This is a genomic window from Hymenobacter daeguensis, assembly GCF_054780555.1.
In genome coordinates, this window is sequence record NZ_BAAGWC010000006.1 from 115,343 (window position 1) to 172,551 (window position 57,209).

The window sequence follows — 57,209 nt, forward strand, 5'->3', positions numbered from 1 at the left end:
CGTGCCGGTGACCACGGTTGGGGCCCGCACCCAGGCCGGGGCCAACGCGCAGCTTCACAGCAGAGGGCCTTTTGGCACCTACCCCTGGAGCCCCATTCTCGACCCGGGCACCGGCCTCAATTCCACACCAGTCAACATAGAAATGGCCTTCCGGATTTTCGGCAGCAACGTGCTGCTGGCCACGCAGGCAGCCCAGACGGGCGCCGCGGGCCTCCTCCTGCAAGCCAGCCCGGTGCCGGCCGCCGATGTCGTGCAAATCACGCTCGCCCACCTGCAAGGCCGCGCTCAGCTGCTGCTCTCGGATTTCAGCGGCCGGCTGGTGTGGACGGGGCCGGTACCGGCCGGAGCCACCACGGCCACCGTGCCCCTGGCCGCCATTGCCAGCGGCAGCTACCTGCTGGAAGCGCGCACGGCCACTGGCAGCGCCCACGTCCGCATTGTGAAGCAATGAGCCCTGGCAAGGGCATTTTTCACGGCGCAACGGGATTGCCGATGGCCGTTTGCAGCGCCGTCAGCGACTCTCCCGCCGCCGCCGGCAGCCCCAGTAGCCGCGCCACGGCGGAAAATACCGCCTGCGGTCCGGCAGCCGCCGCCAGCACGCCCGCATCCAGGGGCCGCTGCTGCGATTTGGAGAGCTTCCGGCCGGCCTCATCCGTCAGCAGCAGGTGGTGGTGAAACCGAATCCGTGAGGCGTTGAAGGCCGCTGTTTCCGACAGCTGGCTGGCCAGCCAGAGCTGCGCGGCCGTGCTGGGCTGCAGGTCCTGCCCGCGCACAACGAGGGTGGTGCCGAGGCGCAGGTCATCGACAATGGAAGCCACCTGATAGGCCGCCACGCCATCCTTCTTGCGAATGATGAAATCGGGCATCACCTCCGAGAAGGGTATTTGAATTTCGCCCGCGTTTGGCCCGACAGCATAAACCGGCGGGGGGACGCGTAGCCGCCAGGCGGCTCCCGGCACATCAAGCGGGACCAAATCCGTCAGCCCGCCCGTGCGGCTCCGGCGGGTGCCATAAACCAGGCCCGGCTGCTGGGCCAGGCGGCGCAGCACGCGGTTGTAGGCAGGCAGGTGCAGCAGCTGCGAATGGTGGCGCAGAAAGTCGTCGGGGCCGGTGGGGCCGTGGTCATAATCAATGCCCAGCCAGTCGATAACGCGAAAGATATTGTCGAGGTAAGCCGGGCGCAGGCGGGCGCGGTCCAGGTCGTCGATGCGCAGGTGCAGCGTGCCGCCGGCCTGCCGCGTCAGCAGCCAGGTGAGCACAAAGTTCACGGCATTGCCAAGGTGCAGAAAGCCGCTGGGCGTGGGCGCGAGGCGCGAAACGACGGGCGGCGGCTCAGGAAGCTTCGGGGTCATGGGTTGCCATGGGTTCTACAGGTTCCACCCGGCCTGCTGCAGCACCACGCGGTAGCCGTCGGGGTCTTCGAATGTACGGCCCTGCTGGTCCCAGTAGAGATTATAAGATGGCACGGGCGCAAAGCCAGCCGCTTCCATGCGCTGCACGGCGGCCTGCCACTCGGCCGCGTCGGGCAGGTAAAACACCAGCAGGTTGTCGGCTGTGGGGGCGCGGCCCACGGCATGGCCGGGCTGGTGCGTAAACTCCAGGTGGTACGGGGCCTGCGGGTGGCCCAGCATCAGGCCATCGAAGCCGTTGTGGGCGGTGAAGGAAGCCAGCTTTTGCAGGCCCAGGCCATCGCAGTAGAAGCGCAGCAGCGCGGGCAGGTTGTCGGTGGGGCGGGCCACGCGCAGAATGGGAAAGGCCATGATAAGCAGACGACTACGCGGAAGAATATTCGGTTTTCAGGCCAGCGGCCGGGTTTAGCGCAGCAGCAATTCCATCTGCACGTCGGCGCGGGCGTAGGGCGAGGGGTTGGGCTGCGCCAGGTCCTGAAAGCCCAGCTTGCGGTAGAGGCGGAGGGCGGGCGTCAGCTGCGAGTTGCTTTCCAGGTACAGGCGCTGGCCGCCCAGCTCGCGCACGCGCCGCACGGCCGCCTCGCCCAGCAGCAAGCCGATGCGCCGGCCCTGGGCGGCGGGCGAAACGGCCATTTTGGCCAGCTCGTAGCCGCCGTCGGCCATTTTAATGAGGGCGCAGGTGCCCACCACCTGCCCGTCCACTTCGGCCAGCAGAATGTGGCCGCCCGGCGCCAGAATGTATTCTTCGGGATGGTCAAGCGCCTTGAGGTCGGCTGGCTCCAGGATGAAGTAGCGGGAAATCCACTCTTCGTTGAGCTGGCGAAAAATGGGCTGGTCGCCGGGCCGGAAATCGCGCAAAACAGGGATGGGCATAGCGGCAGGGGCAAAAATGGTTGTGGAACGACTGGGGCAAATGTAAAGACGCCTTTCCCGCAGGCCGCGTTTAAACCGGCACCGGAACCGGAGGTCTAGCTGGCAGTCTTGTTCCAGCATGACGGGCTGCTATTCCGGAACAAGCCATTCGCTTACGCTTAGCAAGACCTTTACTGCAATGAAAAACCGGTTACTCTTATTCGGGTTCTTATCCGCTCTGCTTTTCGCCCCGAGCCCCGCCCGCGCCCAGCCTACGGCGCTGTATTTCCCGCCCCTCACGGGCAGCACCTGGGCCAGCACCACGCCCGCCAGCTTGGGCTGGTGCCAGTCGCAGCTCGATTCGCTGCTGGCTTTTGCCGGGCGCAAGGGCAGCAAGTCACTGCTCATCCTAAAAGATGGCCGCATGGTGGTGGAGCAGTATTACGGCACCTACACCGCCGATTCGGCCTGGTACTGGGCCTCGGCGGGCAAGTCGCTCACGGCCACGCTCGTGGGCCTGGCGCAGCAGGACGGCATCCTGAGCCTCAACGACAGCACCTCCAAATACCTCGGCCGCTGGACCAGCGCCACCCGCCCGCAACAGCGCCAGCTGCTCATCCGCCACCAGCTCACCATGACCACCGGGCTCGACGACTCGCCGCCCGCGCCCTGCGACAACGAAAGCACCACACCCGGCTGCCTGCTCTACCTCGCGCCGCCCGCCACGCGCTGGGCCTACCACACCGGCGCCTACCGCACCCTGCAGAACGTGCTGGTGCAGGCCAGTGGCGTTTCGAACATGACGACCTACACCAGCCAGCGCCTGGGGGCCCGCATCGGCATGACGGGGCTGTGGGCCAACGACGTGTTCTACAGCAAGGCCCGCAGCATGGCCCGCTTCGGGTTGTTCATCCTGGCGCGGGGCGCCTGGAACGGCACCCAGATACTGACCGACACGGCCTATTTCCGGCGCATGACCACGCCCAGCCAAACGCTGAACCGCAGCTACGGCTACCTCTGGTGGCTCAACGGCCAGAGCAGCTACAAGCTACCCGGCGCGCAGGTCACGCTGCCCGGCCCGCTCATCCCCGCCGCCCCGGCCGACCTGATTGCGGCCCTTGGCAAAAACGACCAGAAGATTTACGTAGTGCCCAGCCTGGGCCTCGTGGTGGTGCGGCAGGGCCAGTCGGCCGGGGCCAGCCGCCTCGCCGCTTCGTCTTTCGATAATGAGCTGTGGACGAAAATCATGGCCGTATTCTGCCGCCCCACGGCTACGGCCACCGCCGCCGAAGCCGCCGGTTTCCTGGCCTTCCCCAACCCCGCCACCGAAACGCTCACCCTGCGCCAACCCGCTCACACGGCCGCCAGCGTGTGCCTGCTCGATGCGCTGGGCCGCGAAATCCTGCGTCAGCCCACGGCCGGCAGCGAGGCTTCAGTTTCCGTTGCCGCGCTGGCTCCGGGGCTCTACACGGCGCAGTGGCTGGACGCCGACGGGCGCGTGCTGATGCGCCGTAAAGTGGCGCATTAGCAGAAGTTGCACGAAAACGGTGGTGCCTTCCTAGTCCGTGCGTAAGTTTGCGCACAATTTGCGGCCGGGTTCCCCCGTGCCGCAACGCGCCCAATCCGCCTGCTGATGCTGACTGCTGTACTGCTTTTACTCCCTTTGGCCGCCGCGCTGCTGCTGCTATTCGTTAAGGGAGCCGCCGCCCGCGCCCTCGCTTTCGGGGCCTCGCTCCTTGAATTCGCCCTTGCGGCCTACGCCGCGTTCGACTTCCAGGCCCACGGCTCGGCCGCCTACAACCTCAACTACAGCTGGATTCCGTCGGCCGGCATCAGCTTCCACCTCGGGCTCGATGGCCTGAGCCTGCTGCTGGTGCTGCTCACCACCTTCCTGGTGCCGCTGATATTGTTGAGCGCCTTCAAGCGCGATTTCGACAATCCGTCCACGTTCTACGCGCTGGTGCTCTTCATGCAAACCGGCCTGCTGGGCGTGTTCACCTCGCTCGATGCCTTCCTGTTCTACTTCTTCTGGGAGGTGGCGCTGATTCCGATTTATTTCCTGGCCGGGGCCTGGGGCGGCGAGCGCCGCGTGGCCGTCACGCTCAAGTTTTTCCTCTACACCGTAGTGGGCTCGCTGCTGATGCTGGCCGGCTTCGTGTACCTGTATCTGCAAACCGGCCCCGCCGCCGGCTCGCTGGCCCAGCATTCGTCGGAGCTTTCGGCCTTCTACGCCCTGAAGCTGAGCGCCTCGGAGCAGTCGTGGCTGTTCTGGCTGATTTTCGCGGCCTTCGCCGTGAAGATGCCCATCTTCCCCTTCCACACCTGGCAGCCCGATACCTACACCGAAGCCCCCGCCCCGGCCACCATGCTGCTTTCGGGCATCATGCTGAAAATGGGCATCTACGGCACCATGCGCTGGCTGCTGCCGGTGGTGCCGCTGGGCGTGAGCCAGTGGCAGAAGCCGGTTATCATCCTCTCCGTCATCGGCATTATCTACGGCGCCATCATCGCCATTCGCCAGCGCGACGTGAAGCGGCTGATTGCCTACTCGTCGCTGAGCCACGTGGGGTTGATGGCGGCAGGCGTGTTTTCGCTCACCCAGATTGGTCTGCAGGGCGCGGTGATTCAGATGCTGGCCCACGGCGTGAACGTGGTCGGCATGTTCTTCGTGGCCGATGCCATTGAGCGCCGCACCGGCACCCGCTACATTCCGGACCTGGGCGGCCTCACGCGCCGCACGCCGCTGCTGTCGGTGTGCTTCCTGGTGATGCTGCTGAGCACGGTGGCCCTGCCCCTCACGGGCGGCTTCGTGGGCGAGTTCCTGCTGCTGGCCGGCGTGTACCAGTACAACGCCTGGGTGGGCGCCATTGCCGGCCTCACCATCATTTTCTCGGCGGTGTACCTGCTGCGCATGTTCCAGCGCGTCATGCTCGGCCCCGACTCGTCGTTCTCCGAAACCATCACCGACCTCACCGGCGGCGAGCTGCTGGTGCTGGTGCCGCTCATTGCGCTGGTGTTCTGGATTGGCCTGTTCCCGAATTCGTTCCTGCACATTTCGGAGCCGGCCGTGGCCAATATCCTGACGCTCGTCGGGCGGTAATCTGTCATCCTGAATGCAGCGCAGCGGAGTGAAGGACCTTATCACGCCAGCGCAGATTTGAAGTAGTAATCCAACGAAGCGGCCCTGATAAGGTCCTTCGCAAGCTCAGGATGACAGTTCCTCGCTGTCGTTCCGACTCCAAGCAAGCCCATGACCTCCATCATTCTCCTCTCCGTCTTCGGCATCCTCAACCTGTTCCTGGGCTTCCTGCGCTCGAATAAGGTGCTGCTGCCCGGCGCCATGCTGCTGCTGCTGGCCGTGTTCGGGGCCAATTACGCCGACTGGAACGTCGTGCACGCCCCCTACTTCAACAACATGCTGGTGGTGGATAACTACACGGTGGCCTTCACCGGCATCGTGCTGCTCACCACCATTCTGCTGCTGCCGTTCTCGCGCAGCTACGTGGCCAGCGGCGAGCCCAACCTGGCCGAATACTACGCCCTGCTCCTTTTCTCGCTGGTGGGTGCCATCATGATGATTGGCTACGACCACCTGCTGATGCTGTTCGTGGGCATTGAAATCCTGAGCATCAGCATGTACGTGCTGGCCGGCAGCAGCAAGCGCGACTCGCGCTCGAACGAAGCCGCCCTGAAATACTTCCTGATGGGCGCGTTTGCCACTGGCATCCTGCTCTTCGGCATCGCGCTGCTCTACGGTGCTACCGGTACCTTCGCCCTCTCGCAGCTGGCCACCGCCGTGGCCGCACCGGCCAATGCCAGCCTGCAGCCGATGCTCTACATCGGGATTCTGATGATGATTATCGGCATCGGCTTCAAGGTATCGGCCGCGCCCTTCCACTTCTGGACGCCGGATGTGTACGAGGGCACGCCCACCTTCTTCACCGCTTTCATGAGCACGGTGGTGAAAACGGCCGGTTTTGCCGCCTTCCTGAAGCTGCTGGCCGTGGCCCTGCCGGCCGCCCAGGGCTTCTGGATGCCCACCATTCAGGCCATGTGCGCCCTCACGCTGCTGCTCGGCAACGTGGGCGCGGCGGCCCAGTCCAACACCAAGCGCATGCTGGCCTACTCCAGCGTGAGCCACGCCGGCTACCTGCTCATCGGCCTCGTGGCCAGCAAGGGCGTCCTCACCGGCGATGCCGCCAGCGCCATTTTCTTCTATTCGCTGGCCTATTCCATTGCCACGGTAGCGGCCTTCGGCGTGCTGAAGCTGGTGACCGACCACCGCCACGACGACTCCTACGCCGGCCTCAACGGCCTGGGCAAAACCAACCCGCTGCTGGCTTTCAGCATGACGGTGGCCATGCTCTCGCTGGCCGGCATTCCGCTCACGGGCGGCTTCTTCGGCAAGTTTTTTCTGCTGGCGGCGGCTGTGGGCCAGGGCTACATCGGCCTCGTAGTGTTCGCCGTCATTATGAGCATGGTGGGGCTTTATTACTACCTGCGCCCCCTCATTGCCATGTACATGCAGCCCGCCCCCGAAGGCGCCACGCCGGTGCCGGTCGATGGCATCCAGACGGTGACGCTGGTGGTGCTGGCGGTGCTAAGCATTGTGCTGGGCATCGCACCGGGCTTCGTGAGCGGGATTTTGTAGAGGCTTAATTCTTAAAGCAAATAAGCAGAAAAGGCAGCCCGGTGGGCTGCTTTTTCTGCTTATTTGAAGGCTGACTGTACTCGCTATGAATCATTTCTTGCTACGTCTTTGGCTGCTCGGCTTCCTCAGCATCTTCAGCTGTTGCGCGGCGCGGCCACCGCACGAGACAGGGCCGTTCCATCTCAACGAACTGGTAGAACTGACCAAACTCGACCCGACCATTAAGCTGGACATCCGCTACGCGACGGCGCACAATTTCATGGGACTGGTGCTGTATCCGCAGGCGCGGGCCTTTTTGCAGCGCCCGGCCGCCGAGGCGCTGGTGCAGGTGAATGCGGAGCTGAAACCGCTGGGCTACCGCCTGCTGGTGTTCGATGGCTACCGGCCCTGGCGCATCACCAAGCAGATGTGGGACCACACGCCCGCCGACAAAAAGGAATTCGTGGCCGACCCGCGCAAGGGCTCGCGCCACAACCGCGGCTGCGCCGTCGACCTGAGCTTGTGCGACCTGGCCACGGGCCAGGAAATCGAGATGCCGGGGGCTTACGATGAGATGAGCCCCCGCTCCTACGCAGCCTACGCGGGCGGCACCCCAGCCCAGCGCGAACACCGCGACCTGCTCCGCCGCCTCATGGAAGCGCACGGTTTCACGGTGCTGCCGGCCGAGTGGTGGCACTTCGACTTCAGGGACTGGAAGGCGTACCCGATTCAGGATGTGCCATTCGAAAAACTGTGAGTAACCAAACAGCAAACAGGCCCCGCAACTCACGTTGCGGGGCCTGTTTGCTATCCAAATAATCTTAGCACTACGGGTTGGTGGACCACATGCCCGCTTCTTTGATAAAGATGCGGCGGTTCAGCTTCAATTGTGACACCATGAACTCGGCCAAATCCTCGGGCTGCATCACCTTTTCGGGGTTGCCGTCGGTGAGGTTGTTGCCGATGGCCAGGGGCGTGGCCACGGTGCTGGGCGTGAGGGCCGACACGCGGATGTTGTGCTTGCGCACCTCCTGCATCAGGGCTTCGGTGAGGCCGAGCACGGCGAACTTGGAGGCGCTGTAGGCGCTGCTGCCGGCGGCGGCCCGCTGGCCGGAAGTGGAGGAAATATTGATGATGTCGCCGGTCTGGCGCGCAATCATGACGGGCAGCACGGCGCGGGTCACGTAGTAGGTGCCCAGCACGTTAACCTGGATGATGTGCTCCCACTGCTCGGGCTCCATCTCCAGAAACTTGGCGAAGCTGCCGATGCCGGCGTTGTTGATGAGAATGTCAATCGGGCCCAGCTCTTCGTGAATTCTGGCCACGGCCAGGTTCACCGCGAGGCGGTCGGCCACATCGGCCACGGCCGTGATGACGGTGCCGCCGGCGGCAATGATTTCAGCCGCTACTTCCTGCAAATCGGCGGCGGTGCGGGCCAGCAGGCCCACCTGCACGCCTTCGGCTGCGAGGGCCAGGGCCACGGCCCGGCCGATTCCTTTGCCCGCGCCCGTCACGAGGGCGACTTTTCCTTGGAGGGATTCCATGTGTAGATGTTCGTGGGGTGATTGGGAAGTGCTACAACCCGCTTGCGCTGGTATTGTTGGCCCTTTTGTCATCCTGAGCGTAGCGAAGGACCTTATCACGCCTGTAGCAACTAATTGCTGCTAACTATTCAGCGGTGATAAGGTCTTTCGCTGCGCTCAGGATGACAGCCGATTATTCGCTACATCGAGTGCAGCTTCTTGGTGAAGTCGCCGTACATCACCCAGTCTTCCCAGCGCTTGCGGTGGCCGGCCACTTTGCCGCGCAGGTACTTCTCAATCATGAGGCCGGCGGCCGGGGCGGCGCTGGTGCCCCCGAAGCCGGAGTTTTCGATGAATACGGCGATGGCAATTTTGGGGTCATTCACCGGGGCGAAGGCGGCGAAGGTGGCGTGGTCGAAGCCGTGAGGGTTTTGCACGGTGCCGGTTTTGCCGGCCATGGTGATGCCGAACTGCGCCAGCGAGGCCAGCTCGCCGGTGCCGCCGTTGCCGTCCACCACCATCTGCATGCCGGGGATGACGTACTTGAACAGGCTGGTGTCGACGGCCGTGAAGTGCCGCTGCTGAAACTGGGGCAGCGGGCCGCCGTTGCCGATGCCGCGCACGAAATGCGGCGTGTAGTACCAGCCCCGGTTGGCAATGGTGGCCAGAATGTTGGCCATCTGGATGCCCGTCACCTGCACCTCGCCCTGCCCGATGCTGAGCGAGTACACGTTGCGGTAGCTCCAGCGCTGCTGGCGGTTGCGCTTCTTGTCGAAGAACTTCTTGTCGTAGAACTCCGGCGAGGGAATGAGGCCGCGCTTTTCCTGGCTCATGTCCACGCCCAGCTTCTCGCCGAGGCCGAAGGACTTCACCATTTTCTGCCACTGCGCCAGGCCAATGCGCGAATCATCGTACTTGTTGGGTGCCTGGCCGCGCAGGATGGCGGCCCGCATCACCTGGTAGAAGTACGGGTTGCAGCTCTGTTTGATGGCAATGTCCACGTTGCGCGGCGGCTCGTGGCGGTGGGTGCAGTGCACCAGCTTCTGGTTGCACTCGAACGGCGTGCCGGGCGTCACCACGCCCAGCTGCAGGGCCACCAGCTCATTCACCAGCTTAAACACCGAGCCCGGCGAGTACGAGGCCTGCAGCGGCCGGTCGAACAGCGGCAGGTTGGGGTTGTTGAGCAGCTCCATGTAACGGTTGCCGGCGCCCTTGCCGGTGAGCAGCGCCGGGTCGAAGTGCGGGGCCGACACGAAGGCCAGGATTTCGCCCGTCTTCGGCTCGATGGCCACAATGGAGCCGCGCCGGCCGGCCAGCAGCTTCTCGCCGTAGGCCTGCAGCTCCGAATCGATGGTCAGGTGCAGGTCCTGCCCGGCCACCGACAGCGTATCGAACTCGCCGTCGCGGAACTTGCCTTTCTCGATGCCGCGCACGTTCACCATCTTGAACTGCACGCCCCGCCGGCCCATCAGCGTGCTTTCGTAGTAAGATTCCAGTCCCGAAATCCCGATGTTTTCGCCCGGCTGGTACTTGGCGTATTTCGGCTTTTCCAGAAAGGCCGGCGTGATGGCTCCCACGTAGCCCAGCGCGTGGGCCAGGTTGTGGGTATTGTAGGCCCGGGCCATGCGCGTCTGCGAGTGGAAGCCGGGGAAATCCATCAGCTTGTCCTGAATGGCGGCCAGGTCCTGCGTGGTCAGGTTCTGAACAATGGGCGAGGGCTTGTTGCGCGAGTATTTCCTGGCCGCCAGCATGCGGGCCCGCAGCTCCTCAATCGGAATCTGGAGCAGCTCGCAGAACCTGGCCGAGTCGAGCTGCTTCACCTCGCGCGGCACCACCATGAGGTCGTACACGGGCGTGTTCTGCACCAGCGGCACGTTCTTGCGGTCGTAAATCAGGCCCCGGTAGGGCGTCTGCACCAGGCGCTGCAGCGTGTTCTTGTCGGCCGCCAGCTTGTACGTCCCGTCCAGCACCTGCATAAAAAACAGGCGCGTGAGAAAGATGAGGGCCACCACCAAAAAGATGCCTTGGACGACGTATTTGCGGCCTTCGAGGTATTGCATTGGTAATTTAAATTCTTCTGAACGTCATGCTTCATATTGCGTCCGCGCAGCCGAAGCATGACGGACTAATTGACAAGCATAACAAAACCCACTAATTTCTTCCGCGGCGCACCGGGAAAAACAGCAGCTGCACGATTAACAGCGCAAGGCCGGTAAAGAGTGCGCTCACCAGCATTTTCCCCAGCGTGATGCCGAAATGCATAAAGCTGCCCAGCTCCAGCAGGAAGAACGCCGCGTGATGCAGCAGCACCAGCAGCGAGAGATACACCGAGAACCATTGCCAGCCCATCTGGTGCACGTTCACGGTATCGGCCGAGTCGTAGCCGTCGCGCGGGGTGAGCAGGCGCAGCACCCACGGCCGCAAAAAGCCCAGCAGCACCGCCGCCGCCGCGTGCAGCCCGCCGGTGTCATAAAAGATATCCATCGTCAGCCCCATCGCAAACGACAGCAGCAGCTGCACCACAATGGGCGTGGTGATAGGCAAAAACAACAGAAAGCCCAGGTAAAAAAAGCACCAGCCCAGGTCGAACAGCACCAGCCGGCTGACGAGCAGCACGTGCACGCCCGCATACAGCCCGAAGCGCAGCAGCTGAATCAGGATAACCCGTAGTCCGCTCATGGGTGCTCCCCTCCTTTCGGCTGAATGCCCGTGCGCACTTCCACGGTGTCGCGCTCGGCCCGGATGCGGTTGGTTACCACATACACATAAGTCAGGTTGGCAAAATTAACCCCGAGCTTCACCCGAATGGTCCAGAAATTCTTGTCCGGCTCTTTCACGAATGACTCGATGGTGCCCACGAAAATGCCCTCCGGAAACACTGCGTTGTAGCCCGAGGTCACCACGGTGTCGCCCTTCACCAGCCTGGTTTCGCGCAGCACGTTGTCGAGCAGGGCGTGGGTAGGGTCGTCGCCCAGCCAGCGGACGGTTCCAAACGTGTTATCGCGCTTGATTTTGGAGGCAATGCGGGTTTGCGAGTGCAGCAGGCTATACACCGTGGCGTAATGCGCGCTCACCACCTTCACGCGGCCGACCACCCCGCCGGCCCCCACCACGCCCAGGCCCGGCTTCACGCCGTCGGCGCTGCCCACGTTCAAGGTGAGGTAGTTATCCACATTATAAAGCGCGCTGTTGATAACCCGGGCCGGAATAAGTGGATAACTCGGGTCGCGGGCGGCCAGGCGCTGCTGGCCGAGCAGCAGCGTATCGGGCCGGGCGGCGGGCCGCAGGTAGCGCACGCGCTGTAATGAATCCGTTCGGGCCGGCGGCACGGCCACCGAGTCGGCCTCGCGGCGGGTAGTATCGGGCGGGTAGAGCTGCTGGCGCAGGCCGGCATTTTCGGCGGCCAGCTGCTGGTTCAGCTCCGCCAGGTGGAAGTAGTCGCTTATCTGGGTGCGGCGGGCCAGCACTACGCCGGCGTAGGCATTGGCCGAGTTGAAGAAAGCCGCCCGCTGATAAGAGTTGTTGGTAACGAACAGGTAGAGGCTGAACACCTCCAGCAAGCCAAACACCAGCGCCCCGCGAAAGCGAAATAGGAAAAGAAACAGGTTCCGCACGGGGTTTTTGAATTAAGAATGAGGAATGAAGAATGAGGAATTACCGACCAGCAATTCTTCATTCCTCACTCCTCATTCTTCATTTAACTTACGTCAGCAACACGCCTTTGAAGGCCTGAATGTCCTTGATGGCCTTGCCCGTGCCGCGCACCACGGCGCGCAGCGGGTCTTCGGCAATGTGGATGGGCAGCTTGGTCTTGGCGGCCAGGCGCTTGTCCAGGCCGCGCAGCAGGGCGCCGCCGCCGGTGAGGTGAATGCCGTTTTCGTAAATATCGGCCGAGAGCTCGGGCGGCGAGATTTCGAGGGCTTTCAGCACGGCCTCTTCAATTTTGGCCACCGACTTATCGAGCGCAATGGCGATTTCCGAGAACGTTACCTTGATAACCTTCGGAATGCCGGTCATCAGGTCGCGGCCGCGCACTTCGTGGTCGGGCGGCGGCACGTCGAGTTCGGTAAGCGCGGCGCCCACTTCAATCTTGATGCGCTCGGCCGAGCGCTCGCCGATGAGCAGGTTGTGCTGCCGGCGCATGTAGTCGAGAATGTCCTGGTTGAACACGTCGCCGGCCGTCTTAATCGACTGGTCGCACACGATGCCCGACAAGGCAATCACCGCAATTTCCGTCGTGCCGCCCCCGATGTCGATAATCATCGAGCCCACGGGCTGCTCCACGTCGATGCCGATGCCGATGGCGGCGGCCATGGGCTCCTGAATCATCCAGACCTCCTTGGCGCCGGCGTGCTCAGCGGAGTCGCGCACGGCGCGCTTCTCTACCTCCGTAATGCCCGAGGGAATGCAGATAACCATGCGGTGCGAGGGCTGAAACAGGCGATTGCGCGTGTCAATCATCTTAATCATGCCCTTAATCATTTCCTCGGCGGCGTGGAAATCGGCAATTACGCCATCCTTCAGCGGGCGGATGGTGCGAATGTTGTCGTGCGTTTTCTCGTGCATCTGCTGGGCCTGGCGGCCCACGGCGATGACTTTATTGGTGGTGCGGTCTTTGGCGATGATGCTCGGCTCATCCACCACGATTTTATCGTTGTGAATGATGAGCGTATTGGCCGTGCCCAGGTCGATGGCAATGTCGCTGGTCAGGAAATTAAAGAAACCCATTGAGTTAGCGGCGATAAGGCGGAGCCCGGTTCTAGGGCCGGGCAGAATAATGCGCAAAGGTACGGAAGGTTTGCGCGGGGTACGATTATAATATCCGGGCCGTTTGCGGCGGGGTCGGTGTCCGACACAGCAGCCCACAAAAAAGTCCGTCATGCCTCGCCTATGCTCGGCATGACGGACTAATTGCTCGGTATGACATTAAACCACCGCCCCTGCTTTTAGTGCTTGAAGTGGCGCACGCCCGTCAGCACCATGGCCATGCCCAGGTCGTCACAGGCTTTGATGCTGTCGGCGTCTTTGATGGAGCCGCCGGGCTGCACCACGGCGCGGATGCCGGCCGCCCCGGCAATTTCCACGCAGTCGGGGAAGGGGAAGAAGGCGTCGGAGGCCATCACGGCGCCTTTCAGGTCGAAGCCGAAGCTGCCGGCTTTCTCAATGGCCTGGCGCAGGGCATCGACGCGCGAGGTCTGGCCGACGCCGGAGGCCAGCAGCTGGCCCGCGCGGGCCAGCACAATGGTGTTGCTCTTGGTGTGCTTGCAGATTTTGGCGGCGAACACGAGGGCTTCCGTTTCCTCGGCCGTGGGGGCCGACTGCGTGACGGTGCGGAAGTCGGCCGCCGTTTCGGTCTGGCGGTCGGCGTCCTGCTCGATGATGCCGTTGAGCAGGGTTTTGATTTGCTTTTTCGGAAACTCCACCGGCTTTTGCAGCAGCAGAATCCGGTTTTTCTTGCTCTGGAGCACCGGCAGCGCATCGGCGGCGAAGCCGGGTGCAATCAGCACTTCGAAAAACAATTGATTCAACTCGGCGGCGGTGGCCGCGTCCACTTCCTTGTTCACGATGATGACGCCCCCGAAAGCCGAAGTCGGGTCGCAGCTCAGCGCGTTCACGTACGCATCGCGCAGGGTGGCGGCCTGCGCCACGCCGCAGGCGTTGGTGTGCTTGAGGATGGCGCAGGCGGGCTCGCCGTCGGCAAATTCGGCCATGAGGGCCACGGCGGCGTCCACATCCACCAGGTTATTGTAGCTCAGCTGCTTGCCGTGCAGCTGGTCGAACAGCGCCGAGAGGTCGCCGTAGAACGTGCCGGCCTGGTGAGGGTTCTCGCCGTAGCGCAGGGGCGTGGACGCTCCGCTTAATGAGGAATCAGGAATGAGGAATGAGGAGTTCTCACCCACCAATTCTTCATTTTTCATTCCTGATTCTTCATTAGCACCAGCAAAGCTGGTGCCCTGGCTCATGTATTTAAAAATCTCGGTGTCGTAGTGCGAGGTGGTGGCGAAGGCGGCGGCGGCGTAGTGGCGGCGGTCTTCGAGGTCGGTGCCGCCGCTCTTGGCGGTCAGCAGCTCGGTCACGGCGGCGTACTGGTCGCGGCTGCTCACCACCAGCACGTCGCGGTAGTTCTTGGCGGCGGCGCGCAGCAGCGAGATGCCGCCGATGTCAATCTTCTCGATGACGTCCTGCTCCTCGGCGCCGCTGGCTACGGTTTCTTCAAAGGGGTACAGGTCCACCACCACCAGGTCGATGGGCGGGATGGCGTGGAACTCGGCTTCGGCCAGGTCGGCCACGTCGTGGCGGCGGTGCAGAATCCCACCGAACACCTTGGGGTGCAGCGTTTTCACGCGCCCACCGAATACTTCAGGAAAGCCGGTGAGGTCTTCCACGGCGGTTACTTCGGCGCCCTCGTCTTCCAGAAACTTCTGGGTGCCGCCGGTGGAGTACAGCGTCACGCCGTGCTGGCGCAGCACCTGCACCAGGGGTGCCAGACGGTCTTTGTGGTACACGGAGAGCAGCGCGGCACGAATGGGACGGGACGACATAAAAGTTGGTTTTTTGCAGGAAAAAGCGGAGCACTATTGCCGCCGCAAAGGTACGGCCGCCATCCGGCGAGGTCCCAACAGAAACATGGTGGAATTTTTATTCTGGGTGAAGGCAGAGTCCAAACCGAAAAAAGCCGAACATGCCACCTGTTTCCAAAGTATAGCTACTTCCTCCGCTTTGCATTGCCTTATATGTCGGCCGATTTATCTACTCATGCTAATGTTGCTGCGCCGCCACACCACAAACCCCTTACGGCCCCGCAAGCCGTAGCCGCCGCTGCTGAAATAGCCCCGCGCCTGTTTGCCCAAGCCCCTGCGACCGACGTGGAAGGCGGCTTCCCCACCCAGGAATTTGCGTGGCTGCACGCGGCCCGCCTGCTCACTGCCACCTTGGATACCGACTTGGGCGGCGCGGGGCTCGATGCGCCAGCCGCTACGCTGCCGCTGCTGCAGGTGCTGCAGCACATCGGGCGCGGCAATCTGGCGGTGGGGCGCGTGTATGAGGGGCACCTGAATGCGCTGCTGCTCATTCAGCAGCTGGGCAATGCCGCGCAGGCGGCCCGCTACGCGGCCGATGCCCGCGCCGGGCGGCTGTTTGGGGTGTGGAATACGGAGAACCCGGCCGATGGCGTGCGTCTGGAAGCGCTGCCCAACGGCCGCTACCGGCTGCACGGGGCCAAGACCTTTGCTTCGGGCGCGGGGCAGCTGGCGCGGCCGCTCATCAGCGGCGCGCTGCCCGATGGGCAGGGCTGGCAGCTGTTCGTGCTGCCCGCCGATGTGCAGCCGCCGGCGCTGGACCACTCCTTCTGGCGGCCGCTGGGCATGCGGGCCACCGCCAGCTTCCGGGCCGATTTAACGGGGCTGGAAATCGGCCCGGAAGACCTGATTGGGCCACCCAACGCCTATTATCAGCAGCCGGCCTTCAGCGGCGGGGCCATCCGGTTTGCGGCCGTGCAGCTGGGCGGGGCCGAGGCTGTTTTTGAGGAAACGCGCAGCTTCCTGCGCTCCCTCGGCCGCACCGACGACCCCTACCAGCGACAGCGCCTGGGCGAAATGGCCCTGCTGCTGGAAAGCGGCCGGCAGTGGGTGCGCGGCGCGGCCGAACACGCCGCCCGCCCCAATGCGGCCACGCCCGAAGGTGCCGAAGCCACCGTGGCCTACGCCAACATGATGCGTACGGCCATCGAAAAAATCTGCCTCGACATGCTCCAGCTGGCCGAGCGGTGCGTGGGAGCCCGTGGCCTGCTGCAGCCCCTCCCCTTCGAGCGCCTGCACCGCGACCTGACGCACTACCTCCGCCAGCCGGCGCCCGATGGCGCATTGGCCGACGTGGGCCGCTTCGTGCTCGATGGGAAGAACTTCTAATCCGCCTCCTGCTTTGTCCCACATTCTTCCTTTTTCTGATTACCCCATCCGGCCGGCCAGTTTTGCCGCAAGCCTGGGGGCTACCGTCGTCGTGGCCCCGCACCCCGACGACGAGGCGCTGGGCTGCGGCGGGCTGCTGGCGCTACTGAGCCAGGCCCACCAGCCGCTGGCGGCGGTGCTGGTGAGCGACGGCAGCATGTCGCACCCCAGCTCTCAGCTGTATTCGGTGGCAGCCCGGCGGGCGGTGCGCGAGGGCGAGTTCCGCCACGCGCTTACGATTCTGGACGCGGGTTCATCCGAGCCGCTGTTTCTGGGCCTGCCCGATAGCCGAGTGCCCGCCCGGGCCGATGGGGCGGGTTTCCCGGAAGCAGTAGCGCAGCTGCGCCAGTTTCTGGAGCAGCACCGGGCGGCTACCGTGCTGGTGCCCTGGCGGCGCGACCCGCACCCCGACCATCGCGCCACCAGCCAGCTGGTGAACGCCGCGCTGGCGGCCATGCCGCGCCCCCCGCGCCGCCTGGAATACGTGGTGTGGGCCTGGGAGCGGGCCGCGCCGGAAGACCTGCCCACGGCGGCAGACCGGGTGCAGGGCTTCCGGCTCGACGTGAGCGCCGTGACGGCCCAGAAGCAGCGGGCCATTGCCGCGCACCGCTCGCAGGTGGCGCCGGGCGTTTTTACCGATGACCCGGGCGGCTTTCTGCTGGCCGAAGAAATGCTCGCGCACTTTGCCGGGCCGTATGAAGTGTTTTTTGAAGCCGCAACGCCATGAATGAAAACCAGCCAAACACGCTGCCGCCGGAGTATTTCGACCACGTTTACCAAGCCAACCGCGACCCGTGGAATTTCGAAACCAGCCCCTACGAGCGGGCGAAGTACGCCGCCACGCTGGCCGCGCTGCCCCGGCCGCACTATGCCGAAGCGTTTGAGATTGGCTGCTCGCTGGGGGTGCTCACGGCGCAGCTGGCCCCGCGCTGCGGCCACCTGCTGGCCGTGGATGTGAGCGAGGCGGCGCTGGCCCAGGCACGCGCGCGCTGTGCCGAGCTGCCGCAGGTCGAAATCAAGCTGCTGCGAGTGCCCGATGCATTTCCGGCGCAGCAATTTGATTTGATATTGGTTTCAGAAGTGGGGTATTATTGGTCACCGGCCGACCTGGCGCGGGCCGCCGGGCAAATAATAAATGGCCTGAAACCCGGCGGCCAGCTGCTGCTGGTGCACTGGACGCCGCCCGTGCACGACTACCCGCTGACCGGCGACGAAGTGCATGAATTCTTCCTGGCCCCGGCGGCTGACGATGGGCCGCTGCGCCACCTCAGCGGGCAACGGCACGAAACCTACCGGCTCGACCTGCTGGAAAAGCGCTGACCGGCAACGGGCTGGCTGCCGGCTCCTGCTGCGGCCGGCTGCGCGCCTCGTGGTGCTTGATGAGCACCGGCAACTCCCGCAGCGCTGCCGATAGCGGCACGGTGCTTACCACGGGCGCATGGCTTTTTTTCAGCAGCCAGTCCCACAGCTTGCCAAACGTGGTGGCCCGGCGCACGCGGGCCAGCAGCACCTCGGCGGACAGGCCCAGCTGACTGGCCAGCACGTCTGCCGGCGGCCCGGGCTGGCTGGCCCAGTAAGCGCGCAGCTGCTTGCGCAGCTGCCAAAGCGCCGCCAGCTGCGCCGGGTGGGCCACCTGCGGCTCGCGCTGCTCCCGGCTCATGTGCAGCCACTCGCGCAGCTGCCACGAGAGGCCCACCTCCACCCGGCCTTCGCGCCGGGAGGACGTAAGCACCTGCACATTGGGGCTGTGGCGCAGGCCCAAATCGTGCCGGCGCAGGGCCTGGCACAGGGCTTCATCTTCCAGAAACCGAACTTCGGGAAGGCCGCCCACCTGGCGGTAGGCGCGGGCCGTGAGGGCCAGGCTGGCTCCGAAATGCTGGTGATGGCGTGGCCACGGGTCGATGGGCGTGGGGTCGAGCAGGTCTTCGAGGCGGGCGCAAAGCTGGCGGTAGGCGGCATCCTGGGTTTGGAGGCGGCGCAGCGGCTGCAAGGCCCGGCCCGTGATTTCGGTGAGGATGCGGCCGCCCACGGCATCGGCCCCGGCCAGAATCTCGGCCTGAATGGCGGCCAGCCAGGTGGGGGCCACGCAGGTATCGGCATCGGTGCTGGCAATGATGCCGGCGGGGCGGCCCACCTGCTCGAGGCGGGCGCAGGCGGCATCCATGAGCAGGCGGCGGGCGCGGCCTACGTGGGCTTTGGCAGCGGGAAGGCACAGCTCGACGGCGTGCAGCACGAGGTGCGGAAACCGCTGGGCCTGCTGGCGCACCACGGCGGCCGTGTGGTCAGTGCAGTTATTGGCCAGCACAATGACTTCAAAGCTGCCCGGCGGCAGCGGCTGGCCGGCCAGGGTGGCTTGCGCGGCCAGGGCGGCCAGCGTGGCGGGCAGGCTGGCTACCTCGTCCCTGGCCGGGATGATGACGCTGACCAGCAGCTCCGGGCGCGGCGCGGGCAGCTGCACCTGCAGCAGCGTAGCAAACCGCCCCTGGCGCGGATTCTCCGGCGGGGCCGGGGCCAACGAAGAAGTGGGGACGGCAGCGGTGGCCTCGTGGGCGGCCAGAAAACGGGCAGGAGTAGCGTGGTTCATCGGCCCGGTGTACGCCGGCCTGCCCGAAAGGATAAGGCCCAGCTTACTATTCCGGGGCTATAAACCAGTATAGCACTGGCTTTCAGCCCCGGAAAAATAAGCCGGGCCCACCCGGGACGCTCATTCCGGCGGCGGCCCTTATTTCACGAAGCGCATCGTGGTTGGCACTTTGCCCGCGGTGGTCAGGCGCAAGGTATAGACGCCCGGCTTCAGCGCCGCCACATCGACATCAGCCGCCCCGACGGTGCCGCTGGCCACGGGCCGGCCCCAGTTGTCCAGAATCTGAAACTGGCTTCCCGCCAGGCTCTGCGCCGTGCGCAGCTGCAGCCGGTCCGTCACGGGGTTCGGGTAAAGCTCGATTAAGCTGGCCGCTGCGGTCGCATTGGCTGCATCAGCAGCATCGGCCGGGGCGGCCATGCGGGCGGCCCCCTGCTTGGTGATGCGCACCCAGTTCAGGTTGTAGCCGCCGGTTTGGGCATACACGCCGAAATTGTAGGTGCCGGCGTTTACGTTCACGGTTTTCGACACGGTGGTCCAGTTCTGCCAGCCGCCGGTGGCCGGAATGGCCGTGCTGCCCAGCTGAATGGAGCCCGCGTTCAAATCCGAGGAAATGGTGCCGCCATTGGCCCCGCTGGCCACCCGGTATTCGATGAGGTAAGTGCCGGTGGTGGGGAAGTTGATGTTGTTCCACACCAGGTAGTCGCCGGCGTCGATGTAGCCCATGTCCTGGCCGCCGCCGGTGTCGGAGCAGGCTTCCACGGTCATGCCGTTGTTCACGTTGGCGGCTTCGGCCTGCAGCGTGACAGCCGAGGCCGGCGGCGTGCTCGTGAGCTGGTACACCCGCACGTAATCGACGGCCATGGTGGCGGGCAGCTTGCTTTCGTCCACGGTCTGGCCGGGCCAGTCGCCGGCCACGGCCAGGTTCAGCAGCAGGAAAAACGGCTTCTGAAACTCTTCGGTGCCGCCCACGCCGTTGGTGATGTTGATTTCGTTGTACTTGGCGCCGTCCACAAACCAGCGGATGTAAGTTGGCGTCCACTCGATGCTGTAAACGTGGTAGGTATTGGCCGCTACGGCCGTATTGTTGCCGTACTGGGCGTGGCCGTTGCTGTCCCAGTGCACGGTGCCGTAGGTGCGGCTGTCGGCATTCACCTGCTCCATGATGTCGATTTCGCCGCAGTACGGCCAGCCTACCGAGCCAATGTTGCTGCCCAGCATCCAGAACGCCGGCCACAGGCCCTGCCCCAGCGGCAGCTTGATGCGCGCTTCCATCTTGCCGTAGGTGAACTGCCGCAGGCCCTGCGTTTTGAGGCGGGCCGAGGTGTAGGGCATGCCGCCCACGCTCTGCTTGCGGGCCGTAATCTGGAGCTCGCCGTTCACCACGGTAGCGTTGGCCGCCTGGTAGTACTGCTTCTCGTTGTTGCCCCAGCCGCCGCCGCCGTTCTCAAACACCCAGCTGGAGCTGATGCCGCTGGTGAATTCATCGGCCCAGACCTGCTGGTAGGTTTGGGCCCGGGTGGCCAGTGGGCTGGCCAGCGCCGCCACGGCCAGGGCCCGCCAAAGCGTCGTAAAAAGCTTGTTCATTGAAGGTGGGGTTTTGAGTGAGATTGGTGAGAAAAAAAGGCGCTCCAACCCGGCTTCACTGCCATTGCGGGAGGCGGCCAGGCAGTGCCCGGCTGCAGCCCGGGCCCTTGCCTTCGCCACCGGAAAACCGCCGGCCCATCCCGTAAAAAAAACCGTGAAACCACGGGTGGAACGGCTCAAATATACCCGGCTGTTTTTCCGAAACGCAAGCCCCAAAAACCGCCTAAATGCCACTGATTCGCACATTTACCACCCCAACATACACTTACCGCACAAGCCCGGGGCCGCAGCAAAGTGCCTGTCGGCGGCTGTGGCGGCCTTCTGCCCCGGGCCGGGCGAGCGGATAAAAAACACGCCCGTTTTTACTGGCCGGGGCAAAGTTTTTTCACCCCGGCAGCGCCTCCGGAATCGTTTGCAGATGCCGTACCAACATATTCCTGAAAAATCCAGCCTTGGTGCCAATTCACACAGCCAGCCAATCAGGAGCCCAGCCCCGTGAGACAGCGCCCACCGCCCGGGCTGTGAGCACAAAAAAGCTCCTCCGTTTCCGGAGGAGCTTTTGCGATTACGATGGAGGCCGTGGCCTGCGTTAGAATGCTTCGCCGATGGCGAACAGGATGCCCGGCGAGCTACCGGTGCCGCCGGCGTAGTCGAGGCGCAGGTTCACCCGGTCGCGGCGGATGAAGTTGAAGCGGATGCCCGCGCCGCCGGCATACTTGGTGTCGCCGATGTTGAATTTGTCGATGTACTGGTTCACGTTGCCCACGCCGCCGAAGATGGCGCCGTCGAACCGCCGCAGCCATTCGTTGTCGGAATTGGGGAACAGCTTGTGCCGGATTTCGGCCTGGAACATAATCATCTGCCGGTCGCGGAAGCGCTGTTCGTAGATGCCGCGCAGCAGGTTGCCGTTGTTGTAGAGCGTGCCGCCCAGGTTGGCCCCCAGGCCAGCCAGCTCGCGAAACGGCACGTCGCCGGTATGAAACTGCCCGAGGAACTGCGCCGCCAGAATGGTGTTGTTGGAGCCAAGCGGCTGGAAGTGGCGGGCATCGAGCTGGTAGCGCACGAAGCGGTAGTCGGAGCCCAGCCCCGTGCCGTTGAAGGTGGCCCCGAAATCCAGCAAATTGCCGTGGAAAGCGGCCAAAGGCACATCGCGTGAGTCGTAGGTAAGTGCCGGGCCGAGGCCCGAAATCTGCGTGTTCTGACGCTCGCGCTCCGTCATGCGCGGGTCGGTGTAGAACACGCTGGGGGCGTTGTTGTCGGTGTTGGTGGCCGGGCTGCTTACGTCCGTAATTTTGGTGAAGCGGTACTGCGCGCCAAAAAACAGCTTCTTGGCAATCTGCTTCTGCACCCGCTGGTTGATGATGAAAAGCTTGTACGACGTCTCTGACTCGCTGGCGCTGGTCGATTTTGGCCCCTTGCCGTAGTAATACAGCAGAATGTCGTAGGCGCTGATTTCACCATTCAGGTAAAACTTCTCGCCCGGCGTGTACACCGAGTGCACCAGCTGAATGAGCGACTGGCCTTCGGTGGTGGTCCAGTATTGCAGGCGGGCGTTGGACGGCCGGGTGAGCGTATCCTGCGAGAAACGGCCGCTCAGCAGCGCCCCCAGGCCGTAGCCCAGGCCGGTTTCGGCTTGGTAAAAGAGCACCGGAATGGGCAGCAGTGTCAGCGTCTTGTTCTTCCCAATCTGCCCGAACGACTGCGGCCCGCGAGCCGGCATGCGGGCCGAAAGCGGAGCGAGGCCGGCGCCGGTGCCGGGCGTGGTGGAAACCGAATCGGGCGGGGCCACCGGCGTGGCGGCGGCGCTGAAAGCCAGCCCCGTCAGAAGCAGGGCCGCAAGAGAAAGACGCATGGGAGCGAGGAGTGAAAAGCAGATGAATTGCCCTAACAACGGATTATTCTGCTCCACGGTTGGAATTCAATTTATCGCCGGCCGGCCAGGGCCGCTTTTCCAGCTGCGAACGGTCGGTTCTGCCGGCTTAACGGTCGAGGCGCAGGCGCTTTATCACCTGCCCACGGCCGAGGTGCTCGGCCACGATTTCGGGCGCATCGCCGGGGCGCACGTTGCCGTACTCGGTGCCCTCCGGATACACGATGAGGGCCGCCCCGCTGCCTTTTTTGCACTGTTTGCACAGGTCGAGGCAGTTGCAGGTCTGCACGCGCACGCGCTGCTTCTCCCCGCCGGTGAACAGTTTTTTCAGCCCCTGAATCTTAAGCTCTTTTTTCAGGGCTTTGGCCACGTCCTCCCCAACCCCGGATTTCTGGTTGGTGCACACAAACAGGCGGCGAATCTCACTCATCGGATTATTGCAGACAGCGCGGCCAACAGCCGGCCGCTCCCGGTATGACGGCCGGCCGGCCGGTTTACTTTAGCCGTGCCAGTGGCGGTTTTGCAGCTTATACGCCGCCAGCTCGCGGTTCGACCACAGGGTTTGGTATATCTGCTGGTCGTGCAGCAGCTGCGGGTCCTTTTCCATAAAGCCCAGCAACTGCTGCAGCAGTTCGGCCGTCTCTTCCTTCAGCGAGTAGTACATCCAGTTGTCGAGCCGGCGCACGTTCACCAAACCTGCATTTTTTAAGTACGATAATTGCCGGCTGGTTTTGGTCTGGGTGAAATCCAGCACCTGCTCCAGGTCGGCCACCACCATTTCCCGGTTGCGCCACAGCAGATGCAGGATGCGAACCCGGCTTTCATCGCCCAGCGATTTAAAAAGTTGCTGCCCAAAAGCAACCGTGAAATGTTTCAAGCGCATCTGCTGTCTGGGAGGGGAAGTTTGCCTGTCGTTCTTTCTGTCCAAAGGTACCATCGGCCCCGAACCGTGCGCCGTATATTTGTCTTCCTGCCCCTTTAATATGCCTGATTTCTTGCGCCTTCGTTGTTTCTCCTTGTTTTTCGCGCTGGCCCTGCTGGGCGGGCTGCTGCTGGCATCGCCGGCGGCCCACGCCCAGGGCAAGCGCAAAATTGTGCAGTTCACGGGCATTGTGGCCACCGGCGACAGCCTGCTGGGCGTGCCGGGTGCCACCATCTACGTGCCCAAGGCCGGGCGCGGCACCACCTCCAACGCCTACGGCTACTTCTCGATGGCCGTGCTGGCCGGCGACAGCATCGTGATTCGCTCGCTGGGCTATGCCAACCAGACCATTGTCATTCCGAAGGATTTTCAGCGCCTGAGCTACTCCGTCATCGTGACGCTGAAGGAAGACGCCACGGTGCTGCCCGAAGTGCGCGTGTTTCCCTACACCACCGAGCGCGACTTCAAGAAAGCCTTTCTGGCCCTGCGCCTGCCCACCGAGCGCGGCAGCGCCGCCGCCGACAACCTGAACCAGGAGCTCATGAACAAGATTTTCCGCACCCAGCCCATGGGCGCGGTGGCCAATTTCCGCCAGACTATGAGCAACCAGCAGTACGACTACGACCGCAAGATGGGCATGGCCCCCAACCAGTATTCCAACAACCCGCTGCTCAACCCTTTCAGCTGGCTGCAGCTGATTCAGCAGGTGAAGAAGGGCGAGTTCAAGAAGAAAAATACCGACGACGACTACTAAACCGGGATTGGCTGGTTTACCCGCTTGTTGTGAAAAGGCCGGCTCGTGCAGAGCCGGCCTTTTTTTATGCCGGCTTCGGGGCGAAGGCCCCCCATAAAAATCCCGCTGAAGCGCCCGGCTTTGCCAGGCATAAACCCAGGTAATTCAGGAGAAACGCCAACCAGAAACTACAGAAGTCTGTTTAATCAGCTGGAATTAACTCAATCTGTGGTTTCTATGGATACCAACCTTCCCGTTTCGGACAAGCCGCGCGTGGTCATCGTCGGCTGTGGTTTTGGGGGCCTGCGCCTGGCCAAAGCCCTGCGCCACGCCCCCGTGCAAGTGGTCGTCATCGACCGCAACAACTACCACAACTTCCAGCCGCTGCTCTACCAGGTAGCCACCGGGGCCCTCGAAGCCGACAGCATTGCCTACCCGATTCGGAAGATTTTTGCGGGCCAGACCAACTTCTTCTACCGCATGGCCGATGTGCAGCGCGTGGACTCCTACTATAACACCGTCGTGACCACCGTCGGCAACATCCGGTACGACTACCTGGTGCTGGCCACCGGCTCGCTCACCAACTTCTTCGGCCTGGAAAGCATCGAGCGCAACGCCATGCAAATCAAGAGCATCCCGAATGCGCTGAACCTGCGAAGCTTCATTTTCCAGAACTTCGAAAAAGCCCTGCTCACCAGCGACCCGCAGGAAAGGCAGGCCCTGCTGAACATTGTGGTGGTGGGCGGCGGCCCCACCGGCGTGGAAATCAGCGGCTCGCTGGCCGAGATGCGCAAGCACGTGCTGCCCAAAGACTACCCGGAGCTGGACCTGCGGGCCATGCAGATTTTTCTGGTGGAGGCCGGGCCGGCGTTGCTCGGGCCCATGTCGCCGGCCTCGCAGGCCGATGCCCGGCGCTACATGGAGGAGCTGGGCGTGCTGGTGCGGCTCAATACGTCCATCAAGCGCTACGAGGATGGCAAAGCCTATTTCTCAGATAATGAGTTTATTCCGACCGAAAACCTGGTGTGGGCCGCCGGCGTGAACGGGGCCGAAGTGCCCGGCCTGCCCGCCGAGGCCGTGACGCGCAACCGCCGCATCAACGTGAACAGCTGGAACCTGGTGCAGGGCCAGTCCAACATCTTCGCCATCGGCGACGTGGCCAACATGGTGACGGCCGACATGCCCAAGGGCCTGCCCATGCTCGCGCCCGTGGCCCAGCAGCACGCCGACCACCTGGCCGACAACCTCCAGCGCCTGCTGCGCGGCGAAACGCCCCGCGACTTCGTGTACAACAACAAGGGCTCGATGGCCATCGTGAGCCGCAACAAGGCCGTGGTGGACCTGCCCAAAAGCATTCACTTCAACGGCTTTTTTGGCTGGCTGACGTGGCTTTTTGTGCACCTGATGACGCTGGTGGGCTTCCGAAACAAGGTGGTGGCCTTGGTGGACTGGGCCTTCAGCTACTTCAGCACCGACCAAGCCCTGCGGCTCATCATCCGGCCCTTCAGGCGCCAGGATGTGAAGGACGACCCCGGCAAGAAAAGCGCCGAGCACCGCACCGCCACGGCCGAGTATACTGCCACGCCGCCAGCCATTCAGGAATAGGCGCCAGGCAGCTAGCAGCCCCGGCCGTCCGTCATCCTGCACGTTGCGCAGGATGACGGACGGATTACTCCCCGGCCGGCCCGGCAATCACAATCTGCATCGCGGCCGGGCTGAGGTATTCCCGGGCCAGCTCGCGCAGGGTTTCGGCATCGGTGGCTTCGGTTTGCTGCACGAACTGGGTGTAGTAATCGGCGGGCAAATCCAGGAACACGAGGGTTTTATACTTGTCGCACTGCTCAAAAACGGTGGACAGCTCGTTGGCGAACTTGCCCAGCAGGTAGTTTTTCACCGTTTCCAGCTCCTCGGCCGGAATCAGCTCTTCCTGTAGCTGGCGCAGCTCGCCCGCAATCTCGCTCACCGCAAAGTCGGCGCTTTCGCCCTTCACGTCGGTGCCGATGACGAGCGAAGTGCCGAACTCGCGCGGGGCCACGCTGGCATAGATGCCGTAGGTCAGGCCCTTGTCTTCGCGGATGTTGCGCATCAGGCGCGAGCCAAAGTAGCCGCCCAGCACATTCACCAGCAGCTTCAGCCGGTGGGTGTCGGGGTGGGTGGGCGCGGGCCAGCGGCGGCCCATCCGGATGGAGGCCTGCAGGCTGCCGGCCACGGCCACCCGGTCGGGGGCGGGGGTGGGTGCCGTTTCGGTGGCGGGCGCGGCGGCGGCGGGCGCCGCAGTGCCGGCAGCGGCTTCCGTGCCAAACGCCGTGGCTACCAGCTGCTGGTCGGCGGCGACATCGCCGCACAGGAAGATTTCGGCATTGCCGAACGTGTAAGCCGCCTGGTGGAAAGCGCGGGCTTCCGCTGCCGTCAGGGCCTGGTAGGCGGCGCTGTCGAAGGCGCGGCCGTAGGCCGTATCGGCCCCAAAGGTCAGCTCATTGAAGCGCTCGGAGGCCAGGTAGCTGGTTTTCCTGCGCTCCACGCGCACGTTCTGGATGGTGCGGGTTTTCAGCTGCTCCAGCTCGGCGGCCGGAAAGGCGGGGTTGGCCAGCACATCGAGCACCAGCGGCAGCAGCGTGGGCAGGTGGCGGGTGAGGCAGTAGAGCGTGAGCGTGGAGCGGTCGAAGCCGGCATCACACTCCAGCGAAGCGCCGTAGAAGGCCACTTCGTCGGCAATCTGCCGGGCGGTGCGGGTGGTGGTGCCCTCCAGCAGCATCCGGGCCGTGAGCGAAGCCAGGCCCGGCCGGGGCTCGGCCACCTTGCCGGCCCGGAACACCACCTGCAGGCGCACCACGGGCTGGGCATCGTTGGCCAGCGTGTGGAGGCGGGCCCCGCCGGGCAGCACCTGCACCGTGGCGGCAGGCAGCACCACCCGGGCCAGTGGCTGAACGGGTGGAGCAATGGTACGGTCGAGCATGGGGGAAGAAGCAGTAAGCATAAGCAGTAATAGCAAACTCCCCTCCTCAGCCGAGAAGGGGAGCTTTGGTGCAACTCAAAACGGAGGGATTAGTTCGACGGCGTTTCGCCGCTGGTGCCACCGGCCCCGTTCTCATCAAACGCTTCCGACAGCTTATTGAAATTGAAGTGCAGCGATACCCGAATGGTTTGGGCCAGCGGGTTGGCCTGCGAGTTCTGGCCGGTGGGCACCAGATAAGTCCCGTCGATGCCGAACACCTGGTAGCGCACGCCCAGGCCCAGGCTCACGTACTGGCGGCCGCCCTTGTCGGCCGCCTCGTAGAAGTAGCCGCCCCGGGCGTACAGCAGGTCGTTGTAGTTGTATTCCAGACCAGTCGAGAGGTTTATCTCGCGCATCTCTTCGCTAAAGCCGCCGGGCGCGTCGCTGAACGAGTTGAACATCCCGCTCACGATGCCCTGGGCGTTGCGGCGGTCGTTTTCGTCCTTCACGCGCTTGGCCTGCACGGGGTCGGTGGCGTTGTAGGGGTCTTCGTAGTAGGGCGAGGGCACCAGCAGCTTGGTGGCATCAAAGGCCAGCGTGATTTTGTTGTACTGGTCAATCTCGCGGGTGATGGCCGTGCCCAGCTTCAGCGTGGTGGGCAGGAAGCTCGGGTTGGTGGGGTCGGCGTAGGTGATTTTGTTGCCGATGTTGGAAATCGCACCGCCCAGCGACAGGTTGTAGAGGCCCGTGCCAATGGTCAAATCCTTGGTGTAGTACGCTCCGATGTCGACGGCGGCGGCGTTGCCGGGCTTGGCATCGTTGCCGCTGTAGGCCCCCACCAGGTTGGAGCGGATGTACCGGGCCGTGATGCCCAGGCCAAAATTATCCGTCAGCTGCTGCCCGTAGGAAACCGACACCGCGTATTCCTTCGGGTTGAAGGAGCCGGCCGGCAGGTTGGTGCCGGTGCGGTAGTCAATCTGGCCCAAATCAAAGTACATCAGCGAGCCGCTCACGGCCGAGCGCTGCCCCACCTTGGCGTAGCCCGAGAGGTACGACAGGCTCATGTCGTCGGTCACGTTGCGCAGCCAGGGCGAGTACGAAGCCGCCACCGAATACTTATACGGCACGAAGCCCAGCTTGCCCGCGTTGAAGTAGGCCGCGTTGGCATCGGGCGACGTGGCCACCCCGGCTTCGCCCAGGGCCGATGCCCGCGAATCGGGGCTAAGCGTCAGAATGGGCACCGCCGTGGTGATGGTGTGTTGAACAATCTGGGCCTGGGCCGTGGCCGCCGCTGCCAGCAGGCCGGCGGTCAGCGCCAGGCGCGAACGGGAGTGAGAAAGCTGCATAGGGGAGAAAAAGGCGGCCAAGCGCGGCCGGGGCGCAAATAAACGCGGATTAATTGAGGATGACGAGTTTTTCGTATTTCGAAGCCACCGTATTGTTGCGTTGCGAGCGCACGCTCAGGCGGTACACGTATACGCCGCGGGCCAGCTGGTCGTCGTATTCGTCGCGGCCGTTCCAGGTAATGCTGTGCTGATGGGCTTCGGTGGTGGAAACGGTAGCGTTGAGGGTACGCACCAGGTGGCCGGCCACCGTGAAAATCTGCACCTGCACGTCGAGGTTGTCGGGCGTGCCGCCGGCCTGGTTGTGGTCGAAGAGAAACGTAGTAGAGTTGGCAAACGGATTGGGGTAGTTCAGCACATGGTCGAGGGCCAGCTTCTCGTCGCGGGCCACCATGAACTCAATCTCCTTCTCGGCCGAGTTGTTGTAGGTATCCCAGGCCTTGAGGCGCAGCGAGTGCGGCCCCACCGCCAGGTCCTTAAACAGGTTGTTGACGCTGCCCGCCGTGAAGTCGCCCACGTTCGACACGTAGCTATCGTTGAGGATGAGCAGCTTGTTGGGGTCGTTGTCGAGAATGGCCGTAATGTCGTGCCCGATGCCCGCGCCCGTGGTGTTGATGCCGCTGGCGTCGCTGAGGTCGGCCAGCAGCGTGGTATTCTGCGCCGTGAGCCCCCCGAACACGAACGACTTGCTGTCCATGAACAGGTTGATGAGCGGCGGAATCGTATCCTGGGCGGCGTTGGTGGCGGCCCCGCCCACGGCCAGCGCCCGGTAGCCGTTGGCATCGATGGCGTGCCCGGCATCGGAGGCGTAGAGGCTGATTTTGCCCAGGCCCCGGTTGTAGTTAATGTCCTTGGGCACCACGAAGCTGAGGCTGAACTCGCCGTTCACCACGTTGGCCTGCCCGCCATACACCACGCTTTCCTGAATGCTCACCTTCTGCGAATAGTCGCGCGGCTCGTTGGCCAGGGTCCGCACAATGGTCGGCTTATCGAAGATAGTCACCTGGGCCCGGCCCGTAAAATTGGCGTTCAGCGCCCCGTTGTTCAGCACCCGGCCGTGCACCCGGATGCGGGCCAGCGCCTTCAGTGTGGTGGTGGTATCCCAGCCGGTGCCGGCCGTGTTGCGCTGCCGGATGCTGTCCAGGATAACCGTCTGGCGGGGGTAGGCCAGCGTCATGCTCGGGTCGCCCAGCAAGGTGTAGTTGCGGTTGTTGATGCCACCGGTCAGGTAATCGTTCTTGCTCAGCATGATGGCATAGCCAATGTTCGGCATGCTGTTGTTGATGGGCTGAAGCACCCGCGTGAAATATTCTTTAATCAGGCCGGCATTGCCATAAGCGTCCACCACGCGTGTGGTGGTGAAGAGGCCCACTGCACCACCGGCGGTGTTATCCGTCAGCACCTGCTCGCCGGCCGACACGAAGTCGGGGTTGTCATAAGTGCTGAAATCACAGGTTCCGGTGGTGAGAAAGGTCAGGTTATTGGGATTGCGCAGGGCCATCACCGTGGCGTTGGTCACTATCTGCTCATCGGTCAGGCCCTTCGGTCCGCCGTGGCCCAGGTAGTTCACAATCAGCGAGCCCTGCTCTATCGACTGGTCGAAGGCGCGGCTGGCCTCGGGCGAGCGCTGCCCGGCGGCCACCGCCAGCTGCGGGTACAGGTCCAGGTACACTTTATGGATGTTGTACACCGGTGCGATGTTGCCAATGAGCCGGGCGTACGCATCGGAGCCTACCTGCACCGAATCGGTGATGAAAAGATTGCCGTCGCCATCATCGGCCGCCAGCGTCAGGCGGTTGCGCCACTTGCCGTAGGCAGCCGTCGCGTCGTAACCGATAACCTTGTCGACCACCAGCTGAGCCTGGGTGGCATCGGCTCGGCTGCCTTTGGGCGTACGCACGGGCAGGCGCCCCACGCTGATGTCCATCAGCTCGTTGCCGCTGTCGGTTTCCACCCACTCGCCTTCGTTGTCGTCGAGAAACGTGTAATAGTCATCAGAAGAATAGCTTTTTGCCGAACCGTAGAACGGCGTAAACGACTCCCGCGACTCGTAAGTGGGCACGTAGTTCTGGTTAGCGGCATCAAAATCCGCATCGGATTTGAAGGGCACCCGGTTGCGCCACCAGGTGGGCTCCAGGGCAGTGTTGTTGTACGGGTCCGACTTGTAGTCGAACGAAGCATCGCCGAATAGCAGCAGGCTCAGCTTGCGGTTGGAGGCCGGCCGGTTGTCGCGGTCGTACAGCTGCTTCATGAAGTCGCGGATGGCCGTTACATCCTGACCGCCCGAGCCGTACTCGTTGTACACTTCCGTGGTGGTCACCACCACGGTGCGCAGGTTGTCGTGGGCAGTGCGGTGGTCGGCCAGCCGCTGGGCCTGGGCCCTGAACGGCGGATAGGTCACGATAACCAAATCGAGCAGGGCGTTGGACCGGGCATTCAGCGCGTGCAGGTTTTGGTTGGCCACGCGGCCAAACGGGCGGGGCGTGCCAAAGGAGCCGCCCCGCTGAAAGGCCACATACTCGCGCAGGGTATCGGCCCGCGCCACAAAGCTGTTCGACGCTTCGATGGGCCGGCCCACGGCCTGGCGGGGGTCGGTCACGTCCCATATCACGGCATCGGTGGGCAGCGCCGCGCCGAAGGTGAAGCGGTTGGTGTTGCCGGGCCCGATGTTGGCCTGCGACCGGAATTCCAGCTGGGCACCGGCAAGCTTCAGCTGGCGCTCGGCGTTGATTTCCAGGTAGTCGAGGTAGCCCGCCGCGCTGGGGTCGCCGCTGGTGAAGGTGAGGCCCACCTGCAGGCTCGTGCCCGGGTTGGCCAGCGTGGCCGACATGGTGCTGCTCTGGATATCGGCAATGGGGGTGTATGCCTGCGAACTGAGCGCGTTCATCACCAGGCTGCCCAGCGGCGCACTGTTCAGCGTGAGCTGGAAGGTGCTGGAGGTACCGGCCGCCGCCACCGTCGAAGCCACCACCCGAATGGGCGAGCCGCTCACCAGGTCGGGCACCGTGCCAAACGAAATGGTTTGCTGGCCGCCGTTGCGGAAGCCCTCGCCTACCCAGGTGCGGCCCGAAGCCAGCAGGTTCGCCAAATCGTACTCGTGAAAGTCGCGGTAGGTGAAGTTGTTGACGGCAGCCGTGGCGGTGGTGGCCGGAATGGCCGCCGCCGTGGCCACCCGCTTGCCGGCCGTGCCGTCCACTTTCACGAAGTAGTAAGTGGTATCGGTGTAGATGTTGTTGCGGTGCCGGAATACGCCGCCCTGCGCCGTCCAGGTGTGCGCCCCGGGCGAGTAGAACAGGAAGTATTCGCCGTCGTCGAAGGTGTTATCCGTATTGCCGACAAACAGAATGTTGTTCTCGGCCAGGTCATCGGGGCGCTTGGCGGCATTGGCCTGGGGCAGAATGCCCATCGAGTTGCCGTAGAGGTGCAGGTTGTTGGGGTTGAGGCCGGCCAGGCTCACGCCCATCGCGCTCAGGGTGGCTTTGTCGAGCTTATAGACACCGCTTTCGGCCACGCCCATCTTGTAGCAGTCGCCGGTGCTCAGCACCGACGTGGTGGCGTACACGTGCGACGTGGTGGCGGTGCCCCGCGCCGCCGCGCCGGGCGCATAGCTGTAGTCGAACGAGCGCAGCCGTTCGGGCTGGCCGGTCTGGGGGTTGCGGCGCACGGGACGCAGGCGCAAAAACGTCACGGCCTGCTTGGCCTCAGTACCGGTGATGAGCTGCGCCTCGGGGCCGACAGGCAGCTTGCTGGCATCGAACAGCCGGGCATCGGCCGCCGAAAAGGCCTCATATTGCAGGCTGGTGAACTGGCCCTGGGCTGCCGCGCCCGGCAGCCGCTGGGCGTACCAGCCCACCTGGTCATTGTAGAGCGGCGGCGCATTGTCGAATACCGGCACTTTCTGCTTGCGGCCGTTGGGATAAGTCACTTCCGCATAGCTGCCCCACTTGATGTCGCCGTGGGCAGCTTTCGCGTCCGACTGGGCCCGGGCCGGCCGCGCCGCCCCCATCAATAAGCCCGCGAACGCAACAAAGAGAAAAAAAGGACGCATACGCAAATTGAATCTTAATTACCCGCCGCCAGCACCGTTCGCCACCCGTGTGGCCCGGCAACAGCGCCACCGGGCGGCAGGTTCACCCGGCAGTGGCTTCTTAACAACCAAATAATCTATTTATTGTAGCCGCCGCAGCGAATCCAATCAGCGGGCTGCCGTTTTTGGTACCGACATCAGCACGTAGATGAGCACCACCAGCGGCACCGCCGTAGCGTGCAGCACCAGCAATAACCCTGCCGCCAGCAGCACAAACAGAAACCGCCGCCGGTTATCGGCCCAGCGCAGGTTCTTGAACTTGAGCGCAAACAGCGGCAGCTCGGCCACCAGCAGGCCCGAAAGCAACACCGTGAGGGCCAGAAGCACGAATGGATTGAGGATGAAAGAGGTGATGCCAAACCGGTCGTCGGCCAGGATGAGCGGCAGCGAGGCCACCACCAGCGTGCAGGCCGGCGTGGGCAGGCCGATGAAGGAAGTCGTCTGGCGCGTGTCGTTGTTGAACTTGGCCAGCCGCAGGGCCGAGAAAACGGTGACGAGGAAGGCGGCGAATGGCAGAAATGGCAGGTGCTGCAATAGCGAAGGGGTGGTGGCCAGCACCAGCGGGTCGGCCATTTTCCCCATCAGCTGAAACAGCATAGCGCCCGGCACCACGCCAAACGACACCATGTCGGCCAGCGAGTCCAGGTCTTTGCCAATGGCCGACGACACGCGCAGGGCCCGCGCCAGCAGGCCATCGAAGAAGTCGGCCACGGCGGCGGCCCCAACAAAATAAGCGCCTGCGGTCAGGTCGTTGTTGAAAATGGCGGTCAGGGCCAGGCAACCAAACAGAAGGTTGATGCAGGTAACCGCGTTGGGCAGGTGTCGTTTCAATGAACAATCAGGAATGAGAAATGAGGAATACGCAGCCGGAGAACGAGGCGCGGGAACGGGCTATTGCCCGGTTCCTCGTTCCTCGTGCGGTGCGGCTAGTTCAAGAAAGGGTTGGCGCGGCGCTCCTCCCCTATGGTGGTAGCAGGCCCGTGGCCGGGGTACACCACCGTGGCATCCGGCAGCGTCAGCAACTCGTGCGCAATGCTGTGCAGCAGCTCGGCGTGGTTGCCGCCCGGCAAGTCGGTGCGCCCGATGCTGCGCTGAAACAGCACGTCGCCGCCGATAACCGTGGCCGTGGGCGCGTGGTAGAAGATGACGTGGCCGGGCGCGTGGCCGGGCGTGAAGCGCACTTCCAGCTCGGTTTCGCCGATGTGCACGGGCTGGCCGGCCACCAGCTCGCCGGTGGGCTCGGCGGGGTGGTACTGCGGAAAGCCGTAGTTGGCGGCGTAGGTGGGCACGGCGCGGAGCGTGGGCAAGTCGAGCCGGTGCAGCAAGAACGGCGTGCCCGGCCAGGCATCGAGCACAAACTGATTGCCGAGGACGTGGTCGATGTGGGCGTGGGTATTCAGTAGCAGCACCACGCGCAAGCCATTGGTTTCGATGTACTGGCGCAGGGCCTGCTGCTCGGCCGGCGCGTAGCAGCCGGGGTCCACGATGGCGCATTGCCGGGTAGCGTCGTCAATCAGCAGGTAGGTATTTTCGGAAAAAGCGTTGAAGGTGAAACCGACGACCGTCATAACAAGGCAGGGGATTTTAACAAGGTGGAAAGGTACGGCGCGGGGCGGAATGGGAATGAAGGCGAAGGTCGGCTTCTCATCCCTCATTCGCCATTCAGCGAAGCGTCCTTACCTTGCCGGCCATGACGGACTGTGATTTTCTGGTGGTGGGCCACGGCATTGCGGGCGCTACCCTGGCTTATGTGCTGCGCCAGCGGGGCCACCAGGTGCTGGTGTACGACCCCGGCCAGCCCAACTCGGCCTCCAACGTGGCCGCCGGCCTCATGAATCCCGTGGCCGGCAAGCGCTTCGCCCTCACCTGGGAAGCGGCCGAGTTGCTGCCCTTCGCCGCCGCGTTTTACCGCGAGCTGGAGCTGCGCTACGGCCAGCCGTTCTTCACCGAAACCCCTATTTTCAAGCTCTTTTGCTCCCTCGAAGAGCAAAACGCCATGCTGGCCCGCAGCGCCGACCAGCCGTGGGGCGATTTCGTGGCCGGCCTCACCACCGCCGACCCCGGCCTGCCGGGCGTGCACGCGCCCTTTGGCGGGGCCTGGCTCCGGCACGGCGGCTACGTAGCGGTGCGCGAGCTGCTGGCCGCCCTGGCCGCCGAGGGCACCCGCGAAGGCTGGCTCCGGCACGAAACTTTTGACTGGGCTCAGCTAGTTACCGACCCGGCCGGGGCCACCTACGCCGGGCAGGTGCGGGCACGCCACGTCATCTGCTGCGAAGGCGCGGCGGCCGTGCGCAATCCCTACTTCAGTTGGCTGCCCCTCACCCCCAACCAGGGCGAGGTGCTGGACGTGGAATGCGCCGGCCTGGCCACGGCTCAGGTTCTCAATCGGGGAGCCTACGTGGTGCCGGTGGGCGGCGCGCGGTTTCGGGTGGGGGCCACGTACCGGTGGCCGCCATTCAGCGACGGGCCCACGGCCGTGGGCCGCGAGGAGTTGGCCGCCCGCCTGACGGTGATTACCGACCTGCCATTTGCCATTACCGGGCAGCAGGCGGGGGTGCGGCCGGCCGTGCGCGACCGCCGGCCCCTGCTGGGCCCGCACCCGGTGGTGCCGGCCTTAAGCTTTTGCGGCGGCTATGGCTCCAAGGGCGTGATGCTGGCCCCCCGGCTGGCCGTGCTGCTGGCCGACTGGCTGGTCGGCAGGGCCGACATCTGGCCCGACATCCGCCTGCTGCGCTTTGAAAAGCTGTGGCTGGTCCACGCCCGCTGACGGCCTTTGCAAAGCGGCGGCCACCGCCGTGCTGCTTTACGCTGGCCGTTGCAACCTTTCCGCGTTAATTGCCTTTTAGTCAGTATGCGCCCGTTGCCAACCGGCGCAGTGGCCAGTCGTAAAACCGGCCGTATTTTTTTTAGGATTCCAACGGATTTATTTTCGTTTTTGCTCGTTGCTTCCATTATGATGATTTCCTTATTCACGAAGCGGACGCTGGGGGGCCTGGCGCTGCTGCTGCCGCTGCTGATTGCGCCCGCCGCCCGGGCCCAGACGGCGCAGGAGCCCTTTGGCCGGGTGCGTATTCAGTACAAGTCGTTTCGGTGGCAGCAGCTGAGCACGCAGAACTTCAACGTGATGTACTACGACGGTGGCGAGGCCAGCGCCCGCCGCGCCGCCGAGTACGCCGAGAAGGAGCTGCAGCGCATCACGGCCCTCATCGGCTACTACCCGTACTCGAAATCGACGCTGCTGTTTTACAACTCGGTGGGCGACCTGCGCCAGAGCAACATCGGCCTCACCGCCACCCAGCAGCAGATAAACGGCGGCGAAACCCCGCTGGCCCGCATGAGCAAGGTCCAGATTGCCTTCGGCGGCCAGGAAACCGAGTTCAAGCGCGAGCTCAGCACCCAGATTACGCAGGTGCTGCTGAACGACATGATGTACGGCGGCTCGCTGAAGGAAGTGCTGCAGAGCAGCTACCTGCTGCAGCTGCCCGACTGGTTTATCGGCGGGGCCTCGGCCTACGCGGCCGAGGGCTGGAGCGTGGACATGGACGGCTACATGCGCGACATGAGCAAGCAGTACCCCACCGGCAACCGCACGGCGCCGTTTTTTCTGCGCAATTCTACCCTGGCCGGCCAGAGCATCTGGAACTACGTGGCCGAGCGCTACGGCTACACCACCATTCAGAACATCCTGAACCTCACGCGCATTACGCGCGATGTGGAAGTAGGCATCAGCTCCTCGCTGAACGTGCCCTTCAAGGTGTTTCTCAAAGACTGGCTCGCCTACTACCGCGACCTCAACGGCCAGCCCGTGGCCACGCTGGTAGAGCCCGACAAGAAATTCCGGCAGAGCGGCCGCAACCGCCACGCCGATGTGTTCTCGCAGCCCATTGTGAGCCCCAACGGCCAGCAGGTGGCCTACGCCCAGAACGAGGGCGGCCGCTACCGCGTGGTGGTGGTGGACCGCGACGGCCGGCACCGCCACACGCTGAGCCGGGGCGGCTACAAAACCCCCGACCAGCAGGTAGAAACCCGCCTGCCCATCCTGGCCTGGCGCGGCAATGGCCAGGTGGCCGTGGCCGAGATGAGCCACGGCGAAATGTCGCTGCATCTGCGCGATGCCGACGGCCGGGGCATCGTGCGCCGGGTGCGCGAAGCAATTCGGTTTTCGCGGCCGACCTCGCTTTTCGCCGCTTATGACCAGATTCTGAGCATGAGCTATTCGCTCGACGGCAAAGCCCTGGCCTTTAGCGCCGTGCGCAACGGGCAGAACGACATTTACCTGTTGCGGGCCGGCAGCCGGCAGGTGGAGCAGCTCACCAACGACCTGTTCGACGACGTGCAGCCGGTGTTTCTGCCCGGCGGGCAGAGCCTGGTGTTCAGCTCCAACCGCTACCTCGACTCGGCGGGGCAGGCGCGGCCGGCCTACTTCCAGAACGTGGTGAACAACTACGATTTGTTTGAGTACCACCTCGATGGCCGCCCCACGCCGGTGACCACGCTGGTGAGCACCATCTCGAACGAAACCCGGCCCCGCGCAATTTCCGACGACGAAATTCTGTACCTCGGCGAAGAGAGCGGGGTGCGGGCAGTGTACCGCTACTCACTGAAAACCAAGCAGAAGTCGCTGCTCACCAACTGGCTGGCCAACACGCAGGACTTCGACTACAGCCCGGCCACCTCGGCGCTGGTATTCGTGGCCCCGGCCCAGGCCCGCGACATTCTGTACGTGTACCCCGAGTTTCCCTTGCCCGCCGCGCTGCCGCTCCTGAAAACAGCCCGCCAGCAAACCCTGGAAGACCGGTCGGTGGCCGTAGCCAAGCCGGTAGCGCCAAAGCCCGCCGCCCCGGCCCCGGCGGCGGCGGCTCCGGCCAGCGCCGACACTGCCTCGGCTCCGCGCCGCCCGGCCCGCAAGGCCACCGAGGCGGTGAATACCAGCGACTACCAGTTTGAGGAAGACGAGCCGGTGCAGGCCACCAAGCGCCGCCGCTCCACGGCCACGCCGGCCTCTACGGCGGCGGCAGCGGCGGCCAAAGCCCAGGCCGAGGCGCCGGCCCTGTCGGGCCCCTACCGCTACGACACCCGCTTCATGGCCGACAACGTTTCGACGGCCTTGTACGTGGACCCGCTGCTGGGCCTGGGCTTGCAGTTCAAAGCCGCCCTCACGGATGTGCTGGAAAACCAGCGCATTGATGCCAGCCTGTTTGGCCTCTTCGACCTGCGCACCAGCAACATCCGCGCTTCCTACACCAACCTCACGCACCGCTACGACTGGAGCGTGGCCTACCAGAAGCAGGCCTATTTCTTCGAGATAGAAAACAACCGCTACCGCTACGGCCGCCACGAGGTAGCGCCCACCATTGCCTACCCGCTCACGCACAACCTGAGCGTGCGCGGCGGCCCGCGCTTCGTCACCATTTCGCGCACGCAGCTGGGCAGCGTGGCCACCGAAACCGACAGCAGCTACAACTACCTGGGCTATACCGGCGAGCTGGTGTTCGACAACAGCATTGCCACGGGCGTCAACATGGTTTCGGGCACGCGCATGAAGGTGAGCATGAACAACTCGACCAACCTGGGCAACAAGGATGGCAGCTTCGGCAAGTTCGTCATCGACCTGCGGCACTACCAGAAAATCAGCCGCTCCATTGTGTGGGCCAACCGGGCCAGCTACGGGCAGTTTTTCGGGCCGCGCAAGCAGGTTTTCCGCCTCGGCGGCATGGACGACTGGCTGAATGCCGGCTACGAAGGCTCGCGCTTCCTGAAAGGCTATACGTCGGCCGACCAGCTATTTAACCAGGAGTTTGTGACCAACCTGCGCGGCTTCGATTACGGCGCGCTCAGCGGCCCGCGCTACGTGCTGTTCAACAGCGAATTGCGCATTCCCATTGTGCAGTATTTCGCGCATCGGCCCATTTACTCGGGCTTCTTCCGCAACCTGCAGCTCAGCGGCTTCACCGACATCGGCACGGCGTATTCGGGCACCAACCCCTTCAGCACCGACAACTCCTCCAATACCCAGCCCGTGTTTCCGGCCGGCAGCTACTTCTCGGCCACGGTCGTCAACTTCCGCAACCCATTCCTCATTGGTTATGGCGCGGGTATTCGCACCACGTTGCTGGGTTTCTACGGCAAGATGGACGTGGCCTGGGGCCAGCAGGACTACGTGAGCAAAGGCCCGAAATTCTACTTCACGCTGGGCTATGATTTCTAATGATTAATGATTAGTGGTTAATGCTACTAATTATCACTAAATACCTCCTCGTAAAGGGCTTCTGGCTAAATAGTCAGAAGCCCTTTGCTTTTTCGGATAACTTTGGTTTCGCTGATTTTTTGTTCTTTGCAGCATAACCACCGTCCCTTCCGCTATGAAAAAGCTGCTACTTCTCTCCCTGCTGGCGCTGAGCAGCGCCCCGGCATTTGCCCAATACCAAACGCCCGGCACCGGCGTGCGCTGGACGCTGGCCCAGCTGGCCGCCGCCGCCGGCTCCAACGTAGTGCTCACCGGCCCCGGCACCTACGCCGTGAACGGCAGCCTGCGCCTCAGCCCCACCGATACGCTCACCATCGGCACCAATGCGACGTTGCGCCTCGCCGCCGCCGCCCTGGTGACCGTGGACGGCGTGCTGCTGGTGAACCCGCGCGACTCGGTGAAAATCACGGCGCAGGCCAGCACGGCGCCGTTTAGCGGCCTCACGTTTTCGGCTACCAGCCAGGGCTCGCGGCTGCGCAAAACCATTGTGGAGTACGGCGGCGGCATTCGCGTGCTCGACAATGACCTGCTGCTCGACAGCTGCGTGGTGCGCTACCAGGTGTCGCGCATCGGCACCACCAGCACCAACAGCGGGGCCATCAGCCCATCGGGCGGCGCGCCGCGCATTCTCAACTGCCGCATTTACGAGAATGCGCGCTCCGGCATTCTGAGCCCGGCCAACCGCAATACGTCGCCCATCATCCAGAACTGCGTTTTCCGCAACAATGACACGGAGAATGCGAACTATCCGCAGATTAACCTCGGCATTGGCGGCGCTACTGCCATTGTGATAGAGCGCTGCCAGGTGCTGGGCGGCCCCTACAATATGGCCGGCGGCGTATCGGTTTCCAACCTGCTGGGCGCGGCCGGTACCACCACGGTCCGCATTCGCCAGAACCGCATTGCCAACAACCGCTACGGCATTGCGCTGCTGGGCGCGGGCATCAATGCGGCCGTTACCCGCAACGTCATCGAGAACAATAACATCAACCCCAACGCCAACACCGGCGGCAGCGGCATCAACCTGCAGGGCGGTGCTACGCTCAGCGGCGTGGCCAGCCGCAACGTGCTGCGCGGCAACCTCTGGGGCGTGACGGTGCTGCGCTCGTCCGCTTCAAGCCCCGGCCCTAGCATGAGCTTCGGCGACATCAGCAGCACCGATACGCTGAACGTGGGCCGCAACCTGCTCTACAACAACGGCAACGGCGGGCAGGTGTACGACTTCTACCTGAATACGCCCGACAACATGCTGGCCCAGAACAACGACTGGGGCACCAACTCGGCCGCCGTGGCCGAAAGCCACATCGTGCATCAGGTAGACCAGCCCACGCTGGGCCTGCTCAACTTTATGCCCATGCGCCCCACCGCCGTGCTGGCCACCCGCCCGGCTGCGGCGGCGCTGGCGCTGGCCACCTACCCCAACCCCGTGCGCGAGGCGCTGACCCTGCGCCTGCCGGCCAGCACGTCTGCGGCAATCAGCCTCCGCAATGCGCTGGGCCAGGTCGTTTATCACGCCGAAGCCATGCCCACCAACGGGCAGCTCACGGTGCCGGTGGGCGGGCTGCCGCAGGGCCTCTACGTGCTGGCGGTGAGGCAGCAGGGCCAGGCGGCCACGGCAAAAGTGCTGGTTGGGGAATAATTCGGGTCGGGTCGGGCGTATCTTTGCGGGCCGAAACCGAACCGCTGTCCGTGCCCTTACTCCGCGAAATTTCCACCCTGCTGGCCAAAGACTTCCGCCTGGAATGGCGGCAGCGGGCGGCGCTGGGCGGGCTGCTGCTCTACGTGGGCAGCACGGTGTTTGTGTGCTTTCTGAGCTTCAGCCTGCGCGGGGGCACGCCCCCGCCCCCGGCCTGGAACGCGCTGCTGTGGGTCATTCTGCTCTTCGCCGCCATCAATGCGGTGGCCAAGGGCTTTATGCAGGAAAGCCCCGGCCAGCGCCTGTACTACTACACGCTGGTGCGGCCCCAGGCCGTTATTCTGGCCAAAATCATTTACAACGCCCTGCTGCTGACGGCGGTGGCGCTGCTGGGCCTGTTTCTCTACACCGTTTTTCTGGGTAATCCCATTCAGGACCCGGCGCTGTTTGTGGCCAACCTGCTGCTCGGGGCCATTGGCTTTGCCACTACGCTCACGCTGGTGTCGGGCATTGCGGCCAAGGCCGGCGGCAACGGTGCCACGCTCATGGCCATCCTCGGCTTCCCGCTGATGGTGCCCATGCTGCTGCTGCTCATCAAGGTGAGTAAGAATGCGTTGGACGGGCTGGACCGCAGCGTGAGCCAGCAGTCGCTGCTGACGCTGCTGGCCCTGAACATGCTGGTGGGGGCGGTGTCTTATTTGTTGTTTCCTTTTTTGTGGAGGGGTTGAGTATGAAATGGACCTGGTGGAAAATCCTGACCGTGGTGTTCCTGCTGTATTCGGCGGTGGCGGGCTTTTTGCTGCCGGTGCCGCGGCTGCCCATCGTGAATGAGAGCATTCGGAACCTGTATTTCCACGTGCCCATGTGGTTTGCCATGATGGTGATTCTGGGCACGTCGGTGTTTCGCTCGATGCAGTACCTGCGCAACCCCTCGGCCCGGCTCGATATTCTCAGCCACGAGGCCGCCAAGTCGGGCATCGTACTGGGCCTGCTGGGCCTGGCCACGGGCAGCCTGTGGGCCAAATACACCTGGGGCGCCTGGTGGACGCCCGACCCGCGCCTGAACGCCGCCGCCGTGGCCATGCTCATCTACGGCGCTTATCTGGTGCTGCGCGGCTCGTTTCAGGACGAGCAGCAGCGGGCCCGCGTGTCGGCCATCTACAACATTTTCGCGTTTGCGGCGGCCATTCCGCTGCTGTTCATTCTGCCGCGCATTTCGGGCAACAGCCTGCACCCCGGCCAGACCGGCAACCCGGGCTTCAACAAATACGACCTCGACAGCACCATGCGCATGGTGTTCTACCCCGCCGTTATCGGCTGGATTCTCTTCGCTTTCTGGATGACCCAATTGGGCAGCCGGCTCGCCTTTTTGCAATTGAAACTCGATGAAAAATAACCTGCTGGCCCGCCTGGCCGGGGCCCTGTGCCTGCTGCAATTCCTGCTTTTCACCGCTACGTCGGCCCTGGCCCAAACGCCTGGCGCCGAGCCCGAAATGGCCGACGCGCTGCGGGTGAGCGGCAAAATCTACGTGGTGGTGGCGGCCGTGGTCATCATCGTGGCCGGCCTGCTGGCCTACCTGGTTTCGCTCGACCGCAAGGTGAGCAAGCTGGAAGAAGAAATAAAAAAGTAGCCGGGCACCCGCGGCCGGCCCTTACTGTTACCTAGCAAATTCCGTGATATGAAGAAGTCGCACCTTTTCATTCTGGCCATCATTGCGGTGGCCGCTGCCATCATCCTCAGCACCACGGCCGATGCCAGCGTGTACGTGGGCTTCAGCGAAGCCCGGCAGCGCGCCGCCGAGGGCAACAACACCAAAGTGCACGTAGTGGGCAAGCTGCTGCGCGACAGCCAGAAGCGCCCCGTCGACCTGCAATACGACCCGATGACGGACCCCAACTACTTCGCCTTCACGCTGGTGGATAGCACCCACGTTGCCCAGCGCGTGGTGTACAACCAGCCCCAGCCCCAGGACTTCGAAACCTCCGAGCAGGTGGTTATCACCGGCTGCATGAAGGGCGACGTCTTTATGGCCGACAACATCCTGCTGAAGTGCCCCAGCAAGTACGTGAAGAAGGATTTGAAAGGCGCCACGGCTTCGGTTAAGTAACCATTGGCCCGCCCGCAGGCTTCCCGGCAGCCGGTTGCTGAAGCGCTACGTCGCTGCAGCAACCGGCTGCTTTTTTTGGTGGCAGTGGTTGCTAGATGCGCCAGCCCTGGCTTCGCCCAGGTGCCCAACGACAACATCGAAAACCGCCGCGTGCTGCGGCTGGAAGAAACCGCTGCTTCCAGCACCACCGGCTGCACGGTGCAGCGCAGCTGCGTGGACGAGCGCCTGACCGGCAAGTGCATTGAGTACCACAACGACCAGTGGTTTGAGTTTACGCCCAAGGCTCCGGGGCGGTATTTCATCAACATCGGCGGGCAGAAGTGCCGCGACGTGCGCGGCGTGCAGCTGGTGGTGCTCACGGGGCAGCCCTGCCAGCCGGCTACCTACCGCGTGCTCAGCTGCACCTCGCTCGGCACGCAGGACGACGTGTTTGTGACCCTGGACTCGCTGCGGGCCGGCCAGCCGTATCTGCTGGATGTGGACGGCTACCTGAAAGATTTCTGCCAGTTCACGCTGCAGGTAAGCCGCACGGCAAATGGGATGCCCGTCAGCTACTTTCCGCCCAGCCCTACCCGGCTGCTGCCCACCGCCAGCCGCGTAGTGGAGCTGAGCTGGACTGTGCCCGACTCGCTGGCCGGCACGCCCGGCTGCCGGGTCATGCGCCGCGAAATCCACCAGTACCGCAGCACCGAAGTGCGCTACGTGCCCGTGCGCCGCGACACCTACGGCCGCCCCGAAACCAGCTATGCCGTGGCCGACACCCTCCCCGGCCCCGGCATCTACGACTACCAGGTGGTGACCACCCGCGCCGACACCGGCCCCGCCGCCGCTCGCTTGCGCCAGTGGTGGTACGCCTACGGCACGGCAGCTACCATGCCCCTGCCCGGCACCGTGCCTGCCAGCCGCACCGATGTGGTGACGCTGCCCCTGCGCAAATACCCCAACAAGGCACGCCTCTCAGTCGTCATCACCGACCCGGCCAATGGGCGGGTACTCCTGGCCCGGCAGCTCATCAACCAGCCCGGCAACAGCCGCCAGGGTGAGCTGCCGGTGCGCAAGTGGCAGGACGCCGGCCTGAAAAAAATTGCCGTCGAAATCACCTGCCATCCGCCGCGAGGCGACTTTTTCACCGACCGGTTGTTATTAAACCTCCCGCCTCCGGCGGGGCGGCCGTAAATTTGCCCGATATTCTCTGCTTATGAACCTATTTATTGGACAACTCGGCCACCTGAGCGTTATCGTGGCTTTTGCGGCGGCGCTGGTGGCGGCGTATAGCTACTTCCAGGCCTCGCGGGGCCGGGCGCTGGGCGAGGAAGATGCCAGCTGGCTGCGGATGGCGCGGGGCGCGTTTTTTGTGCACGGCGTGGCCATTTTCTCGGTTATCGGCTGTCTGTTCAACATCATTTACGCGCACCGCTACGAGTATTACTACGCCTGGAGCCACAGCTCCAACCACCTGCCGGTGCAGTACATGATTTCCTGTTTCTGGGAAGGCCAGGAGGGCTCGTTTCTGCTCTGGATATTCTGGCAGGTGCTGCTGGGCTTCTGCATCATGAAGTTCAACCGCCGGTGGGAAGCGCCGGTGATGGCCGTGTTCAGCGGCGTGCAGCTGTTTCTGGTGAGCATGATTCTGGGCGTGGTGCTGGGCGGCGTGAAGGTGGGCTCCTCCCCGTTCATCCTGCTGCGCGAGTTCCTGACCGACCTGCCGGTGTGGAAGATGAACCCCGACTTCGTGCCCAAAGACGGCACCGGCCTCAACGCCCTGCTGCAGAACTACTGGATGGTGATTCACCCGCCCACGCTGTTCCTGGGCTTTGCGCTCACGCTGGTGCCCTTCGCCTTCGCCATTGCCGCCCTGTGGAAGCGCGAGCTCACGGCCTGGGTGAAACCGGCCCTGCCCTGGACGCTCATCGGCGGCGGGGTGCTGGGCGTGGGCGTGGTCATGGGCGCTTACTGGGCTTATGAGACCCTGAACTTCGGCGGCTACTGGAACTGGGACCCCGTGGAAAACGCCGTGTACATCCCGTGGCTGGTGCTGGTGGCCTCGCTGCACGGCCTGGTGCTGTGGCAGAAGCGCCGCACCGGCCTGCGCACCGCGTTTGCGCTGGTGGTGGCCACGTTCGTGCTCATTCTCTATGCTACGTTCCTGACGCGCAGCGGCGTGCTGGGCAATGCCTCGGTGCACTCGTTCACGGATTTGGGCCTGTCGGGGCAGCTGTTTATCTACCTGGCCGCCTTCACGGTGCTGGCGGTGGCGCTGCTGGTGTCGCGCTGGAAGGACATTCCCGTTTCGCAAAAAGAGCTGAACGCCTACAACCCCGAGCTGTGGGTGTTTGTGGGCGCGACGGTGCTCTGCCTGGGCGCGTTCCAGGTGCTGTTCACGACCAGCATCCCGGTCTATAACTCCTTCATGGGGCTGATTGGCATCAAAACCAACGTGGCCCTGCCCGCCGACCAGATTGCCCACTACTCCAAGCTCCAGCTCTGGATGGGGGTATTCGTGGCTCTGCTTTCGGGGGTGGCCCAGATTATGTGGTGGCAGCGCAACAACAAGGAAACCGTCATCAATTCGCTCACCGCGCCCACGCTGCTCACGCTGCTGGGCACGGCGCTGGTGGTGCTGCTGGTGCGCTACAACGGCCTCACCATCACGGCGCCTTACATCGTGCTCACGCTGGCGGGCCTGTTTGGGGTGCTGGCCAACTTCGGCACCATCTTCAACCTGCTGCGGCGGGGCATTCGCCTGTCGGGCGGGGCGGTGGCCCACCTGGGCATTGCCCTGATGCTGCTGGGCATTCTGGCCTCGGCCGGGTACTCGAACATCATCTCGCGCAACGTGTCGGGGCTGTTGTATTCGCGGGAATTCACCGAGGATTTGAACCGCGACAACGTGCTGCTGTGGCGCAACGAAACCACGCCCATGCACGGCTACCAGCTCACCTACACCGGCCAGTACCTGGAGGTGCCCGGCGTGCCCGGCTACGTGGACAAGCAGTTCCTCTTCCGCACCGACGACGACTACAAGGCCGTGGCCCGTGCCCCCATCGCCGTCGATGGCAAGACCTATTACAAAACCGGCGACACGCTGGAAATCCTGCCCGAGAACACCTACTACCGCGTCAACTACAAGGACCAGAAGTCGGGCGAGCAGTTCACGCTCTACCCGCGCGCGCAGGTGAACGAGGAGATGGGCGGCCTGCTGGCCTCGCCCGCCATTAAGAAGTTCTGGGGGCACGACATCTACACGCACATCAGCTCGGTGCTGGACCCGCGTAAGGAAAAGCCCTGGAGCGAAGCCAAGGAGTCCATCCTGAGCATCGGCGATACCATCTTCCTCAACGACTACTTCGCCGTGTTCCGCGCCGTGGAGGCGGCCCACGAAACGGCCGGCCTCAACCTGCAGAAGGGCGACCTGGCCCTGCAGGCCGACATGATTGTGTTTGGCGAGAAGCGGCAGTACCACGTGCACCCCGTGTTTGTGGTGCGCAACCGCATGGTGGGCCGCGTGCCCGACGAGGTGGAAGACCTCGGCGTGCGTATTTCCTTCAACGCCGTGGACCCCGCGGCCGGCAAGTTCACCTTCGGCGTGAGCACCACGCAGAAGGATTACGTCATCCTCAAGGCCATGGAAAAGCCCTTCATCAACCTGCTCTGGAGCGGCACCCTGCTCATGGCCCTCGGCTTTGGCCTGAGCGTGCGCCAGCGCGGCGGCAAAGGCGTGCTGGCCGAAGAAGCCCCGGCCGCCGAAGCCTCGGAAGAAGCCAGCAGCCGCGCCGCCCGGCCCCAGCCGGTGGGCTAAGGCCAACTGGCTCACAGCACAAGAAGCCCATCCCGACAAGACGGGATGGGCTTCTTGCTTTTCGGAAGCGGTGCCCGACGAGTCGGGATGGGCTATTTGAGCATCATGAAGGCGTGCCCGACGAGTCGGGGACAGCTTTTGAGCATAGTGAAGCTCATCCCGACAAGTCGGGGCAGGCTTTGGCAACTGGGGAAGGCGTGCCCGACGAGTCGGGCAGTATTTCCGGCACATTCAGCCCGCAGCCCCGCCTTGTCGGAACAGATTGCCGGCATTTAAATCCGGCATTCAACCGGGTGCAGCGCCGCCGCATAAGCCAACAAAAAGGGCCGCCCAACCGGGCGGCCCTTTTGCCGGGGCGAAAGTCAGCCGAAGCTTACTTCACAATCGAAATCTGCTGCTGCGTGTACTCAGCACCGTTGCGCACTTTGATGGTGTAGATACCACCGGCGAGCGTCGACAGGTCCACCGTGTTGCGGAAGTTGTCTTTGGCCGTGCCGGTGTACACCACCTGACCGAGCATGTTGGTCACCTCCACGCCCATGGCCGATTTGGCATTGGCACCGTGGATTTCCAGGTTGAAGGCGCCCGTGTTCGAGGGGTTCGGGAACACGCTCACGGCGCGCTTCAGGGCCTCCGAGGTAGCCAGCGGGCCGGCCGTAATCACGAGGTCGTCAACCGCCAGGAAGCCCTGGTTGGCCGTGCTGATGGCGTGGAAGCCCAGGTAATACGTGCCAGCGGCGGGCGTAATGTCGGCCACTACCGGCGTGGTCGTGTTGTTGGCCAGCTGGTAAGTGGTGTTGCCGATGTTGTTGTTGGTGTAGATGGTCGTGGTCTGGCCAGCAGGCGTAGCGGCCGTGCCATACTTCACTTCCAGGCCTTCGGGGTAGCCGGCCGCAGCGCGGTAGTAGAAGGCCACGCGGTAGCGCTGCGTGTTGGTCAGCGTCAGGGCCGGGCCGAAGAACCAGTCGTTGGCAGGCACCGTGGTGTCGGTCGAGTTGTAGGAGTACACCATGGCGTTCGGGCCCGAGCGCGAGATGTTACCCGTGGCCAGGCTGCCATCCACCGTGCCGGTAGCACGCCAGGTGAAGCCGTCGTTGTTGGCATCGAGCACCGAGATGCCGCAGGGCAGCGTCTGGCCCGTCGATACCACGTCGAAGTTCTGCGTGTAGGGGAAGGCGTTGATAACCGGCGGCGTGCAGGCCGTGGTGCCACGTACCGGGCCGGCGGGTGCGCTCTGGTCGGTAGCGCCGCAAATGGTGCGCACGTAGAAGTCGTAGTTCGTCGAGGGGCTCAGGCTGCCCAGCGTGTAGGTAGTACCGGTGAAGGTAGCCGAGGTCTGGCTACCGGTACCGCCGGGCGTGAAGCCCTGAGGACCGTAGATAATCTGGTAGCCCGTGGCGCCGGTTACGGCCGCCGTGAACGAGAACGAAGCCGTGGTGGAGGTGATGGCCGTGAGGGCCAGCGCCGTGGGCACGGGGCAGGTAGCCGGAGCAGCCGTTTCGGCTTCCAGCATGAAGCGGGCGTTGTTGGCGGCGGCATCCGTCGGCGCGGCCGGCGTGGTGATGTTAGCCGTGAAGAACGTGCCCGTGCGAGCCGGCGTTTCGGCCTGGTAGGCCATCGGGAACACCTGGTTGGCAGCCGTGCCGATGGGCAGCACCTGGGCCAGGCCCACAAGGAAGTCGCCGGCCGCTACGCTACCCGACAGGGTGAACGTGTGCAGCTGGCCGAGGTCGGCGGTGGTAATCAGGTAGTCGGGCGAGCGGGCGATAACGGCGCCCGTGGTGGCGTTCAGCAGCACCCCATATACGGTGGTGGGGGTGCTTACCAGGGTGGGGTCGTTGCCGATAACGGCGCGAACGGCGGTTACGTCGCGGGGGGTGTTCACCGTGAACTTGCCGCAGAAGGCCAGCGTGCGCGCCGCCGTGCCCGGCGTGAAGCCAAAGCTGCTGGACTGCGGTACGCCCGGCGTGATGAACGAGAAGCGCGTGGCGCTGGTGGCCAGCGTCTGGGTCTTGGTGTTGTTGGTCAGGTTGTCGTCGTTCGGCACCGAAACGGTTACGGTGTTGGTGCCCACGGCCGTCAGGTTGATGCCCGAGAAGGTCACCTGCGTCGAGCCGCCCACGGCAATCGAAGGCACGGTCTGGGTCAGGGTCACCGTGTTGGCCCCCGTGATGTTCAGGGTTACCACCACGTTGGTCAGGGCGGCAGCGCCGCCGTTGGTGATTACCGCCCGCATCGAGCTGGGGTTGCTCGAAGGCACGGCCAGTGAGCCATAGCCCTGAATTTCAGTCACGGCAGCATCGTTGTTGGCCGGAGCAGCCGTTACGGCCTCCAGCATGTAGCGGGCGTTGTTGGCCGAGGCATCGTTCGGGGTAGAGGGCGACGAAACACCGGAGCTGAAGAACAGGCCCGTGCGGGCGGGCACTTCGGCCTGGTAGGCCATCGGGAACACGGCATCGGCTGCCGTGCCGGCGGGCACCACCTGGGCCAGGCCCACGAGGAAATCGCCGGCGGGCACCGTGGTAGCGGCCGACAGCGTGAAGGTGTGCAGCTGGCCGAGGTCGGCCGCTACGAGCGTGTAGTCGGGCGAGCGGCCCAGAATGGCACCGGTCGTCGCGTTGATAACCACGCCGAATACGACCGTGCTACGCTGGCCGTTGGTGGCATTGGGCACCAGGTTGGCATCGTTGCCAATCACGGCACGCACCGCCGTTACCGAACGGGCGGCGCTCACCGTGAACTTGGCGCAGAACGCGCTGGTGAAGCCCGTGCTCGGCGTGAAGCCGTAGCTGCTGGTTTGCGGTACGCCGGGCGCGATGAACGAGAAGTCCGTGGCGCTGGTCACCATCGTCTGCGAGAACGAGTTGTTGTTGTTGTTGCCGTCGCTGGGCACCGAGATGGTCACCGTGTTGGTGCCCACGTTGGCCAGCGAGATGCCGGGGAAGTTCACCGTGGTCGTGCCGCCTACGGCCATGGCCGTGGCGTTCACGGTCTGGGTGTAGGTATTGGCTCCGCTGATGGTGAGCGTCACGGGAATGGCGCCCAGCGCCGTGTTGCCCGCGTTGTTTACCACGCCGCGAATGGCGAAGGGGTTGCCGGCCGGCACCGCCATCGAGCCGTAGCCCTGGATGTTGGTGGCGGCGGCATCGTTGGCCACCTGAATGGTGAAGCGGTAGGTACGGCCCGGGTCGGGCAATACCGTGCCGCGAATGTTGTGGCCGTTTACCCCCGAAGCAGCGTACGCGCCACCCGAGAATATCGTGCCCGACCACGGCGACACCGAAGCCTTGGTGCCCACGATGGCATTGGCAGCCGCACCGTCGGTGCCCTTAATGCCCACGCCCATGAACTTGGGGTTGTCGCCGGCCACGGCACCGGCCGTGGCCGTGCCGTACACAAAGTCAATCTGGTTGCTGGTTTCGTACAGCTTCACCTGGAAGGAGAAGTTGGCGTACTGCGTGGCAATGGTGGTGGTGCCGGCCAGGCGAGCTTTGTCCGAGATGTTTTTCCACTGAATAGTGCACACCCGGTTCGGGGCCGTGCCCGTCGTCACCACGCGGTACTCGGTGCCGCCGGCCGAGCCAGCCGTCAGGTCCTGGTTGAAGGGTACAATCAGGTTGGTATCGGTGCTGTTGAACGGGCCGTTGGCCGTGCTGTTGGCCCCGTCGGTGTACTGGGCACCGGTAGGCGCCGTGGCCCCCAGCTTGATGAAGCCGTTCGTGTTCAGCACAAACTGCGTGAAGGCCGCGCCGTTGTAGTTGAACGTGAAGCCGATGTTCTGGGCCGCCGAGTTGGCGTCATCGGTGTTGGCGGTGGCAATAGCGGTACCAGTCGTGCCAAGGTCAACGTAGGCGCTGGCGCCTCCCGCGATGTTGGATGTACTGGTGGCCGAATACCCGAACTGCGCATGCGCAGAGGTAGCGGCTCCGGTCGCAAACAACGCAGCCAGAGCCAATTGCCGCAGGCGCGAGGAAAGCCCCGTGCGGTGGTATTGGTGGTTCATAAAAAAGAGAGTAAAATGGGTGAATACGAAAAGAAAAAGTGGGAAGTAGTGCGTGAAATACGTGCGCCGCGCATGAGCCCAAAATGAACCCACGGCCTCCGCAGTAGTTTTGAGGGTACAAGTTGCTAAACTTTTGCCATACATCGGCGGGTTAAGGCCGTTTTAATGCCGTTTGCCCGGCGCGGCAGCTCTTTTTCGGCCGTTCCGGCCCTTGCTATATTCTCCCTTGAAAGCCATTCCTTCCTCGTTCCGGCCGTTGCGCATCGGCCTCCTGGGCGCGGGCCGCGTGGCCAGCCTGCTGGGCCCGGCCCTGGCGGCGGCCGGCCACCAGGTCGTGTTCGTGTGGAGCCGCACTGCGGCAGCGGCCGAAGCCCTGACGGCCCGGCTGCCCGGCGCGCGGGCCCTCACCACCCTGCCCGCTCCCCTCCCGCCGGCCGATGTGTACCAGCTGACCGTGCCCGATGCCGCCGTGGCCCCGCTGCTGGCCGGCACGCCCTGGCCCGAGGGCGCGCTGGTGGCGCACCTGGCCGGGGCCTTGCCGCTGGCCGTTTTTGAGGCGCAGCCGGCCGTGCGCGGCGGTGTGTTCTACCCGCTCCAGACCTTCAGCCCCGGCCGGGCCATCGCCTGGCCCACGGTGCCGCTCTGCATCGAGGCAGCCGATGCCGCGGCCGAAGCCACCTTGCTGGCCCTGGCCGGCAGCCTCAGCCAGCACGTGCGGCGGCTCGATTCGGCCCAGCGGCTGAAGCTGCACGTCGCGGCCGTGTTTGCCAACAATTTCACCAACCACCTGTTGGGCATTGCCGATGCCCTGCTGGCCGAAGCCGCCCTGCCGCCGGAATTGCTGGCCCCGCTGGTGCGCGAAACCGTGGACAAAGCCCTCGCCAACCCGCCTTTTACGGTGCAAACCGGGCCGGCGGTGCGGCGCGATGCGCCCACGCTGGCCGCTCACCAGGCCGCGCTGGCGGCCCACCCGGCCTGGCAGGCCCTCTATGCACAGCTCACGGCCAGCATTCAGGCCCAGCTTTGATGCCGGGGCCGGGCGGAGTACCTTTGCGGCTTCAAACGCCGTGTTTTTTCCGACTTATTCGTTTCCTGTTTTGTCTGTTCCCGCCACCACCATCACCTTCCAGTTCAGCGACGGCCAGCCGGCCCAGACCCACGTGGCGGCCTCCGGCGAATCGGTGCTCGACGTGGCCCTCAACAACGGCATTCAGCTGCAGCACAACTGCGGCGGCGTGTGCGGCTGCAGCACCTGCCACATCTACATCAACGCTGGCGGCGACGACCTGCCCGAAATCTCGGACAAGGAAGAAGACTTCATCGACCGCGCCGAGAACCCGCGCATCAACTCCCGCCTGGCCTGCCAGTGCGTGGTGGAAGCCGATATGCAGCTCGTCGTCACCATTCCGCCCCAGCACTTCCTGGGCCACTAATTTTTTTAGGGTAAGAGGGTATGGGGGTAGGAGGGCAGGAGTTTGCGGACTTCGAGCGGACTCTTCCCCAAACTCCTGCCCTCCTACCCCCATACCCTCTTACCCTAAAGCAGCATGAACCACTTTGAGCCGCCCATGCACTGGGCCGACCACGAGGACATTGCCATGGCCCTCTACGAGAAGTTCGGCGACGACTTCACCGAGGCCAAAATCTACCGCATTCGCTTCACCGATTTGATTGAGTGGGTGCTGGGCCTCGACAATTTTGACGGCACCCGCGAACAGGCCACCGAAGGCCACCTAGAGCAGATTCAGGCCAAGTGGGTGTATGAGTGGCGCGATAACCAATAAAGGAGCTGTGGACAACCGCCGCTGGCAGCCAACGGAACTCAACCTCCCGCCCGCTTCCCGCGTAAGCTGCCCTTGAAGTGGATGTGAAACGCCATTTCAGGCCTTTCGGCAGCCTTTCGCCAGGCAGTTATCCACCTTTCCTTTTTTAGTTTTTTGCATGAAAACCGGCATTATCAAATTTTTCAACGAAGCCAAAGGCTATGGCTTCGTGACCGACGACGAAACCAAGCAGGACTTTTTCGTTCACGTAACGGGCCTGAACGGGACCACGGTGCAACAGAATGACCGGGTAGAATTCGAAACACAGGAAGGGCGCAAGGGCATCAACGCCGTGAACGTTCGCAAAATCTGAGCTAGCCAAACAAACGCTGGCGGCCCCGCCGCCCCCCAAAAGCTTCTTCCGCAAGGAAGGAGCTTTTTTTGTTGGGCTTTGCCGCCGCGCCCGGCGCGGGCCCGCCACTTTCCCCGACCTTTGCCCCAGCTTCTACCCCCGTCGATGGACCCGCACCTGCCCAAGCCGCCCGCCTCCCCTCCCGCCGCGCCGCCGCCGGAGCGGCTGCGCACGGCGCTGCCCACGCTGGTGCGCTGGCCCAACCTGCTCATCATGCTGCTGTGCATGGCCCTGGTGCGGGCCGGCCTGCTGCTGCCGGCGCTGCCGCTCCGCCAGTCGCTGCTCGACGGGCGCTTCGGGGCGCTGGTGCTGGCGGCGCTGCTGGTGGCGGCGGCCGGCTACATCATCAACGACTACTACGATGTGAAAATCGACGCCATCAACCGGCCCGACCGGCTGGTGGTGGGCCGCGTGGTGAACCGCCGCAAGGCCATGCTGGCCCACATGCTGCTCAGCGGCACGGGCGTGCTGCTGGCCGGCTGGCTGCACCCGGTGCTGGGGCTCGTTACGCTGGGCACAGCCCTGCTGCTGTGGGGCTATTCGGCCCGCTTCAAGCGCGTGGCTTTGATTGGCAACCTGAGCATTGCGCTGCTTACCGCGGCCCTGGTGCTGCTGCCGGAGCTGCAGCTGCAGCTGGCCCGCAACGACAGCCACAGCGTGGTGTGGCCCTACGCGCTGGCGGCGTTTCTGCTCACGGTGGTGCGCGAGATTGTGAAGGACGTGGAGGACATGCGCGGCGACGCCCAGCACGGCTGCCGCACGCTGCCGCTGGTGTGGGGCGTGGCGCGCACCAAGTGGGTGGCCGGCTTTTTCCTGGCCAGCCTGGCGCTGCTCACCCTCGGGGCCACGGGCCGGCTGGTGCTGGGCGGGCACTGGCCGCTGAGCTTGTGGCTGACGCTGCTGGTGCTACTGCCCATGGCGCAGCTGGCGCGCCTGCTCATCCAGGCCGACCGGCGGCGGCACTTCCGCCACCTCAGCACCTTGTGCAAAGGCATTATGCTGGCGGGCGTGCTGAGCATGGCGCTGGCCGGCTCGCTGTGAGGGGCAGTACCGTTTTACATCTGTCATCCTGAGCGCAGCGAAGGACCTTACCACCGCAGAGCTGTTTGCGGTATGCATTAAATGGGTTGAGTAACCCAAATCCAACGTTATGCAGCCGTGACAAGGCCCTTCGCAAGCTCAGGATGACAAACGACAACGCATAATATCTCATCACATCAATGAAATACCGCCACCTCTTCTTCGACCTCGACCACACGCTGTGGGACTTCGAGAAAAACGCCAACGAAACGCTGCACACCCTCTACGCGCAGCACGATTTTGCCCGTTTCGGCACTTTCACGGTGGATGAGTTCGTCAGCGTGTACAGCGACATCAACCACGCGCTGTGGCGTATGTATCAGAGCAATAAAATCACGCAGCCCCAGTTGCGCGACCTGCGCTTCAGCCGCACCCTGGCCAAACTGGGCGTGTCCGATGACCAGATTCCGGCCAACATCTCGGCCGAATTCACCGATATTCTTCCCTTGAAATCGGCCGTGTTTCCCTACACCCACGAGGTGCTCGACTACCTGAAACCCAACTACCGCCTGCACCTGATAACGAACGGCTTCAACGACATTCAGGGCATCAAGCTGGCTTCGTCGAACCTGACGCACTACTTCGAGCACGTCATCACCTCCCAGCAAAGCGGCTGTTTAAAACCCGACCCGCGCATGTTCCGGCACGCGCTGGCGCGCACCGGGGCCACCGCCGCCGAAAGCCTGATGATTGGCGACAACCTGGAATGCGACGTGCTGGGCGCCTACAATGCCGGCATCGACCAGGTGTATTTCAACCCCGACAAGCGCCGCCATTTCAACCAGATTACCCACGAAATCAGCTGCCTGAGCGAGCTGAAGAATATTCTGTGAGAGGTGAAACCAAGAGACAGGAGATGATAAGACGTGGGGCAACGAGACACAAAAGGATTCAGGAGTTTCATGCTTCACCTTCCTATCTCTCATCATCTCATTCTCATGTCTTTTAGTCCCTCATATCTTTCTCTTATGATTCACCTCATTGGCCTCTCCGGCCGCCGGGGCAGCGGCAAAGACACCGTGGCCCGCATCCTGCAAGAGCTTCAGCCGGAGCGCGAGTGGCAAATCCGCTCCTTCGGCGATTCCATCAAGGCTGTCTGCGCCGCCCTCACGGGCGAGGACGTAGCGCCCTACTACACCCAGGAGGGCAAGGCCGAGCTGGTGCCCACCTTCCACCGCACGCGGGGCGAGATGCTGCAGCAGGTGGGCAGCGCCCTGCGCGCCTGGGAGCCGCTGGTGTGGGTCGATGCCTTCTTCGCCGGCCTGCCGCCCCATGCCTTCGTGCTGGTGCCCGACGTGCGCTTCGCCAACGAGGCCGACCCCATCCGGGCCCGCGGCGGCCTCATGCTGCGCGTGGAAGGCGACCCGCTGCAGCAGCGCGGCGACGGCACCCGCGACGACAACCACCCCAGCGAAACGGCCATGGACGACTACCCGCACTTCGATTTCACGCTGCACAACACGGGTTCGCTTTACGACCTGATGCGGCAGGTGCGGGAGCTACTGGGGCGGCTGTGAACCCATTTCACCAAAAAATGAATCGCCAAAAAGGCCTTACCCGTTGGATTCATGCATGGGTGTTGCCTTGCCTGGCTATTGCGATGCTGGGCAGTGTAAGCATCCAGACTTTCCAGCGCTGGCAGAGTCTGCATGGCACGGTTGTGCCGGCCATTATTTACCAAAAGCTGGGAAAGGAAGGTTCCGGCAGTAGCGGCCGGTATTACCTGAAGGCCAGGTTTCAGCAGCCACAGAGCGGAGCCCTCTATACCCGAATACTGACGAACCGCAGCACGCACGATGATTTATCGGTAGGCCAGCAGGTTGACGTGTGCTACGCCCACGACCCTCAGCAAACGTTGCTGAGCTCGGAATGGAGTCTTACCGGTAAATCAGTGGTCATCATTGTTGCTGGCTTCGGGCTGTTGCTCAATGGCCTGAGCGCCAACAAGGCTTTGCGCAAGCGGCGCAATGGGTATTTGCCGGAGTAAGCCGTTGCTGTTGGCTCTGCATCCTCTGGCCAAAGCAATTATTGATTCAAGTACATGAAAATCAAATTTATATCCACTACAATTATCGTCCTTATGCTGGGGCTTGGCTTCTACAAGTATCGCCAGAGGCAGCAACACTCTGCTGTTCACACGGCGCTTGTGTATGGTCGCCTGGCACCGCTCCCGGCTACCGCCACCGCCGTCCGGGTCGATACCGAAGGCGGCCTATTTTCCCGCACTTTTTGGCTTTCCTTCCACGCCGACACAGCAGCTATTGCCGATTGGGTTGCGCACTCGCCCTCATTAGCTAAGCGGGTTCTCGCGCCGTTTTCGCCTACCGCTTATAACGGCGACGGCAAACCCGATTGGTTTGCGCCTCAACCTGTGAGAGGGGCAGTTATGTTTAAAATCCCGTTCAACAAGGAGGCACTTTACGGCACCGTCTGGATTGACTACCACAGCGGCACCGTGTATATTACTACTTCCCATAGTTGAGGATGACAATGGGCTTGCTTCATCTGCTGCCTCTGCTCAGCAGGGGCCGTAGCGGCTGCTGAAACGTTGGAATACTGCTCCCTTGACGGTCCTCACGCGGCAGGGACGTGCGCTGCTGGAGCTCTGCGTCTCCACCTATAATTGCCAATTCATGAAACGTTTTCTTCTTTTCTGCATTTGCATCGTAAGCTCAGTCAGCACCTGCCTCGCCCAGATTTCTTGCGATTTCCTTTACGCTAAAGAGGACAGCACTTGGAAAGCCTGGAACGACGAAGGCCGCGTTGGTTTGATTGTGTTTGATGTGCCTCCGCGCGTAGTTTTTGGCAAAGAAAAATTAACCAACTACTCCGACACCAGGGATAAAGCAGGGGCCGTTATGTATCGGGTTAGGATAGATAGTCTTGGTAACCCTTCCTGTCTGCGCGTTGTGCATGCCGATAATACCCTGCTTGTTGCGGAAGCCAACCGGATAATGGAAACGCTAAAATTCAGTCCGGCCCAGCAACACGGCAGAAGCATCGATGCTACGATGCATGTTACCGTGCGCTTCTACAGCGGAAAGCCTCCGAAACAGCGCCACTCCTGAACCTGGCGGCGCTTGCAGTGTCAGCAGCTTTCTACCTTTGCTCCATCCCACCCCAAACCCTTCTTCAAACTAACCCGAAACCCTATGGCCAACGGCTTTTTCAACGTCCCGACTCCGATTAACGAACCCGTGAAAGGCTACGCGCCCGGCTCCAAGGAGCGGCTGGAGCTGCAGCAGCAGCTCAAGAGCCTGCGCGGCCTGGAGCTGGACATTCCGATGCACATCGGTGGTAAGCAGGTGCGTACCGGCAACCTCAAGCGCATCAGCCCGCCGCACGACCACCAGCGCACCATCGGCCACTTCCACTACGGCGACGCCAGCCACGTAAATCAAGCCATTAAGGCGGCCCTGGCCGCCCGCACCGCCTGGGCCGAAATGCCCTGGGAGCACCGCGCCGCCATCTTCCTCAAGGCCGCCGACCTGCTGGCCGGCCCCTACCGCGCCCGCCTCAACGCGGCCACCATGCTGGCCCAGAGCAAGAATGCCTTCCAGGCCGAAATCGACGCCGCCTGCGAGTTGATTGACTTTTTCCGCTTCAACGTGCACTTCATGCGACAGGTGTACGAGCAGCAGCCCGAGAGCCTGCCCGGCATGTGGAACCGCCTCGAGCAGCGCCCCTTGGAAGGCTTCGTGTTCGCCCTCACGCCCTTCAACTTCACCTCCATCGCCGCCAAC

50 protein-coding genes (2 of these 50 running past the window's edge) are annotated in these 57,209 nt (G+C 63.6%); 30 read left to right on the plus strand and 20 right to left on the minus strand.

Going from position 1 to position 57,209, the window contains the following annotated elements; all coding sequences use genetic code 11:
- On the plus strand, positions 1-451 hold the final stretch of the coding sequence (locus tag ACYVHT_RS09465; protein WP_460550390.1) for a T9SS type A sorting domain-containing protein. It extends 605 nt beyond the left edge of the window; 451 of the gene's 1,056 nt are visible here — the last part of the coding sequence; its start codon lies off the left edge, out of view; it ends in the stop codon at positions 449-451.
- Between the two features lie 19 nt (positions 452-470).
- Here ACYVHT_RS09465 and ACYVHT_RS09470 read toward each other — a convergent pair whose 3' ends face one another.
- Genes ACYVHT_RS09470 through ACYVHT_RS09480 form a run of 3 tightly spaced genes read right to left on the minus strand, consistent with a single transcriptional unit; the run spans position 471 to position 2,282 of the window.
- A complete protein-coding gene (locus tag ACYVHT_RS09470) occupies positions 471-1,352 on the minus strand; it encodes a nucleotidyl transferase family protein (RefSeq protein WP_460550392.1) in 882 nt (293 codons plus the stop codon).
- Between the two features lie 15 nt (positions 1,353-1,367).
- The gene (locus tag ACYVHT_RS09475; protein ID WP_460550394.1) at positions 1,368-1,760 is read right to left on the minus strand and encodes a VOC family protein; all 393 of its coding nucleotides are present in this window, start codon (positions 1,758-1,760) and stop codon (positions 1,368-1,370) included.
- Positions 1,761-1,814: 54 nt separating this feature from the next.
- Positions 1,815-2,282 (minus strand): GNAT family N-acetyltransferase, encoded by a 468-nt coding sequence (locus ACYVHT_RS09480; RefSeq protein WP_460550396.1) that lies wholly within the window; start codon positions 2,280-2,282, stop codon positions 1,815-1,817.
- Positions 2,283-2,460: 178 nt separating this feature from the next.
- On the opposite strand from ACYVHT_RS09480, the gene ACYVHT_RS09485 reads away from it, so the two are divergent.
- The 4 genes from ACYVHT_RS09485 to ACYVHT_RS09500 all read left to right on the plus strand — a co-directional run bounded on the left by ACYVHT_RS09485 (position 2,461) and on the right by ACYVHT_RS09500 (position 7,648).
- A complete protein-coding gene (locus ACYVHT_RS09485) occupies positions 2,461-3,789 on the plus strand; it encodes a serine hydrolase (protein WP_460550398.1) in 1,329 nt (442 codons plus the stop codon).
- Positions 3,790-3,894: 105 nt separating this feature from the next.
- Positions 3,895-5,361 (plus strand): complex I subunit 4 family protein, encoded by a 1,467-nt coding sequence (locus ACYVHT_RS09490; RefSeq protein WP_460550400.1) that lies wholly within the window; start codon positions 3,895-3,897, stop codon positions 5,359-5,361.
- 150 nt (positions 5,362-5,511) lie between these two features.
- A complete protein-coding gene (locus tag ACYVHT_RS09495; RefSeq protein WP_460550402.1) occupies positions 5,512-6,912 on the plus strand; it encodes an NADH-quinone oxidoreductase subunit N in 1,401 nt (466 codons plus the stop codon).
- 85 nt (positions 6,913-6,997) lie between these two features.
- Positions 6,998-7,648 (plus strand): M15 family metallopeptidase, encoded by a 651-nt coding sequence (locus ACYVHT_RS09500; protein ID WP_460550404.1) that lies wholly within the window; start codon positions 6,998-7,000, stop codon positions 7,646-7,648.
- Positions 7,649-7,718: 70 nt separating this feature from the next.
- On the opposite strand, the gene ACYVHT_RS09505 is transcribed toward ACYVHT_RS09500, so the two are convergent.
- The 6 genes from ACYVHT_RS09505 to purH all read right to left on the minus strand — a co-directional run bounded on the left by ACYVHT_RS09505 (position 7,719) and on the right by purH (position 14,956).
- Positions 7,719-8,435, minus strand: a complete 717-nt coding sequence (locus ACYVHT_RS09505; RefSeq protein WP_460550406.1) for an SDR family oxidoreductase — start codon at positions 8,433-8,435, stop codon at positions 7,719-7,721.
- A gap of 179 nt (positions 8,436-8,614) precedes the next feature.
- Positions 8,615-10,474: a penicillin-binding protein 2 gene (gene mrdA / locus ACYVHT_RS09510; RefSeq protein WP_460550408.1), complete on the minus strand. Its 1,860-nt coding sequence runs from the start codon at positions 10,472-10,474 to the stop codon at positions 8,615-8,617.
- Between the two features lie 91 nt (positions 10,475-10,565).
- A complete protein-coding gene (locus ACYVHT_RS09515) occupies positions 10,566-11,093 on the minus strand; it encodes a hypothetical protein (RefSeq protein ID WP_460550410.1) in 528 nt (175 codons plus the stop codon).
- Positions 11,090-12,028, minus strand: a complete 939-nt coding sequence (gene mreC, locus ACYVHT_RS09520) for a rod shape-determining protein MreC (protein ID WP_460550411.1) — start codon at positions 12,026-12,028, stop codon at positions 11,090-11,092. The genes ACYVHT_RS09515 and mreC overlap by 4 nt, the downstream gene beginning before the upstream one ends.
- A gap of 88 nt (positions 12,029-12,116) precedes the next feature.
- Entirely contained in the window at positions 12,117-13,142 is a 1,026-nt protein-coding gene (locus tag ACYVHT_RS09525) for a rod shape-determining protein (RefSeq protein WP_208177625.1), read from the minus strand.
- A gap of 218 nt (positions 13,143-13,360) precedes the next feature.
- Positions 13,361-14,956, minus strand: coding sequence for a bifunctional phosphoribosylaminoimidazolecarboxamide formyltransferase/inosine monophosphate cyclohydrolase (gene purH, locus ACYVHT_RS09530; protein WP_460550414.1), 1,596 nt, complete (start codon positions 14,954-14,956; stop codon positions 13,361-13,363).
- Positions 14,957-15,148: 192 nt separating this feature from the next.
- Between purH and ACYVHT_RS09535 the strand changes: the two genes are divergently transcribed.
- Genes ACYVHT_RS09535 through ACYVHT_RS09545 form a run of 3 tightly spaced genes read left to right on the plus strand, consistent with a single transcriptional unit; the run spans position 15,149 to position 17,680 of the window.
- On the plus strand, positions 15,149-16,321 hold the full coding sequence (locus tag ACYVHT_RS09535) for an acyl-CoA dehydrogenase family protein (protein WP_460550416.1): 1,173 nt from the start codon (positions 15,149-15,151) through the stop codon (positions 16,319-16,321).
- A 13-nt stretch (positions 16,322-16,334) separates the two neighbouring features.
- On the plus strand, positions 16,335-17,087 hold the full coding sequence (locus ACYVHT_RS09540) for a PIG-L deacetylase family protein (RefSeq protein WP_460550418.1): 753 nt from the start codon (positions 16,335-16,337) through the stop codon (positions 17,085-17,087).
- Positions 17,084-17,680: a class I SAM-dependent DNA methyltransferase gene (locus tag ACYVHT_RS09545; protein ID WP_460550420.1), complete on the plus strand. Its 597-nt coding sequence runs from the start codon at positions 17,084-17,086 to the stop codon at positions 17,678-17,680. Before ACYVHT_RS09540 ends, ACYVHT_RS09545 begins: the two co-directional genes overlap by 4 nt.
- On the opposite strand, the gene ACYVHT_RS09550 is transcribed toward ACYVHT_RS09545, so the two are convergent.
- The 5 genes from ACYVHT_RS09550 to ACYVHT_RS09570 all read right to left on the minus strand — a co-directional run bounded on the left by ACYVHT_RS09550 (position 17,628) and on the right by ACYVHT_RS09570 (position 23,281).
- Positions 17,628-18,944 (minus strand): glycosyltransferase family 2 protein, encoded by a 1,317-nt coding sequence (locus ACYVHT_RS09550; RefSeq protein WP_460550422.1) that lies wholly within the window; start codon positions 18,942-18,944, stop codon positions 17,628-17,630. The genes ACYVHT_RS09545 and ACYVHT_RS09550 overlap by 53 nt on opposite strands.
- A gap of 138 nt (positions 18,945-19,082) precedes the next feature.
- Complete coding sequence (locus ACYVHT_RS09555) at positions 19,083-20,528, minus strand: carbohydrate-binding protein (RefSeq protein ID WP_460550424.1); 1,446 nt, start codon at positions 20,526-20,528, stop codon at positions 19,083-19,085.
- A 589-nt stretch (positions 20,529-21,117) separates the two neighbouring features.
- Positions 21,118-22,380 carry a BamA/TamA family outer membrane protein gene (locus tag ACYVHT_RS09560; protein ID WP_460550426.1) on the minus strand — a complete coding sequence of 421 codons (1,263 nt, stop codon included), beginning with the start codon at positions 22,378-22,380 and terminating at the stop codon, positions 21,118-21,120.
- A gap of 127 nt (positions 22,381-22,507) precedes the next feature.
- Positions 22,508-22,828, minus strand: a complete 321-nt coding sequence (locus tag ACYVHT_RS09565) for a (2Fe-2S) ferredoxin domain-containing protein (protein ID WP_460550428.1) — start codon at positions 22,826-22,828, stop codon at positions 22,508-22,510.
- Positions 22,829-22,897: 69 nt separating this feature from the next.
- On the minus strand, positions 22,898-23,281 hold the full coding sequence (locus ACYVHT_RS09570) for an ArsR/SmtB family transcription factor (RefSeq protein ID WP_460550430.1): 384 nt from the start codon (positions 23,279-23,281) through the stop codon (positions 22,898-22,900).
- Positions 23,282-23,381: 100 nt separating this feature from the next.
- Here ACYVHT_RS09570 and ACYVHT_RS09575 point away from each other — a divergent pair, with 100 nt between their 5' ends.
- Together ACYVHT_RS09575 and ACYVHT_RS09580 are read left to right on the plus strand one after the other, a co-directional pair.
- Complete coding sequence (locus ACYVHT_RS09575; RefSeq protein ID WP_460550432.1) at positions 23,382-24,074, plus strand: carboxypeptidase-like regulatory domain-containing protein; 693 nt, start codon at positions 23,382-23,384, stop codon at positions 24,072-24,074.
- 216 nt (positions 24,075-24,290) lie between these two features.
- Positions 24,291-25,658 (plus strand): NAD(P)/FAD-dependent oxidoreductase, encoded by a 1,368-nt coding sequence (locus ACYVHT_RS09580; protein WP_460550434.1) that lies wholly within the window; start codon positions 24,291-24,293, stop codon positions 25,656-25,658.
- A gap of 64 nt (positions 25,659-25,722) precedes the next feature.
- Here ACYVHT_RS09580 and ACYVHT_RS09585 read toward each other — a convergent pair whose 3' ends face one another.
- The 5 genes from ACYVHT_RS09585 to ACYVHT_RS09605 all read right to left on the minus strand — a co-directional run bounded on the left by ACYVHT_RS09585 (position 25,723) and on the right by ACYVHT_RS09605 (position 33,986).
- Positions 25,723-27,009, minus strand: coding sequence for a M16 family metallopeptidase (locus ACYVHT_RS09585; protein WP_460550436.1), 1,287 nt, complete (start codon positions 27,007-27,009; stop codon positions 25,723-25,725).
- Positions 27,010-27,098: 89 nt separating this feature from the next.
- Positions 27,099-28,334 (minus strand): type IX secretion system outer membrane channel protein PorV, encoded by a 1,236-nt coding sequence (gene porV / locus ACYVHT_RS09590; protein WP_460550438.1) that lies wholly within the window; start codon positions 28,332-28,334, stop codon positions 27,099-27,101.
- 49 nt (positions 28,335-28,383) lie between these two features.
- The gene (gene porU, locus ACYVHT_RS09595) at positions 28,384-32,379 is read right to left on the minus strand and encodes a type IX secretion system sortase PorU (RefSeq protein WP_460550440.1); all 3,996 of its coding nucleotides are present in this window, start codon (positions 32,377-32,379) and stop codon (positions 28,384-28,386) included.
- A 147-nt stretch (positions 32,380-32,526) separates the two neighbouring features.
- Positions 32,527-33,249 carry a CDP-alcohol phosphatidyltransferase family protein gene (locus ACYVHT_RS09600; RefSeq protein ID WP_460550442.1) on the minus strand — a complete coding sequence of 241 codons (723 nt, stop codon included), beginning with the start codon at positions 33,247-33,249 and terminating at the stop codon, positions 32,527-32,529.
- A gap of 95 nt (positions 33,250-33,344) precedes the next feature.
- Positions 33,345-33,986 carry an MBL fold metallo-hydrolase gene (locus ACYVHT_RS09605; RefSeq protein ID WP_460550444.1) on the minus strand — a complete coding sequence of 214 codons (642 nt, stop codon included), beginning with the start codon at positions 33,984-33,986 and terminating at the stop codon, positions 33,345-33,347.
- A gap of 122 nt (positions 33,987-34,108) precedes the next feature.
- On the opposite strand from ACYVHT_RS09605, the gene ACYVHT_RS09610 reads away from it, so the two are divergent.
- The 9 genes from ACYVHT_RS09610 (at position 34,109) to ccsA (ACYVHT_RS09650) (ending at position 46,208) form a co-directional block, all read left to right on the plus strand.
- On the plus strand, positions 34,109-35,185 hold the full coding sequence (locus tag ACYVHT_RS09610; RefSeq protein ID WP_460550445.1) for an NAD(P)/FAD-dependent oxidoreductase: 1,077 nt from the start codon (positions 34,109-34,111) through the stop codon (positions 35,183-35,185).
- Between the two features lie 186 nt (positions 35,186-35,371).
- Positions 35,372-38,626, plus strand: a complete 3,255-nt coding sequence (locus ACYVHT_RS09615; protein ID WP_460550447.1) for a hypothetical protein — start codon at positions 35,372-35,374, stop codon at positions 38,624-38,626.
- A 154-nt stretch (positions 38,627-38,780) separates the two neighbouring features.
- Positions 38,781-40,304 (plus strand): T9SS type A sorting domain-containing protein, encoded by a 1,524-nt coding sequence (locus ACYVHT_RS09620; RefSeq protein ID WP_460550449.1) that lies wholly within the window; start codon positions 38,781-38,783, stop codon positions 40,302-40,304.
- Between the two features lie 50 nt (positions 40,305-40,354).
- Positions 40,355-41,029 (plus strand): heme exporter protein CcmB, encoded by a 675-nt coding sequence (locus ACYVHT_RS09625; protein ID WP_460550451.1) that lies wholly within the window; start codon positions 40,355-40,357, stop codon positions 41,027-41,029.
- Between the two features lie 2 nt (positions 41,030-41,031).
- Positions 41,032-41,697, plus strand: coding sequence for a cytochrome c biogenesis protein CcsA (gene ccsA / locus ACYVHT_RS09630; protein ID WP_460550453.1), 666 nt, complete (start codon positions 41,032-41,034; stop codon positions 41,695-41,697).
- Positions 41,687-41,932, plus strand: a complete 246-nt coding sequence (locus tag ACYVHT_RS09635) for a CcmD family protein (protein WP_460550455.1) — start codon at positions 41,687-41,689, stop codon at positions 41,930-41,932. Before ccsA (ACYVHT_RS09630) ends, ACYVHT_RS09635 begins: the two co-directional genes overlap by 11 nt.
- A 48-nt stretch (positions 41,933-41,980) precedes the next feature.
- Positions 41,981-42,409, plus strand: a complete 429-nt coding sequence (locus ACYVHT_RS09640; protein WP_460550457.1) for a cytochrome c maturation protein CcmE domain-containing protein — start codon at positions 41,981-41,983, stop codon at positions 42,407-42,409.
- Between the two features lie 84 nt (positions 42,410-42,493).
- Complete coding sequence (locus tag ACYVHT_RS09645) at positions 42,494-43,585, plus strand: hypothetical protein (RefSeq protein ID WP_460550459.1); 1,092 nt, start codon at positions 42,494-42,496, stop codon at positions 43,583-43,585.
- 22 nt (positions 43,586-43,607) lie between these two features.
- Positions 43,608-46,208, plus strand: a complete 2,601-nt coding sequence (ccsA, locus tag ACYVHT_RS09650; protein WP_460550461.1) for a heme lyase CcmF/NrfE family subunit — start codon at positions 43,608-43,610, stop codon at positions 46,206-46,208.
- 373 nt (positions 46,209-46,581) lie between these two features.
- On the opposite strand, the gene ACYVHT_RS09655 is transcribed toward ccsA (ACYVHT_RS09650), so the two are convergent.
- Complete coding sequence (locus tag ACYVHT_RS09655; RefSeq protein ID WP_460550463.1) at positions 46,582-50,211, minus strand: beta strand repeat-containing protein; 3,630 nt, start codon at positions 50,209-50,211, stop codon at positions 46,582-46,584.
- Between the two features lie 226 nt (positions 50,212-50,437).
- Between ACYVHT_RS09655 and ACYVHT_RS09660 the strand changes: the two genes are divergently transcribed.
- The 11 genes from ACYVHT_RS09660 to pruA form a co-directional block, all read left to right on the plus strand.
- Complete coding sequence (locus ACYVHT_RS09660; protein WP_460550465.1) at positions 50,438-51,238, plus strand: DUF2520 domain-containing protein; 801 nt, start codon at positions 50,438-50,440, stop codon at positions 51,236-51,238.
- Positions 51,239-51,308: 70 nt separating this feature from the next.
- Positions 51,309-51,644, plus strand: a complete 336-nt coding sequence (locus tag ACYVHT_RS09665; RefSeq protein WP_201986234.1) for a 2Fe-2S iron-sulfur cluster-binding protein — start codon at positions 51,309-51,311, stop codon at positions 51,642-51,644.
- A 114-nt stretch (positions 51,645-51,758) separates the two neighbouring features.
- A complete protein-coding gene (iscX, locus tag ACYVHT_RS09670; protein ID WP_331058915.1) occupies positions 51,759-51,995 on the plus strand; it encodes a Fe-S cluster assembly protein IscX in 237 nt (78 codons plus the stop codon).
- Between the two features lie 157 nt (positions 51,996-52,152).
- Positions 52,153-52,347: a cold-shock protein gene (locus ACYVHT_RS09675; protein ID WP_208177493.1), complete on the plus strand. Its 195-nt coding sequence runs from the start codon at positions 52,153-52,155 to the stop codon at positions 52,345-52,347.
- A gap of 120 nt (positions 52,348-52,467) precedes the next feature.
- On the plus strand, positions 52,468-53,427 hold the full coding sequence (locus ACYVHT_RS09680) for a geranylgeranylglycerol-phosphate geranylgeranyltransferase (RefSeq protein WP_460550468.1): 960 nt from the start codon (positions 52,468-52,470) through the stop codon (positions 53,425-53,427).
- A gap of 179 nt (positions 53,428-53,606) precedes the next feature.
- Positions 53,607-54,299, plus strand: a complete 693-nt coding sequence (locus ACYVHT_RS09685) for a YjjG family noncanonical pyrimidine nucleotidase (RefSeq protein ID WP_460550469.1) — start codon at positions 53,607-53,609, stop codon at positions 54,297-54,299.
- Positions 54,300-54,434: 135 nt separating this feature from the next.
- Positions 54,435-54,983, plus strand: a complete 549-nt coding sequence (locus ACYVHT_RS09690; RefSeq protein ID WP_460550471.1) for a nucleoside/nucleotide kinase family protein — start codon at positions 54,435-54,437, stop codon at positions 54,981-54,983.
- A 17-nt stretch (positions 54,984-55,000) separates the two neighbouring features.
- Positions 55,001-55,453 (plus strand): hypothetical protein, encoded by a 453-nt coding sequence (locus tag ACYVHT_RS09695; protein WP_460550473.1) that lies wholly within the window; start codon positions 55,001-55,003, stop codon positions 55,451-55,453.
- A gap of 54 nt (positions 55,454-55,507) precedes the next feature.
- Positions 55,508-55,948 carry a hypothetical protein gene (locus ACYVHT_RS09700; protein ID WP_460550475.1) on the plus strand — a complete coding sequence of 147 codons (441 nt, stop codon included), beginning with the start codon at positions 55,508-55,510 and terminating at the stop codon, positions 55,946-55,948.
- A gap of 151 nt (positions 55,949-56,099) precedes the next feature.
- Positions 56,100-56,534, plus strand: a complete 435-nt coding sequence (locus tag ACYVHT_RS09705; protein WP_460550477.1) for an energy transducer TonB — start codon at positions 56,100-56,102, stop codon at positions 56,532-56,534.
- Positions 56,535-56,618: 84 nt separating this feature from the next.
- A protein-coding gene (pruA, locus tag ACYVHT_RS09710; protein WP_460550479.1) for an L-glutamate gamma-semialdehyde dehydrogenase crosses the window boundary here: on the plus strand, positions 56,619-57,209 show its 5' end (the start). Its footprint extends 1,074 nt past the window's final position; the window shows 591 of its 1,665 coding nt (coding positions 1-591); it begins with the start codon at positions 56,619-56,621; its stop codon lies beyond the right edge, outside the window.

Coding starts and splice junctions, on each gene's coding strand:
- ACYVHT_RS09555 (WP_460550424.1), bottom strand. CDS start 20,528: ATGAACAAGCTTTTTACGACGCTTTGGCGGGCCCTGGCCGTGGCGGCG.
- ACYVHT_RS09610 (WP_460550445.1), top strand. CDS start 34,109: ATGACGGACTGTGATTTTCTGGTGGTGGGCCACGGCATTGCGGGCGCT.
- ACYVHT_RS09480 (WP_460550396.1), bottom strand. CDS start 2,282: ATGCCCATCCCTGTTTTGCGCGATTTCCGGCCCGGCGACCAGCCCATT.
- ACYVHT_RS09535 (WP_460550416.1), top strand. CDS start 15,149: ATGTCGGCCGATTTATCTACTCATGCTAATGTTGCTGCGCCGCCACAC.
- ACYVHT_RS09490 (WP_460550400.1), top strand. CDS start 3,895: ATGCTGACTGCTGTACTGCTTTTACTCCCTTTGGCCGCCGCGCTGCTG.
- ACYVHT_RS09605 (WP_460550444.1), bottom strand. CDS start 33,986: ATGACGGTCGTCGGTTTCACCTTCAACGCTTTTTCCGAAAATACCTAC.
- ACYVHT_RS09565 (WP_460550428.1), bottom strand. CDS start 22,828: ATGAGTGAGATTCGCCGCCTGTTTGTGTGCACCAACCAGAAATCCGGG.
- ACYVHT_RS09695 (WP_460550473.1), top strand. CDS start 55,001: ATGAATCGCCAAAAAGGCCTTACCCGTTGGATTCATGCATGGGTGTTG.
- ACYVHT_RS09700 (WP_460550475.1), top strand. CDS start 55,508: ATGAAAATCAAATTTATATCCACTACAATTATCGTCCTTATGCTGGGG.
- ACYVHT_RS09615 (WP_460550447.1), top strand. CDS start 35,372: ATGATGATTTCCTTATTCACGAAGCGGACGCTGGGGGGCCTGGCGCTG.
- ACYVHT_RS09470 (WP_460550392.1), bottom strand. CDS start 1,352: ATGACCCCGAAGCTTCCTGAGCCGCCGCCCGTCGTTTCGCGCCTCGCG.
- purH (WP_460550414.1), bottom strand. CDS start 14,956: ATGTCGTCCCGTCCCATTCGTGCCGCGCTGCTCTCCGTGTACCACAAA.
- ACYVHT_RS09655 (WP_460550463.1), bottom strand. CDS start 50,211: ATGAACCACCAATACCACCGCACGGGGCTTTCCTCGCGCCTGCGGCAA.
- ACYVHT_RS09525 (WP_208177625.1), bottom strand. CDS start 13,142: ATGGGTTTCTTTAATTTCCTGACCAGCGACATTGCCATCGACCTGGGC.
- ACYVHT_RS09475 (WP_460550394.1), bottom strand. CDS start 1,760: ATGGCCTTTCCCATTCTGCGCGTGGCCCGCCCCACCGACAACCTGCCC.
- mrdA (WP_460550408.1), bottom strand. CDS start 10,474: ATGCAATACCTCGAAGGCCGCAAATACGTCGTCCAAGGCATCTTTTTG.
- ACYVHT_RS09675 (WP_208177493.1), top strand. CDS start 52,153: ATGAAAACCGGCATTATCAAATTTTTCAACGAAGCCAAAGGCTATGGC.
- ACYVHT_RS09575 (WP_460550432.1), top strand. CDS start 23,382: ATGCCTGATTTCTTGCGCCTTCGTTGTTTCTCCTTGTTTTTCGCGCTG.
- ACYVHT_RS09585 (WP_460550436.1), bottom strand. CDS start 27,009: ATGCTCGACCGTACCATTGCTCCACCCGTTCAGCCACTGGCCCGGGTG.
- ACYVHT_RS09635 (WP_460550455.1), top strand. CDS start 41,687: ATGAAAAATAACCTGCTGGCCCGCCTGGCCGGGGCCCTGTGCCTGCTG.
- ccsA (WP_460550453.1), top strand. CDS start 41,032: ATGAAATGGACCTGGTGGAAAATCCTGACCGTGGTGTTCCTGCTGTAT.
- ACYVHT_RS09570 (WP_460550430.1), bottom strand. CDS start 23,281: ATGCGCTTGAAACATTTCACGGTTGCTTTTGGGCAGCAACTTTTTAAA.
- ACYVHT_RS09580 (WP_460550434.1), top strand. CDS start 24,291: ATGGATACCAACCTTCCCGTTTCGGACAAGCCGCGCGTGGTCATCGTC.
- ACYVHT_RS09505 (WP_460550406.1), bottom strand. CDS start 8,435: ATGGAATCCCTCCAAGGAAAAGTCGCCCTCGTGACGGGCGCGGGCAAA.
- ccsA (WP_460550461.1), top strand. CDS start 43,608: ATGAACCTATTTATTGGACAACTCGGCCACCTGAGCGTTATCGTGGCT.
- porV (WP_460550438.1), bottom strand. CDS start 28,334: ATGCAGCTTTCTCACTCCCGTTCGCGCCTGGCGCTGACCGCCGGCCTG.
- ACYVHT_RS09690 (WP_460550471.1), top strand. CDS start 54,435: ATGATTCACCTCATTGGCCTCTCCGGCCGCCGGGGCAGCGGCAAAGAC.
- ACYVHT_RS09705 (WP_460550477.1), top strand. CDS start 56,100: ATGAAACGTTTTCTTCTTTTCTGCATTTGCATCGTAAGCTCAGTCAGC.
- ACYVHT_RS09485 (WP_460550398.1), top strand. CDS start 2,461: ATGAAAAACCGGTTACTCTTATTCGGGTTCTTATCCGCTCTGCTTTTC.
- ACYVHT_RS09685 (WP_460550469.1), top strand. CDS start 53,607: ATGAAATACCGCCACCTCTTCTTCGACCTCGACCACACGCTGTGGGAC.
- ACYVHT_RS09515 (WP_460550410.1), bottom strand. CDS start 11,093: ATGAGCGGACTACGGGTTATCCTGATTCAGCTGCTGCGCTTCGGGCTG.
- ACYVHT_RS09545 (WP_460550420.1), top strand. CDS start 17,084: ATGAATGAAAACCAGCCAAACACGCTGCCGCCGGAGTATTTCGACCAC.
- ACYVHT_RS09560 (WP_460550426.1), bottom strand. CDS start 22,380: ATGCGTCTTTCTCTTGCGGCCCTGCTTCTGACGGGGCTGGCTTTCAGC.
- ACYVHT_RS09620 (WP_460550449.1), top strand. CDS start 38,781: ATGAAAAAGCTGCTACTTCTCTCCCTGCTGGCGCTGAGCAGCGCCCCG.
- iscX (WP_331058915.1), top strand. CDS start 51,759: ATGAACCACTTTGAGCCGCCCATGCACTGGGCCGACCACGAGGACATT.
- ACYVHT_RS09550 (WP_460550422.1), bottom strand. CDS start 18,944: ATGAACCACGCTACTCCTGCCCGTTTTCTGGCCGCCCACGAGGCCACC.
- porU (WP_460550440.1), bottom strand. CDS start 32,379: ATGCGTCCTTTTTTTCTCTTTGTTGCGTTCGCGGGCTTATTGATGGGG.
- ACYVHT_RS09495 (WP_460550402.1), top strand. CDS start 5,512: ATGACCTCCATCATTCTCCTCTCCGTCTTCGGCATCCTCAACCTGTTC.
- ACYVHT_RS09640 (WP_460550457.1), top strand. CDS start 41,981: ATGAAGAAGTCGCACCTTTTCATTCTGGCCATCATTGCGGTGGCCGCT.
- ACYVHT_RS09500 (WP_460550404.1), top strand. CDS start 6,998: ATGAATCATTTCTTGCTACGTCTTTGGCTGCTCGGCTTCCTCAGCATC.